Raw genomic sequence first — 57,671 nt, 5'->3', positions numbered from 1 at the left:
AAACCAAATCTTGCGGCTAATAAAGGCCAGTACGTCACATTTGCCGACGAAGATATATAAATTGGTCTGCCTCTGAGGTCTTCTATTGAGTCCACTCCTGTGTTAGGATGCGCAATAAGACACTGGGGATCTTTTTGAAAAATTGCCGCTACGGTAATTTTCGGTATTCCTTCTGCAACCGCGTTGACAGCATCGACACCGTACCCCATAAAGAAATCAACCGCGTTTCCCATTAACAACTGCGTACCTGTGGGTACTTGCGGACCACCCATTTGAATCGTGACATCTAAGCCGTGTTCTTTATAAATTCCTGTGGCGATCGCTTGATAAAAGCCTCCGTGTTCGGCTTGGGCGACCCAGTTCGTTCCAAAAGTGACGCGGTCGAGATTTGTTGATTGGGAAGTCTCTGTTTGCGGCTGATTATTTGTACAAGCTGCAACTACACTACTACCAATAAACAACGAACCATATTGTAAAAATTTCCGACGATTTACCCTCTGAATAATATTATCCATTAATAAATCATCTCCTTTTCAGCTAAGTTGTGCGGTACATTCCAAAATTAACCTTTGATTTTCTATTGCATACGGTTGCACTTCTAAAGCACGACGCAAAACCCGAATTGCTTCACTATAATTTCCTAAAGCGATATAACATAAACCCATACCATGAAGCGCGCCGAAATGAACTGGATTAAGTTTAACTACCATTTCGCAATCTGTTAACGACTTTTGATACTGACCATTGATGTAATACAATACAGCACGTCGGTTCCACGCTTCGGCAAAATCAGGTTCAGCTGCAATAACTTCGGATAATAACGCTTCGGCTTGTTCGGTTTTACCCGCTTCAACTAACGCTTGACTTTGTTGTAATAGCTGTAATCCATAAACACCCTTTTGTCCAAACCAATGCTTCCATAACTCCTGAGTCGCCCAATTGCGCACCTTCTCGTCAGGATTCTTTAAAGCGTCTAGTAGTGGATCGATAATAGATGCGTCATCCATAATTCCCAATTGAACTTATTGAGTTGTTTTAGCATGTCATGTGAGTGTTAAAGATGCTGTCAATATTCTCCTAAATCCCCGCGTAAGAGACTTTAATTTTAGAAAGCCGAGCTCTGGAAAGTAGAAAGGTTTTGAATCAATCCTTTTTCAGATATCCTCTAGACGAGCCTACTGAATTTTGTTCAGAATTTGTTAACTGACTATATAAGAATTAAGCAAATAGATATATTTTTGTTGTATTTCAATATACCATTTTCCAAAAACAATAGAACAGAGTCGTCAGTACTCCTCTACAACCTTTATGATGAGTAGAGTTTGTTGAACTTCAAGCCACAGCTAAACATACTAATTCTTGCGACTAGGCTCGCCAAAAAGCAGCGTTCTTAGTATACTCCAAACGATGCCAGCAAAAGCTGAAATTAATAGAAGTAGCATTAACAAAGCTAAAGCAGAAAAAGGCGAGAAAATAGTAACAAGTAGTAAAGCTAAGACAAGAATTGCAATTAATATATTATTCATTTCTCTAGTCTCATATAATGATACGTAACACTCAATCGATGACAATATTTATAGAAGTCGAGAACTATCACTATAGATAGCTTTTATCCCATCTCTTGGAATCAGAACTACAATTAATTTCTCCTCTGCTTCCTCTGCTTCCTCTGCTTCCTCTGCTTCCTCTGCTTCCTCTGCTTCCTCTGCTTCCTCTGCTTCCTCTGCGGTCTATTTGTAGAAACTTTAAAGCAAAACGATATTATCCCTAATTCCTATAACAGCTAAAGACAAGGTTAATAGCTGTTCGGATTTCTTGACATCTAACCGCAGCATCATTAGCGGAGAAATTGTTCTAGCTGACTATTGGAAAGCGATCGCACTAAACTTAGTGGTAATAAATTCTCACTAATCGCTTGCGCATACGCTGAACTGAGATACGGACGATATTGCTGCAAGTTATTGATATAGGTTTGAAAAAATGCTACGCTCAACGCACTCATATACGACCGTGCAACTTCTGGGGTAGGACCGATAACTTGTGGTGGTACGGCGATGGGTTCAGAACCAGGCGCAGCTTCGCCAATTGTGGAAAAGTGCGTAGCGCCTGCAATCACCGCCAAATATTTATCAGGAGTCGTCAACCAACTAAAAGGACGAATTTGTTCAGCTAATGTAGGCGCAATTGTATCTGCACTACCGCTAACAATCATCACAGGAATAGCAATTTGACGAATACTGGCTTCACCGAAAACACTACTTGTAATCGGGTTAATGGCGATCGCAGCTTTGACACGCGGATCGCGTAAAACATAGCCTGTTCTGGGTAACTCTAGGGCGCGACATTGCAGTAATAACGAAACATTCCACAAAGGCGAATCTTGCAATCTATTACAATCTTGTTGCAATTGTTCAAAGTTTAATTCTGCACCTGCAAGTGCTAACGCAGTATAACCGCCAAACGATTGCCCAATCACTCCCACTTGCTGAACATTGATATTTCTAAAACGGGCGTCAGCGATGCGCAAACGTTCCAACTCATTGAGTAAATACCTGACATCCAACGGGCGGTTGATAAATTCGTTTGGTTCGGCGACTTCCGCAGCGACTCCCGATAAAAGCGATCGCAATTGTTCTGCATTACTTCCAGGATGTTCCGGAACCGCCACCGCAAAGCCGTAAGAAGCGAGTTGCGTTGCTAAGTAAATAAAACTTGTTCGATCCGATCCTAAACCGTGCGAAATCACAATTACTGGTGCTGGTTTTTGCATCAGCGGGAGATACAAATCGACTAGAAATCGGCGATCGCGTCGCGGATCGAATAACGTAAGTGTTTGTTGCTCCCAATTCCAAGGACCTCTTTCGCGCAAGTCAGGGATTTGCCAATCGAGTGGTTCCGCTATCGCAGCATTCACCGCATCTTGTTGAACAAGTGCGATCGCTTGCGCGGTTTGGTTGACTAATCTGTTGAGTTGTTCCGCAATTTGTAAACTGCGGGTTAAATCAATGCGAATACTACGTGTGGGAAACTGACGCAATACATTGAGTAGCGTTAAACCATCCGGCGTCGCAGCGGCTAAAATCAACGCAGAGCGGATTGCATAAAAACCTGGTTGACGCGCTTCGGTTTGAATAATTTGCCCCAATCGCTGCAATAAAATGATTCCTTGCGGTGTATAAAGAAACTGCGCAACGGCTACCGGAGTTAACTCAATTCGCGTCAGCAGTACTCGTCGTAATTGTTCTAGCTGTTGTGGACTAATGTATTGCGCATAAACCGCAAGTTCGTCATCTAAAATACCTTCACGTGCATACTTTTCTAGCGCTGCTACCGAAATTGACCGTTCGACAACTGAATAAGATGCATAAATCCGCTCTGCTGTCAAGGAGGGGCGCACAATTCCCAGGGTAGGAAGGAAACAAAGCCCTAAGGAAGATGCAACCATCCCAATTTGCCACAACAAGCGCTTGTACGCATAGGAATTTCGTCTGTGAGGTTTAGAAAGCAAAGCTACCGATTCCAGAAGTCCAGCTACTTATAAGCTAGCAACTTTGTTTAATATCATCTCTAGCCGAATCGTTACGCAGCTATGAATAGTTAGCGACTACTTACTAGTTATCCTCAAAGTTGACACAATTTATTTAACCATTCGACAATCACAGGATTGACTTTGTCAGGAACTTCATCGTGCGGACAATGTCCGGCGTTTGGAATAGGGACAACTTCAACAGGTTCGCCGCGATCGCGCATCGTTTCATAAATTTTTGCACCACTTATCGGTGTCCAAGGATCGTCCGCACCCCATACTACGAGTAAAGGACGCTTCACCTTTGGTAATAATTCAGCTGGACTAGGACCTGGAGGCGCGGTAATAATTGAAGCAAACACTTGTTGCGCGCCAGGATCGCACGCTGGTTCGTACAGCATATCTACAAGTTCATCGGTAACAGCATCAGAATTGCGGTAAACTTGCAGCAACGTGCGGCGAATCTGCGATTTTTGGCGAATGCGGTTAAAGATTGTTCTTCCTGTAATGCGCGATCGCACCAGTCGATTGAACCCCGCCATGAAAATGCGTAACGGCGGATTCAGTTCGTGCGGACGATGGCTTAAACCCCCCGCGCTGTTAATCAAAACTGCACCAGCGGCAATTTCCGGATGATTTGCGACTACCATTAAACTGAGTAACGCGCCGATCGAGTTACCAATAAATATTGCCGGTTCTTGAATGCGTGCTTCCCAAAAATCTTTAAGCAACAGTTCCCACACATCCAAAGTGTAATTCAGCGGCGGTTTACTCGATCCACCAAACCCTAGTAAGTCCAAAGCAAACACGCGATAGCCCGCATCGGCTAAAACAGGAATATTTTTCCGCCAGTGTCCGATACAAGCACCAAATCCATGAACTAAAACTAAAGGACGTCCTTCACCTTTAACGGTGTACTGAATGTCGTATCCTTGCCAGTTCCAGACTTGCTTTTCCAAGCTGCTAGTATACGGTATTTGTTGAGTAGTCACAGGTCTTTATTAAAATTTGTTAATCTCTACTTTTTATTAAATAACATTTTGGCTAAAAAATAGCCCTCTCACTTAGGAGTTATCAATTTTTGATTTCCGAAGCTGAGTGCGATCGCTTCACTGTCTGATTCTTTTCTGGCAGATAAACAGTTCTAACGGGGTACAGAATTTCAATTTCCTCTTGCTGATAACGGCGATGCAATCTTTTGATAAATTCATGCTTTGCCCGAAATTGTTCGCTAAATTCATCTACACGTAAAAAAAACTGTAAAATCAATACTAAAATCCCCAAAAGTATGAAATCTAATAAATGGCTCAAAAGTATTGCTGACTCCTAAAACATCGTGCATGACTTCTTTGGCTACAGCTAGTGTTACCTGTTCTACACGGTCAAGATCGCTATCATAGCTTACGCCTAAGTGTACTTGAATACTAAGTTCTTTTGCTGGCAAACAATAATTTGTAAAAATTGCTGAGCTTAACTTTGAATTAGGAACAATAATAGTACTATTAGGCAGTTCTTTAATTGTTGTATTACGCCAAGTGATGTCTGTTACGTATCCTTCTTGTCCGGTTTCCAACTTAACATAATCACCCGTTTTAACTTGTTTGGAAATCAATAAGTATAAACCAGAAAAAATATTTGCTAGAGTATCTTGAAAAGCTAAAGCAACGGCTAGTCCTCCAATTCCCAAAGTAGCTAGAATTGGAGTAATTTCAATACCAATAGTTTGGCGGATAATTAGTATACCAAAAACATAGATAATGATTCTAGTTAAATTAGAAAGGAGCGAGGCTGATCAGAAAGCTTTTTGACCATAAAGTGTAACAAAACCAACACTCAAGCGTGCCAAAAATACTGTCACTGAATACAGAAAAATGATAATTAACAGTTTTTGGATAATTCCAGCAATATTAGGAGCTATTGTCAAACTTAAAATAGCAGTATAAATCCCTGCAATGGCAAACCAAATAAAGGTCATTCCTTGCAGAGACTTAATAATTATTTCATTGATTTGTCGCTGAGTTCTGATAGCGAGTTTTCACAAACGAACTAGAATTGTTCTTTCACAAATTAATCCTGCTAATAAACCACCAATAACAAAAGCAAGTGGAACAATCCATTGCACCATTTTCTCTACAACCAATTCAGCTAGATTAAGATTATGGCAATGCTTGTTCCAAAAAGGTAGTAAACTTCCTGATTTATCTTAATTTTATCTAATTAACTTCTAGCTTTTGCTTTAGTAAAAGACTTTGATGTAGGCAAGAAATCGCTATTTAAGCAAATTTGAAGGTGCTACTGTGGATACAGCGATCGCACTACCCACTTAACCAACTCACCAGCATAAACGGTTGAGGGTAGTGCATTCTACTCGAGCAGCTTTTTGCAGAAGCATTTGCCACTTAAACGTCATAGAGGCGACACTCTGGCGCATCTGGATGCAAAGTGCAGTATTGTTCAAACGCAGAGAACGATTTTTTTGGGCGGCGAACCAATGCAGTGACTAATTCTTCTACGGTATCCCAGGCGACAGCAACCTCAGTTGAGCCAATTCCATACATTTGAGTGAGACGACGAGCATGTTCTAAAGCAGCTTGGAAAGACGTCTCCAAATTTCTGCCTTCAGCATGAGAAATTGCAGTTGTTGTAACTAATGTTTTTTCAGCGGTATAAGTCATTGAACTTCTCCTATGAAGTGTTGTTAGTTTTGCTTACTAATCTAACTTTAACAATAAACAAATACAATAGCTAGCCAAAAAATATATAAGTTTTTACTATAATTCATAGGATTTGCTTAACTGTACAGACACCAAGCTTGCGCGTTGAGAAGCTATAGCAGTTAGAGGGATGCTTAGGACATGAGAGAAGCCCAGAATCATTAGCTCTTCTAGATTCTAACCCTGACCTCTGACTTGTGCTTCCTGACCCTTGCTATAGAACGTTACTTCAGCTTTGCGAACTTTTCAAATTTCTCTCCTTATTAAAGTGACAAAGTGTCAATTATTCCATTCACAATTCCCACTCACCATATTTCAGCGAACGAATAGTGTAAACCTGCAATCTTCGCTAGGAAAACTAGCACGCTAACTATGTGTCACAAAAGCAAGAACACACTTCTTTCAGAAAGCGATTTTGTAGAATAAGCGAAGATAACGTGTAAACCAGAACTCTTGAAAGTTAAAAGCTGATGGCTCTATAGTCTAAGAGTTTATTCAACTTCAAACGTTCGTTCAGTTGAATTGCCTACATAATTTCTCAGTTCTACCTTATATAGTCACTTTTACTGCGTTATCTTAAAAACCTGTGTTTAATTATCTTCCGCTGCTCAACGAGCATAACTTTCCTTATCCCGATATCGTTCACCCAATTGTGGTGCATTTCGTGATTGCGATGGTGCTGTTTGCAGTGTTTTGCGATATCCTTGGGTATTTCACAAAAAATTCCAAGTTGTATGAAGTTAGCTGGTGGAATCTAGCCTTTGCTACGGTTTCAATATTCATTGCCATTATTTTTGGACAAATTGAAGCGGGTTTGGCAGAACCTTACGCAGCATCAGTTTCAACACTAAATGCTCATACAATTTTAGGCTGGTCACTTTCTGGAATTCTGGCGATCGTTACCGCCTGGCGCTATGTGATTCGATTGCAGGAAAAACCACAGTTACCAATTCCTTACCTCGCTGTGAGTGTATTGCTAGTTGGGCTTGTATGCGTTCAGTCGTACCTGGGTAGCTTACTCGTGTGGGTTTATGGTTTGCATACAGTTCCGGTGGTAGAAGCAATTCGAGGAGGTCTGTCATGAATCCAGACCTGCTGAAACAGTGGGATAGTTTAGGAGTTAATGGATTACCATACATCATTCCTATTCATCCGAATTTGGTGCATCTCACCTTGGGGTTATTTATTGTCGCGATCGCCTTTGATATTGTGGAAACGCTGTTTCCCGTCGAGAAAGCAATTTTTAAGTTTCTAGCGATCCCTGTAACTCGCTCCGTCACTATTTGACGTCGGTTGGTACAATCTTTTGGCATCAGCCATCATTACCTTTTTTAGCTGTACCGCTTGCGGATGTCAGAGTTCTGAGTTACCACGTTCTAAGCATCCCTTCAATTGCGATACATTCTTAAATATGTACTGTAAAAACGGTTGAGCTTTGGGGAATTGTTGCCAAGCCAACTTCTAAACGAGAAAGGTTTCTTTTCGTCTTTCTTGTTTATCTCTAATGAAGCTAAACACTCTTGCTGTAAACAGTGCATAAGCAATAGTCTGAGCATAGACATCTGCAAAGCTTTTTCTTTATCTGCGGTCAGTTGTCGTGTTGGCAGTAGTTCTGTTGTAAAACTTTTTAGCAGTTTGTGCAAATATTTATCTGTCTTTTCAGCTACATAACTTGAGGAATTGCCAGTTGGGCGCGCGGCTTCTATAGGTTTCTTTAAAACTCATTCCAAAAAAGGTTGATGCTGAAAATTAGGTCATCCCTCAGCAATAAATTGCACTTGCATCCGCTTTAACTTTAAAGTTTATTCGCGCGTCCTGCCAGTATATCGTGGATTGTTGATTGAGGATAAATGTTTTGAAAAGCATTTTCTCACATCTAAAAGCACAATACTTGTATCGTATTGAGAGAAAATAGCAAATGCCCTCAGTATAGCTACGCAGAGATGCATAAACTAGAAAAATTGCATAGAGATCGTTAAACCTTTAAAATATCACCGAGGTAAAAGTAAAAATCTGCTGAAAGCGAGTAGGTCGTGAAGAGCAAATTAACATGTGAATAATCAAGTTAACACTGAATAACTCTGTACTAGATTAAAAGCAGTCAAAATAAAAGTTTTGCCCGCTAGACAAAATTCAAAGCTCAACAAATACGGGTAAGGTATCCCTTACTCAAAACTTCAAATGTCATTTTTATCTTTAAACTTGAACTTAACAGGTGAATTCGCCGCTTTAGCTGCTGCTTGCTTGTGGGCAGTAGCTTCTGTCATCTATAGCCGCGTCGGACAAACTATTCATCCTCTCGAACTCAACTTATTCAAAGGCGCGATCGCCGTTGTTCTTCTTTTGTGCACAATATTTATAAGTGGCGACGTCCTCCCTGCATTGGCGTTTAACGATTACTTCTTCTTTATACTAAGTGGCATGTTGGGCATCGGTCTTGGCGATTCTGCATTCCTGACTGCCCTGAAATACCTCGGTGCGCGGCGAACACTGCTTATGGAAACCTTAGCACCACCGATAACTGCAATTTTGGCGTTGCTCTTTCTTCAAGAACAATTGAGTTTTGCTGCTTGGTGCGGTATTATACTAACTATTCTGGGAGTAGCGTGGGTATTAAGCGAAAGAACTCCTGGAACGAGCACGCACCACTCAACTCATTTATTACGCGGTATCAGTTTTGGCATTTTAGCAGCGATCGCGCTAGCAACAGGTGCGGTGCTTTCGCGAGCAGTTTTCACTACGACAACAGTTAGTTCGTTGTGGGCTGCACTGTTACGCTTGAGCGGTGGATTATGTATTATTATACCTTGGGTGGCATTGAAAACACGCAGTTCAGGACTGAAACTACCTACACTCCGCGCGATCGCTGCAATTTTTATCGCATCCTTTACCGGAACTTACCTCGGAATTTGGCTGCAACAAACCGCGATTCAATTTACAGCTGCAGGAATTGCGTTAACACTGACTAATACAAGTCCTTTATTTGTCCTACCACTAGCAGCCGCAATGGGCGAACGAATTAGTTTCAGGGCGATTGCCGGTGTAGGAATTGCGATCGCAGGAATTACCGTTTTGTTTTATCTGCAATAAGACTCAAGAGCGCATAACAATTCTTGGTCGTTCATTTATGCACTACTAATTTTATGAGTTTAAAAAGGCGCACAGATTTTGTGAAGCCGCGCCATCACGTGCTAGGTTAGCGGTTAAATTTGCTCAAAAACAAAGAAAATCCAAGATTGATGAAAAAATTCTCACTATTTTTATGATTTACTCACAAAAGCACTTAATTTACCAAGTTTATTCAAAGATTTCATCAAAGCTCTAGCATTTTAGAAAGAATTACTTAGGCTAAACTACGTAAGTATTTCTGCTAAATTTATGCTGTTGATCAATCATCGACTCAGGCGCAGTCACGAGAAACTGCAGAACCTGTTGTTACGAGTTCGCCTCAAAGTCAAGCCTTACTACATGTATTCTGTTAAAAACCCAAAGTGGTTGTTAATGTTTTTGTTCTCGCGATTTCAGGTAATTCGATCGCATATCAGCATTTTTTATCCCCAAGCAGTACTTGAAGAATATACCGAATCTATTTTTGAAGCTCTTGATGTAGAAGCTGTGGTTCAAGCACTACAAACAGATGGCTTATATTTAGGAATTCAACTACCGACAACGATTATTGAAGAAATTTTAGCGTTTACAAAGTGCGAACCGTGTTTTGCCAACTTCGATCCACAGCTGATGTTTTATGTTGAGGAGAAAGAGTTATGGCAACAAAAGTATGGTAACTTAGTCGTCAGCGACTATGTAGACCCTGAAAGAAATTGCTGCGCCATCGAGAAGATTACTCAAGACTCTAAGTTACTCAAAATCGCAGCTGCGTACTTTAATGCCAAACCTGTATTTACAGGATCGCGGCTGTGGTGGAGTTTTGCAACAAATGCCAATTTTCAGGAGAGACTAAACTTTGCGCAAGAGTTGTTTCATTACGATCCGATTGACTATCGTTCGCTTAAATTTTTCTTTTACTTAAGTGAAGTTGATGCAGCGAGTGGAGCGCATGTTTGCGTTCGCGGAAGCCACAAAAACAAAAAGATTACACATCAACTAACGCTGTTTATCGGTCGTAGCGATCGCGATATCAGCCAATACTATCCTCAAGAAGACATTTTAACAATCTGCGGTAACGTTGGTTTTGGCTTTGCCGAAGATCCCTTTTGTTTTCACAAAGGAACGCCACCAGCGCAACGCGATCGCCTGATGTTACAAATCGAGTACTGCTTAAATAATTATCATTTTTAAACCGCTGTGCGCAGTGCAAAGCGCTTTGCTTTCATCAGTACATCTAGAAACGCAAAAACAGCAGGTGTTTGCAGTGTATTTGCCAACACCGCCACTCCGATAATTCTTTCGAGGGGAATCGGTAAAGTACACGCTTGTACTCCAGGCGGTAAGGGTTCGGCGGCTAATCGTGGCAAAATTGCCGCACCCAATCCTTGCACAACCATACTAACAATTGTTGAATCTTCGCGAACTTCATACGCAATGTGCAGAGGACAGTCAGAGAAGCGTAGATGGTTGCGAATTCTAATCGAGCAAGTATTTGTCGAAGGGACAATTAAAGGATACGCGGCTAATTGCTTCCAGCTGATTTGTTTGGTACTCGTGGGAGCAGTTGGCGGTAGTAACACAATATAATCATCGCGCAGTAATTCCCAAGTTTCAAATTCATCACTTGCAGGAAGATAAGTAAAGCCAAGATCTGCATGACCTTCCCGCAAAGCTTGCTCGACGTCAATGTAATCATAATGTTCAGTAATTGTGACTGCAATCTTCGGAAAATGCTTGCGAAACTCAGCAATAACTGCTGGTAAAATGTGCGTTGCGACACTTCGAAAACAACCAATTCTTACTTGACCGCCGTGCAAACCTTTTTCGAGATTTGCTTCTTTCGCCATTGTTTCGAGTAATTGTAGTACCTGGCGGGCATGGGCAATAATTCGTTCTCCCACGGGCGTTGGATGCGCCCCATGACGCCCCCGTACGAGTAAAACAACGCCTAGATCTTCTTCTAAAGCCGCGATCGCGTGACTAACCGCTGACTGCGATATCTCTAAGTGCAGCGCAGCTGTACTAAAATTTCCGCGTTCCGCAACTGCGACTAACGCCCGTAACTGCGAGAGCTTAATTTTACTAGTAATGTCACTCATAGCACTCCATACAAGCAACGTCTATTCTCGCAATCATTTGCAAGTCATGCCATCCCCTAGATATGAATTTTATTCATGCATGTCATGCATAAATTGCTTGGATTGTCAAGAAAAAGCTTGTTAGAGTGAGGTTGTTAAGAGAAGTAAAAAAAGTGATGTGAGGTCATGAAGATTTGGTATGAAGAATTCGATGAGTTCCTTTGAGCGAGAAAGACTGGAATTTCTCTATCATCAACCGACAGTAGAAGCCAAAACTGATTATCTTGCACCTTTAAAAAGCATTTGGCAGCGATTTATCAATTATCTCAATACGCAAAACGAACTACAAGTTTGGCAGAGTTCAGATCGCTACGGTAATACGTGGTGGAATGCTTGCGATCCGAGAACAGGTCGCACGGCAAAACGCAGTTCTGAAGCTGAAATGCGCGCCTGGATTGAACAGCAGTACTACCAATAATTGGCATTGATTATTCACCAAGGAGAAAGAACCATGATGTTTTCAGATCGCAATCAATCATCGCTCAAAGTAGAGAAACAGCAAAAAATGCACCATCCCCTGCTGCGACCGCTGATTAACTTCTGGAAGTTTAGCTGTTACTATGCAGATTACAAAGCACGCATTTGGGATGTTAAATAGAGTCCTTAACAGCAACTCGCCCCCAGTCCGCACTGGGGTTTTTATTTAGATAGCGATCGCCGCAACTTGTTACCGTCGTTACATTTATTAACCTCCAGTCAAGCGAGAATAAAAAGCTTACATTAGTCCTGTGGGGTAGTAGATGACATCACGTAGCTGGGCATTAACACAAGGAGATGGACCAGTCGTTGCTGTTGCGTTGCATGACGGTCACGACGTTCGCGAAGAAGTCGCCCCGTTACTCAGCGTTACCGAAGCGGATCGCTGGCGCGAAGAAGATCCATACACCGCGCACTGGACAAAAATTGCCGATACCAGAATTGTTGCACGGCGATCGCGCTTTGAATTCGATTTGAATCGCCGCCGCGACAAAGCCGTGTATATTAAACCCGAAGATGCTTGGGGATTAAAAGTTTGGAAAACAAGACCGCCCCGCGCGATCGTAGAGCGTTCATGGGCAGAACACGACGCCTTCTATGCGATGTTAGAACAAGTCTTAAGCGATATCGAACGTCGTCACGGTCGCTTTGTTGTATTTGAACTACATACTTATAATCACTTACGTTTTGGACCTAATTCACTACCCGCCGATCCGCGCTACAATCCAGAAATCAATATTGGTACAGGAACGCTGAATCGCCAGCGTTGGGCACCTGTTATCGACCGCTTCACGCAAGACTTACGAGCCTTCAACTTTTTGGGTAGACATTTAGATGTCCGCGAAAACATTAACTTCTCTGGTGGTTACTTTCCGCGCTGGGTGCATCAAACTTTTCCCGATTCAGCGTGCGTTTTATCGATTGAAGTCAAAAAGTTTTTCATGAACGAATGGACAAACGAAGTAGACATCGTGCAACTCGATGCAATTCGCCAGGCGCTGCAATCAACTGTTCCAGGTATCCTGGAAGCTTTACATCAAGTCGATGCAAAAGTTGTCAATAATACTTATCAATCCGCGAGAATCTACGCCAGCACTTTCTAAAACTCTCATTACGGGAAGCTGCTGATGCGTCTAATCGTCCTTGTCAAAGATTGAACGATAAAATTAAACCAGCCCTATATAGATAAAATTGAGACTAGATCGGAGGAAGGCTAAGATAAAAATGCCTTCTACGAGGTTTGAGGCATGAGTGTAGAAGATCGGCGGATTGGGCTTGAGCAAGAATTTTTTCTAGTAGACGAACGTGGTGTCATTTCGCATAGCGGTGATGAATACTTGCAGCGCTGTCAAGAAGTTGCAGCAGCCGAAGGACGCAATCCGCAACACTTTGCGCCGGAATGGGTAAAAAGCATGGTGGAGATTAATACACCACCCGCGTACAGCGTCACAGAGTTAGCAACAGAATATCTAAGTAATCTCAAGGTAGCGCTCAAGGTAGCTAAGGAAATGAGTCTCAGACTTTATCCCTTGTCTACCTACCCGCTGCACGTCATGCCGACAATTCGCAATAAGTTATGGTATCACGTGCAAGTCCGCACGATTGGCTTTGACCGTTTTATGCACGCGGCACGGTGTACGGGAACGCACATTCATTTAGATTTGCCAGCAGGAATTATTGACCGCCGTGTAGGCGTGTCTTACAATTCTACACCCCAAGCACGCGAAGAACTGTTGAATATTTACAATTTGGCAACAGCGTTAGATCCATCGCTAATTGTCCTATCGCGGGCGTGTCCTTTTTACGAAGGACGCGTCATGAGGTTTGCTGCACATACCGTACGTTATCGCGGTAGTGAGGTTTTTGGCTGGGAAGGAGTGTATACGCATTTGCAATCTGTAGGTGGGCTACAGCCGTATGCAGCAGATATTGAAGAATTAGTCGAATTACAGTTTGCACGGTACTACTCTTGGTTAGCCGCAATGGACAAAGCGGGAGTTGAAAGACATTTGTTTAAAGAAGCTGGCGGAAATCTCCTCAAAGCAGCGTGGAATCGCGTGCGACTTAATGGCATTGGTACGGTAGAGATGCGCGGAACCGATAGCAATTACCCCCAAGTGATTTTAGCGATCGCTACGCTCCTTTATCACGCAGCACATCGCGTGCGCGCAGAACATTTAACTGTCAAACCAACAGAGGGACTACGCACCTTTGAGTTGAACGGCGACATCCTCGCTGTACCAGATTTTCGCTATCTTGATGGTGATTTGCTTTATGCTGCGGTGACGGAGGGCGTTAAGAGTACTGAAGTTGTAGCGTACTTAGATTCGATTCTTGATTTTGTCCTCCAAGAAGGCGGTGAAGGCGCGCACTATCTCAAAACATTAAGATCTTCGCTCGGAGAATACCAAACTACCGAAGCCGAAATTCTGCAAGAGTTTTTCCCCACCACCGAAGAGATTTCGCAAGAAGATGGATTGCGCCTAGTACTTCAGTGTTGCGACAAATTAGAACAGCAAGTCGCCTTGCTAGAACAATCGCATCTAGAAATGCTTGCAGAGTAAAACAAGCATAAAGCCGATACAATCAATCTCTGATGGGGCAGTAGGGAGTTTCGCTCGTGTTATGGTGCTTCGATTGATAGCGATCGCGCTTTTATTCGTTTTATTGACAGCGTGTAGTGATGGAATGCAACCAAGCGATAAACTTGTCCAACAAGCGATCGCGCTGCAACTAGAACAAACGCAACAGCAACTTAGCAAACAACTCGGCGTCGATTTCCAAGGCTTAAAAGTCGAACACGTCACCATTGCGCAACGCGAACCATTAGAAATTCAAAGCTTACCTGCCTATCGCGTTCGCGGTACGTACGACCTCACGCTCAAACTACCACGTACGTTGACACAAAGACAAAATAGCTTTGATGTTTACTTGCAACGCCAGCAAGAAGGTAAGACATGGCGGCTTTTGATTCCGCAAAAAGATCCGTCAACTTGGTTGAGCTATTTAATTCGATAATGGTAATAGGTAAGCGGTAATGGATAATTCATAATAAGTATTCTTACTAGTTACCAATTACCAGCCTTGCTCAAATACTGCTCTAATCAGTCAATGCAAATTCCGCGCCTGCATCCAGACACAATTGAGGAAGTTAAGCAACGAGTTGATATCGTTGACGTGGTATCAGAATACGTTGTTCTACGCAAGCGTGGTAAAGATTATGTGGGTTTGTGCCCTTTCCACGACGAGAAAACGCCGAGTTTCAGTGTTAGCCCGACCAAGCAGATGTATTACTGCTTTGGCTGCAATGCTGGGGGAAACGCCATTAAGTTTTTGATGGAAGTTGGGAAAAGTTCGTTTAGTGAAGTTGTTTTAGATTTAGCGCGGCGCTACCAAATACCCGTACAAACCCTCGCCCCCGAACAACGCCAAGAACTACAGCGTCAGTTGTCGTTACGCGAACAACTTTACGAGATTTTGGCGATCGCTGCTCAATTTTATCAACACGCCTTACGCCAACCCCAAGGAGAAGCCGCACTAGAGTATTTGCAATCGACACGCAAACTCAGTTTAGAAACCATTCAGCAGTTTGGTTTAGGTTATGCACCGACAAGTTGGGAAACGCTTTATCGTTATTTAGTAGAACAAAAGCACTACCCCGTACAACTACTAGAACAAGCGGGGTTAATTCGCCAACGACAATCAGGAGATCGTTACTACGATTATTTCCGCGATCGCTTGATGATTCCAATTCACGATCTTCAAGGGCGCGTCATTGGTTTTGGGGGGAGAAGTTTAGGCGACGAGCAACCTAAGTATCTCAACTCGCCAGAAACTCAATTATTCAACAAAGGCAAAACGCTATTTGCCCTCGATAAAGCCAAATCAGCAATTGCGCGCGCGGATCGAGCGATCGTTGTCGAAGGCTATTTCGACGCGATCGCCCTCCACGCCGCCGGAATTACGAACGCAGTGGCTTCTCTTGGGACAGCGTTGAGTTTAGACCAAGTACGCCAATTGTTACGATACACCGAATCAAAACAACTCGTACTCAACTTTGATGCTGATACGGCGGGAACTCAAGCCGCCGAACGGGCGATTGGTGAAATTGCAAATCTTGCCTATCGCGGCGAAGTTAGTTTGCGAATTCTCAATCTACCCGAAGGTAAAGACGCTGATGAATATCTACACACTTACACGCCCAAACACTATCGCGAACTACTCAATAATGCTCCGTTGTGGTTAGACTGGCAAATACAACAAATCGTAGCAAACCGCGACTTGAAGCAAGCGGATCAATTTCAGCAAGTCGCCCAAAAAATGGTGAAGTTGCTCAAGTTAATTGCGAATAGCGACACGCGCAATCATTATATTTTCCGCTGCGCTGAGTTACTGAGTTTGGGTGATTCGCGCCGGATACCCCTACAAGCTGAAACTCTGTCGCAGCAAGTCGCACCCGTTCAAAGCAACCGCACGCCCCAACCGGTTAAAAAGCAACAAAAATCACAAGCATTTCCTCTAACAAGCGATCGCAGTCTCCTCGAACAAGCTGAAGCTTTACTATTACGCATTTACCTGCATTGCCCCGAACATCGTCAAGCAATTACTGAAGCTTTACAAGCGCGAGATCTGCAATTTAGTCTCTCGCACCATCGCTTTTTATGGCAACAAATTCTAGCAGAAGCTGCTGAAAATAGCCCAGTAGCATCTGACGCATCAGACCCCTTGTTCTCGCGCCTCCAAACCCGCTGCTGGCAATTCGAACGCGAGATGGCTTTGATATCACACCTATTTTACTTAGATGAGAAAACCGAACGCGATCTTTTGCGTGCAACTCAAGGAGTACAAGCAGCGATCGCGTGTATGGAACGCGTGATGTGTGAAAAACGCTATCGCTTGTATCTCGAACTTTGGGAAGCGATCGACCCAAAAGAAGACCCAGAGCGATCGCGATCGTACTACGAACTCCTCTACACCGAACAGCAACGCTTACAACAATTAGATCGACAACGCCAATTTTCACTCACCGATTTGATTTAGTAGCACATACCTTCTTGCCTCTTTTTTCTGCGACACCACTGCATAAAACTAGAACGCCACTCCTATATACCTACAGAGCATGCGAAATCAACAAAACGCAGCGCTCATAAACTACAGCATTTATGGATTTAGGAGTAAACACAATGGCTAATATCAACGGCACCATTTTCGATGACAGCATCAATGGTACAAACTACAGCGACAACATATTTGCCGATAACGGTAATAACTATGTTGACGGTAAAGATGGCAATGATGTCATCGATGGCTGGAATGGTAACGATACTCTGACGTACTATACGGCTATAGCGGTAACGACAAGCTATACGGTGAAGCCGACAGTGATACACTGTATGGCGAATCTGGTAACGATTTACTTGACGGTGGTTCCGGCGCGGATGCAATGTATGGCGGTACAGTTAATGATACATACATCGTCGATCGTCTTTACGATACTGTTACCGAGTATCAAAATGTTGGTACTGATACCGTTAACTCCTCTGTTAGTTTTACCCTCGGTTCGCATGTCGAAAATCTTACCCTCACAGGCTATGACGCGATTAGCGGTACTGGTAACAGCTTAAATAACAAAATTGTCGGTAATAATGCTAATAACTTCATTGATGGCTTGTCTGGTAACGATAAACTTTACGGAAATGCCGGAAATAATACTTTACTAGGTTACTCTGGCAAAGACTATATTGAAGGAGGTGCAGGCAACGATCGCATTGTTGGTGAATCGGGTTACGACACACTGGTAGGTGGCGCAGGCGCAGATACTTTTGTTTTCTACTCTCCCTATGACGGTGTCGATACAATCAAAGATTTTAAGTACGTAGAAGGAGACAAAATTGAAGTTTCAGCATCTGGATTTGGTATTACGCCAGGTGTCAATCAGTACGATGGTTTTAATTTCAACAGCAGCACCGGTGCTTTAGCGTTCAACGGCACGCAGTTTGCCACGCTGCAACTTGGTTCAGGCTTTGTTCCTAGCTTGGACATTACCATTGTTTAAACACAAGTGTTTCAAGAACTTCAGGCAATCCAGGTGCAGGATTGCCTTATTTTTATGCAGTTGCTCAATGACATACAAGTCGCTTTAAAAACACATTAAAGTTGCTCGCGTTTCTCGCCCTGTTGTCGGGTTGGTACCTTTAGCTACCTTGCACAGTTTTGCTTGTTCGTCGCGGCGCAATAGCACGTCAGTAAAGTCGGCACCATCAATTACCGCATTATCAAACTTAGCATTTGCGGCAAAGGCGCCTTCCAAAACTGCATCTTTTAAGTTAGCATTACTCAATCGCGCTGAATCTAACGTTGCATTCGTCAAATTTGCACCTTCTAAATTGGCTGATTCTAAGTTAGCAGCAAATAAACTGACACCTTCTAAATTCGCATGGCTGAAATTGCTGTTACGCAAATTGGCATGATTAAAACTTGAGTCGGTTAAGTCACGCCCTGAAAAATCAGAGTTTAATAAAATTTCTTTGTTGTAATCAAGCGCGATCGCACTGGGAATACTTATATACAACAGTGGAGACGCGATCGCACATAAGATTAGCACGCAAATCGCCATCCAGCGACACACTCTGAATATTTTCTTTACCATCCGATCCTCGCGCATATAAACTATTCTTATTCTCAGCCGATGACAATCCCTCCTACTTCTTATTATCCCGATATTGGTGTATTAGGAGAAGACCTCGTTGCACATTGGTTACAATTGCAAGGCTGGAAAATTTTGCACCGTCGCTGGCGCTGTCGTTGGGGCGAACTCGATATCGTCGCCCAACAAGAATCTACCACTCCATTCGTTACTTTTGTCGAAGTCAAAACTCGTAGCAGCGGCAATTGGGATGCAGGCGGGTTGTTGTCTATTACATCACAAAAGCAAGCTAAACTTTGGCGAACAGCGACTTTTTACTTAACTCAATACCCCGACTTAAGCGTCTATCCTTGTCGCTTTGACGTCGCTTTAGTGTACTGTCAACGCTTTAACACTGATTCGCCACCAGCAACAAATAAGCCAGCAATCTTTGAATCGCTGGCACTACAAATGAGAAATACTAAATTTAAATTACTCTTGCAAGAATACATTCCCGCAGCATTTGAGTAAAATTTCAGAAACTACAACAGCCTCAACTGCTAAGCTAAAGTTTCTGGACAGTAACCTAATCCTCGGACAAATTGCTGACGAAAAGCTTCAATCTCTTCGCGCTCTGGGCTACCATGAGATACTATGGCAACTTGATAGCGACGCATAACATCAATCGGCGATTGTCCAGCTTCTAAGCTCCATAGTGCCATGTTGACACGCATGGGAGGTTCGTAGGGAATTCCCAGTTCATTGAGAAATGCCCGAAAGTCTCCATCATCTTGAGGATTCAAGGGCGAGTTCATTTTGACTTTTACCACCCAGCCATCAATTTGATGGATCACAGTTACAAACCTAACCGATAGATGCTGCACTTTGTGTAGATATTCAACAATCCTCAAAGTGAGGCTGGCGTTTGCGAGGTAGTAAAGGTATTCCATGTCCGTGGTTGGGAGACGCACCAATCCGACACTTCTATTGTGCCGAAGGTAGGCGCTTCATTAATAGGGGAAAACCACCCAATTTAACCTGGGTAGATTTACCCAATTAAATATGTAAGTATGAATTGTAAAAAATTAGCAAAAAATCTACAAAACTACGGTATTAAAAAAAAACAAGGTGTGCCTATAAACAATGTAAAAGCTGCGATAGCTTAGCGAGATCAGTAATAATACGGATTTTCGAGTTGAAAACAGCAATGCTGTAATGTTTACCTCAGAACTATGTTGCGACAATTACCTGCTCAAGAACAAGACCGCTTATTATCTGCATACGACTATGAGTTACCTGAAGAACTTATTGCCCAAAATCCCGCAGTTCCTAGAGATAGTGCGCGTCTATTAGTTGTCGATTCCACACGCCACAGCCATCATCGATTCTACGAGTTGCCGCAACTACTGCAACCAGGCGATTTACTCGTAATGAACAACACAAGGGTGATACCTGCAAGACTATATGGGCGTAAGCAAAGTGGTGCTGCTGTTGAGGTATTACTCTTAGAAGAACGCCAGTACAATCAATGGTTAGCTTTAGTCAAACCAGGAAGGCGTTTACCGCCAGGTGCAACGATTGTATTTTCAGGAAACGCACCTGAGTCTTTAAGTGCCACTGTCTTAGAAACTGATACAGCAACGGGGGGACGAGTGTTGCAATTTGACGTTCCGCAAGGAATGTCTTTAATTCAAGTGTTAGATAAATACGGACAAGTGCCTTTACCGCCTTATATCACCAATTCTCAAGCCGCTAGCGAACAATATCAAACAGTCTACGCCGAGCAACCTGGTGCTGTTGCGGCTCCGACAGCTGGGCTGCATTTTACTCCAGAGTTACTCGCGCGCCTAAAAGAAACAGGAATTCGTACCGCTTTTGTGACGCTACACGTCGGCGTGGGAACCTTTCGCCCTGTCGAAGTAGAAGACATCACAAGGCACGAAATGCACGGAGAATGGGCAGAAGTAAGTGCAGATACTGTTGCGCAAATTCGCGAGACGCAAGCCCAAGGCGGGAGAGTGTTTGCAGTGGGTACCACAGTGGTACGCTCGCTAGAAGGTGCCGCAGTTTCCGGAGAATTGCAACCTTTTTGCGGCAAAACCGACTTATTTATTTATCCTGGTTATCAATGGCGCGTTGTCGAAGGATTAATTACAAATTTTCATCTGCCTAAGTCTAGTTTACTGATGCTGGTAAGTGCATTAATTGGACGTCAGCGTCTTTTAGAGTTGTACAAAGAAGCGATCGCCCAGCGCTACCGCTTTTATTCATTTGGAGATGCGATGTTGATTTTACCGCAATTTGAATAAATCTGTTGAGTTGCTTTCTTGACAATTGAGCGTAAAAATCGAAAATAGACGTCAATTTTGATTAACCTGGAAAAGATACCGCGATCGCGAAAAGTGGATCAGCAGGCAAAGGGAACTATGAAGCGCAAGCAAAAACAGATTTTAAAATGTCTATCACGCGACAGTGGCGTTTTTCTGTCTACTTTTTTACTGTCGGTTGGTGCTGTTGGTTTTGCTAGCGCCGAAGCCTTTATTCCCGATGCTTCTGAATCCAAGGCGGAAAAAACTGTTTTGGCGCAACTTCAGCCACAATCTCCTCCAACAGCGCCGGGAAATGCACAGGCAATAACGCTGACAAATATCTTACTTGCAACATTAGTGGTGCTACTAGGCGCGGCGTTAGTTTCGCTGTTTATCTTACGCAAGTCCGTCATTCGCGGTGTAGCCGATATTGTGATCGTGCGGCTGAAAGAACTTGAAGACGTTCAAAACGGAATCGCTAACGCCGATCGCAAAATTCAGGGTATCTTACAAGATGCAGAAGAAATCTTAGACGAGATTAACCACGAAGCCGAAGAGTTACAGCAAGAAATTACTGCACAACGCGAAAATTTATCTCAAGTACTCGCTAGTCTTTCCCAATCGCAGCAACAAGCAACAGCAAAATTAGAGAATCAATTCAAAGCTTCAGCACAAGCAATTAAAAAGCTAGAAAATGAGTTTGCGGCTCAATTAGCAAGTCTCAAGCAACAAACGCAGCAGCAACAAACTTTAATTTTACAGAATCTCAAACAGCTACAAGATGACTTTTCACCGCATCTTTTAGAAATTAGAGATGAGCTTCAAACGCAAAAAGAAACAGTCCTACAAAATTTAGAACATTCCCGCGCAGAGTTAATCAACCAATTAACACAAATTCAGCAACAAACTGAGCAGCAACGCGATAAAATCTGGCAAAATTTAGAACAAATTGTATCTGAGTTTGCCCCTCAACTTTCAACGCTCCACGCCGAAGTTCAAGCACAAAAAGATACTGTTATTCAAAATCTACAACGCTCAGAAACTGAATTTAACGAGCAATTAGCAAAAATTCAAGAACAATTACAAACACAACGCAGTAATATTGCGCAAGATATCGAACGATTGTTGGCAGAGTTTAGTCCGCAAATTTCTGAAATTCAATCAGAAATTCAAGAACAAAAAAATGTCGCACTAGAAAATATGCGACGATCAGAAGTAGATTTAGCAGAACAGCTACAACAAATTCAGCAACAAGCCCAACAACAATACGATGAAACGCTGGATAATTTAGAGCAACTAGCGTTAGGTTTTAGTCCAGATGCATCAGAAATTCAAGCGGAAATTCAAGAGGAAAAAGACGCGATTATTCAAAGTTTGCAGCAAGCAAGAAAAGAATTTGCCGTGCAACTTGCGCAACTTCAGCAACAGGCACAAAAACAGCGAGATTTTTTAATAAAAAATCTAAAGAAACAAGCGTCAGAATTTGTCCCGCAACTAACAGAAATGCAAGCTGATGTGCAAGACGAAAAAGATGCAGCCATACAAAGTATTAGACAAACAGAAGCTGAGTTTGCCTCGCAAATTTCCGAACTACAATCCGAAATTCAAGAACAAAAAGGCGAAACTGTCTATCAACTAGAAGGTATAGAAACTGAGATAGAAGAACGAATTGCGGCTTTGCAAGATGAAGTGCAAAAGCAACAAGAGCTTATCAGAAAAAATCTAAAGCAGCTAGAAGAAAATTTAGCACCGTATCTATCAGAAATTCAAACGGATGCTGTAGAGAAACTACAGCAACAAAAAGATGCGATGATAGAGGATTTGCAGCAACTCCAGACAGAAATTGCCGAGCAAATCAAAGAATTTCAAGCGCGGATGCAAGCACAAATCGAGCAAGAAATTCAATCGCTGCGATCGCAAGCAACCGACTTTGCAACTCAAGTCAGCGATTCGCAATCAGGAGTACAATCGCAGCAAGAGGCTACCATTGAAAACCTCGAAAAATTAGCTTCCGAATGGTCAAACCAACTCGCAGCACTGCAGTCAGAAATTACCAATCGCAAGGAAATAACGCTAGAAAACCTCGAAAGACTAGAAAACAGACTAGAAACAGAACTAGCTGAGGTTAAATCGGATGCACAAGCGCGAAAAGAGCAGATTCTTCAACAATTAGCAGAAATTACGCCAGCGTCAATTGCTGAAGCGGCATTATCCGAAGTTTCACAACAAATTCAAGCGCTATCCGAACAGTTGGAATTGCTCAAAACCAACTATCCGCAGTTATTCATGCGTCCTGATGATTATATCAATCAGGGAAATGCGTTATTCGCCGAAGGACGTTATCAAGAAGCGATCGCCGCCTACGAACAGGCGCTAGAAATTCAACCGAATAACCCAGATGTGTGCTATCAGCAAGGTTTAGCTTTGTGGGAACTCAAGCAATACGAGTCAGCGATCGCCGCGTTTGACAAAGTCCTCGAAATCAAGCCTGATGACGCAGCAAGTTGGTATCATCGCGGGCTAGCGTTGAAAGAACTAAAAAGATACGAAGGCGCATTTGCCGCATTTAGTCAAGTGATTCAAGTTCAACCAGAGAATAGCGATGCGTGGTTTAATCGCGGGATTGTTCTCAGTCGGATGAAACGCTATAAGGATGCGATCGCATCGTACGATAAAGCGATCGAAATCAATCCAAACCATCATCTCGCGTGGGTCGATCGCGGGGTAGCCTTAGGCAAACTGCAAAACCACGAAGAAGCTTTTCAATCGTTCGATCGCGCGGTACAAGTCAAACCAGACGACGCGGTAGCTTGGATGAATCGCGGTATGGCGTTAGAAGTTCTTGAAAGATTAGAAGATGCGATCGCATCATACGATAAAGCGATCGAATGCGATCCCAACTACTACAAAGCTTGGAACGCTAAAGGCTATTTACTCGTTCAACTAGAGCGCGATCCAGAAGCTTTAGAATGCTTCGATCGAGCTTTGCAAATTCAGCCAGACTATCCTAATGCGTATTACAACAAAGCAATTTGCTACGCCTTCCAAGGACAAGTCAAATTAGCCCTAGAGAACCTCCAAAAAGCAATTGAACTCAATCCCAAGTATCGCGCCGAAGCCAGCAGCGATCCTGATTTTGAAAGTATTGCCAATACTCGCGGTTTTCGACAGTTAGTTGAAGGGTAATAGATGAAGTAGCTTCAGGCGCAAAGGGGCTTCAGGAGAAATGATGATTACCTATTTTATTAGTCCGCGCACCATCTAGAACTTTGTTTATCAAGCTGCGACAGGAGTCGCCAGGCGTTTTCAGTGAGGATGATACCGTAAATGCAACGAGACAAAATGTTATGGCTAACCAAAGGAGTCGCAGGGTTACTCTGTGTTGGCTTTGGCTTGAGTGTCTTTGGGGAAGCTTTAAGCCGCAAAATCAACGGTGAAGGTTGGTTCTGGATCGGGACACTCAGCCTTGTATTATTCAACTTTGGTTTATGCTTGATGTTTGATAGCCATAACCACCAGCTGCGCATGCAGCAGCGTAGAATTGACTAGCTTCACGCATTATGTCCAATACAGTATCCGCGCTTCAGGAAAACGTCGTGCAATTTCGCGTTCAAAAAAGCGGCGTAGCGTTTTCATGTCGTCGGTATCATAAACATACTTTGTACCGCCAAACTTGTTACGCTTAACGCTTCGCTTGTCTTCCTCCATATCAAGCTTCGAGTGCGGATACCAAGTCTGTAAGACTTCCTTTGACTTAGGCGTGAACCGATGCGAAATTAACTCAAACGTCAAATCGCAACTAAAGTCCAAAGTTGTACTTATTTCATCAAATAGCCGCGTGTAGTGCAATTCCCAATCGTCAATGAGCATAATTGGTGCAATAACGATACCGACAGGATAACCACCACCGCCTTGACTGTGTGGTAAAGCTAATTTGCGTAAGGCTTGCAGGCGCGATGACACAGATGCTGTACCGCCTTCAAACCGTCCTGAAACGGGTGCAGCATTAACACTGACACGACACCGAGTATGTCCATTGTGCGGCAAGTCGATTAACTCATCAACTGCGTCAAACTTAGAAACCCAACGGAGGTGAGCATTGCTGCGCGTACCAAAGTAGCGAATACACTCAGCTAAACTACCTGTGAGGTGTTCGATACCGAGTGGATCGGTGTAACAACTCACTTCAAACGTTGTTGCGGTATCAAGGCGTTCGTAGGTTGCCAAGTTTTCTAGAATTTGCGGTAAGTTAGCAAATACGCGAATTACTGGTGGACCTTGGAGACTACCTGCAAGATAACAATATTGACAATGTGCTGGACAACCTTCTGCAAGGTGAAATTGCCAATCGGCTGAAGGGGGAATTGGGCTTAGCTTGAAATGACTCGGTGGCGCGGTGACGACGGCAAGTGTCCGCTTAGCGATTTGATACGTCTCGCGTTCAGAATCACCCCGTAAACCTGAAAGGCGATTTTGGGGTAGTTCCTCAATAGGTAAGTTAAGTGCTTGTACGCGTGATAAAATTTGTTGTCCCCACGGTTGATCGAGTGCCGCAGGTGTAAATAAAACACGCTCTGGCATCCATAAGCGCGAAGAGTGTGCTGCTGGTTTAGTTAAAAGACTTGTCATTACGAAGCTTGTCGCTGTGATTGACATACTTCGATCTTAATTGCTACACAAAAGACTTATCAGCAAATTCTGTAGCGGGTTTTACGCTATTTATTGTCGCAATCGCTCCCTAGATTCTGGCAGATGGCAATTACAATTATTGTCAGCAGTTACCCCAAAAAGCACCCAAAATGTTTTCTCATGCAAATGCTGATACAGATGTGATTATCATTGGCAGTGGTATTGGTGGTTTAAGCTGCGCCGCATTACTCGCACGCTATGGCTTTGCGGTGACAGTTTGTGAAAGTCACTCGATTCCTGGGGGTGCAGCCCATGCGTTTGAGCGTCAGGGCTTTAAGTTTGATTCAGGACCATCACTCTACTCAGGTTTATCATACTCGCCTTCGCCGAATCCTTTACGTCAAGTCTTAGATGCGATCGCCGAAGAACTTCCCTGTGTTCAATACGATACGTGGGGTTGCTGCTTACCTGAAGGTGATTTTGATACGACTGTTGGTGCTGAGCAATTTTGTGAAGTTTTAGCAAGGTTGCGCGGCGATCGAGCTGTCGCTGAGTGGCGCGAGTTACAGCGCGTCATGGAACCGCTTTCGCAAGCGGCGATCGCTTTACCGCCAACGGCATTACGTTTCGATCTTGGTGCAATACTTACCGTGGGACAATTTATTCCGGCGATCGCTCCTCACGCTACAAATATTTTTAAACTCACTGGACCCTTCTCGCGCATTATCGATGATGTTGTTCGCGATCCTTTTATCCGTAATTGGCTAGACTTACTATCCTTTCTACTTTCTGGACTTCCTGCGGATAGCACCAGCGCTGCTGAAATGGCATTTATGTTTGCTGATTGGTATCGCCCAGGTGTCAAATTGGATTACCCCATTGGGGGTAGCGGGGCGCTCGTTGCGGCTTTGGTAAGAGGATTTGAACGTTATGGTGGTAAGCTGCAACTAAACGCACACGTTGAGCAAATACTTGTCGAAAATAATCAAGCTGTAGGAGTGCGACTGCGTGGTGGGAAACAACTGCGATCGCGGCGGGCGGTAATTTCCAATGCCTCGATTTGGGATACACTCAAGCTGTTACCGCCTGAAACTCTACCAAAATTCCGCAAACAGCGCCAAGCAACTCCTGAATGTGATAGCTTTATGCATCTTCATCTAGGAATTGATGCGACAAATATACGCTCTGATTTAGCTTGTCACTACATTGTCGTTAACGATTGGGAACGAGGAGTTACTGCACCGCAAAACGTTGTGCTGATCTCGATTCCATCATTACTCGATCCGTCGCTTGCACCCGCAGGAAAGCACGTTATTCACGTTTATACGCCTGGAAACGAACCGTATGCAATCTGGGAGAAAATGGATCGTCGCACGCAAGCTTACACGCAACAAAAGCAAATTCGCGCCGAAGTGATGTGGCAAGCTTTAGAACGCATTATTCCTGATATTCGCTCGCGTTGCGAAGTCACCTTAGTAGGTACGCCCCTAACCCACGAACGCTATTTACGTCGTCATCGCGGTTCTTATGGTCCTGCAATCGCTGCAGGTGAAGGCTTTTTCCCAGGATCGACAACGCCGCTACCAGGTTTATTGTGCTGCGGAGACTCAACATTTCCTGGAATTGGTTTACCCGCAGTCGCCGCTAGCGGTGCGATCGCTGCCAATACCCTCGCCCCTGTTACCAAGCATCTTGAATTACTGCGGGATATCAGGGTTAGCAAAGCTTAGGCTAGGTTAAGAGAAGTCGTCGATAAGAGAGAGAATATGGCAATTTATCTTGATTCAGCATTAGTATCTGAAGCTGAAATCGCTGATAAACTCGGTTGGGTAAAAGGAATTACGACAAATCCCACATTGCTAGCAAAAAGCGATTTACCGCCAGAAACGACACTCAAAAAGCTGACAGCACTAACTTCAGGACCTGTTTTTTACCAAGTAACAGCACGTGAACTTGCAGCTATGCTCAACGAAGCGAGAAAGGCGCGTGAAATTATTGGTAAACAAACAATTTTAAAAATTCCGGCAACATCGGTAGGATTTCAAGCTGTAGCGCGTTTATCTTCCGAAATTGATTGTTCTGTAACGGCAATTTATAGTGCAGCCCAAGCCGCGATCGCGAGTGAAGCTGGTGCGAAAATGGCGATCGCCTACGTCAATCGTGCAACTCGCTTGTTAGGTGACGGTATTGCCTTAGTGCGCGATATGGCAAGTGTCTTGAAAAATAGTAAAACTGAAATTTTGGCAGCGAGTATCAAATCTCCCCAAGAAGCCGCTGCTGCTATTCAAGCCGGAGCAAATCACCTCACACTACCTTTAGCAATGTTACAAGCAATGACAACGCATGAGTTTTCCGAAACAACCGTCGAGGAGTTTACTCAAAATGGTATTGGGTTAAATCAATATTGAAGTGACAATGAGTTGATCCTTAACCTCTACACTAGATTGGCAACCGATTGATATCTCGATTAGACCCAATCACAACCATGGCACTTCCTTTTTCAAGGCGATCGCTTGGATCGGGATTAATCACGAACTTACCATTGTGACTGACAGCGATAAGATTTAAGCCATAGCGACTGCGAAGTTTCAAGTCAGCGATCGTTTTGCCGTGAAATTCATCAGGAACAATGATTTCTACAATACTATTATCAGGGTCGAGGTCAAAGCGGTCTAAAATTGATGGTTTTGTGAGCGATCGCGCTAGCGCACAACCTGCTTCATACTCTGGAAAGACAACGTGATCGGCTCCCACGCGCTGAAGCAACTTATAGTGAACTTCCGAAGACGCTTTCGCAACAACGTGGGGAACACCACCTTCTTTGACATTTAACGTAGTCACTATGCTTTCTTCAAGATAGTTACCGATTGCAATAATCACTGTATCAAATTCAAAAACTCCCGCCTCTTTTAGTGCTGTGGGTTGCGTCGAATCGAGTTGAACGGCATGAGCGGCGATCTGATCCGTCAAGACTTGAGCAACTCTTTTTTCGTCAATATCCGTTGCTAACACATCGTAACCTAAATGGTACAGTGTCGAACATACTGCTCTCCCAAATCGTCCTAGTCCAATCACCGCGAATTGATGATTACCTTGGCGCAAACTGCGGAAAAAACCTAAAGAAGATAGATTCACGCTCGATCCCTTCAACAAGAAATGTTGTACGATTCAAACCATGTTTAAAACGCTTGATTTCTACCCTAGCAGTGTCTGGTTCGCTTCGTAACTAGATATCAGATAATTCTTCTATAACTAACCTACTAATAAGTTTTCTTCAGGATAGTGAATGGCGCGCGGGCGCGGATCTCCTAACAGTGCAGCCATCAGTAGCAAAATCCCTACTCGTCCTACATACATTGTCACGATTAAGATAAGTTTACCAGCGCCAGAAACACTCGCTGTAATTCCAGTTGATAATCCTACTGTAGCAAAAGCAGAAACAACTTCAAAAAAGATTTTGATAAAGTTAACTGCCGGATCTGTAATCGAGATTAAGATTGTTGCCAAAATGACAGTTGTTGTTGAACCAACGACAACACCAATAGCTTTTAATATTAATGATATTGGAACTTGTCGCTGATACATTTCGACTTCTTCTTTACCTTGTAAAATTGCTTTAGTACAATTTGCCAATACTCTAGCTGTTGTTGTTTTGATACCACCGCCAGTACCACCAGGGCTAGCACCAATGAACATTAAGGCAATTGTTAAAAAGAGTCCCGCAGTTGTCATACGACCAATATCAATAGTATTAAAACCTGCGGTTCGGGTTGTAACTGATTGAAACCAAGCTAAAACTAACTGATTGCCAAAGCCGATATTACCAAAGGTTTCAGGGTTTCTCAGTTCAATAAATAGAAAAGATATTGTACCTGTAATAAGCAATGCCAATGTTGTACTTGTTGCTACTTTAAAGTTAAGCGAAAAAACTGTACGATAAGGTTTCCTTAAAAAGCGATCGCGCATCCACAAGTACATTTCAAATATGACTGGATAGCCAATACCACCAAGAATAATCAACAGCGAAACAGGAATAATTAAAGGTAAATAAAACTGATAGCGTACGTAGCTATCAGGAAATAAACTAAATCCTGCATTATTCCAAGAATTAATGCTATGAAAAATGGCTAACCACAAAGCTTGATTGAATTCATAATCAGCGTTGAATGTTGGTAGTAGCAATAAAACCCCTGTAATTTCCATAACAGCAGTTAAAGCAATTATGGAACTCAAAATCTGCGTGCTACCCTGAATTCCTGGACGGTCTAAAGAGCGTTGAATGGCGATTTTATCTTTGAGGCTAAATCTCCGCCCTAACAGTAGTAAAAGAAAGGTGTTGGCTGTCATGTAGCCAAGTCCACCAATTTGTACCAACATTAATAAAAAAAGCTGACCCCAGAATGAAAAATAGGTTCCGGTGTCTTCCACAGCTAACCCTGTAACGCATACCGCAGAAGTTGCAGTAAACAAGGCAACAATTGGATCGTTCCACGTCCCACTGCTCGTCGAAAAAGGCATCATCAATAAAAGAGTTCCGACCGCAATCACAGTGAGAAAACCAAGACAAATCGAGCGAGAAACAGTCATAGGTAGAGAAAATCAAGGGAGGGATTGCGAAAAAGCTCAACTCAATTTAAACCACACGTGGTAGCCTACGAGTATCATTTGCTAGACCGATCGCTTTTCGAGCTCATGAGTGCAACACTAAATCAACGAATTCAGCAATTCTATGACGCTTCGTCCGGACTGTGGGAACAAATTTGGGGCGAACACATGCATCATGGTTATTATGGTGCAGCAGGTAACGAAAAAAAAGAGCGCCGACAAGCGCAAATTGACTTAATTGAGGAATTACTCAAGTGGTCTAGCGTGCAGCAAGCCAAAAATATTCTTGACGTAGGCTGCGGAATTGGTGGTAGTTCTTTATTTTTAGCAGAAAAGTTCCAAGCTCATGTGACAGGCATTACGCTTAGTCCTGTACAAGCAGCAAGAGCCACCGAACGCGCCCAAGCTGCTGGATTAAGTCAAAGTACGCATTTCCAAGTTGCAGATGCCTTAAATATGCCATTTGCAGATGCAACTTTTGACTTTGTGTGGTCGCTAGAAAGTGGCGAACATATGCCTGATAAGGTGAAGTTTATGCAGGAATGCTACCGGGTACTCAAGCCTGGTGGTAAGTTGCTGATGGTGACATGGTGTCATCGTCCAACAGATGGTGCTGCAGGAGAACTAACGGCGGACGAACGCAAACACTTGGAGGAAATTTACCAAGTTTATTGTTTGCCTTATGTGATTTCGTTACCTGAGTACGAAGCGATCGCCCGCAATCTTGGCTTACACGATATTCGCACCGCCGATTGGTCAAAAGCTGTTGCGCCGTTTTGGAATGTTGTGATTGATTCTGCGTTGAATCCTGGGGCGATTTTGGGATTGCTGTTTGCGGGTTGGGAAACGATTCAGGCGGCGTTATCGTTAGGGTTAATGAGTCGCGGTTATGAACGCGGGTTGATTCGATTTGGTTTATTGTGTGGGAGGAAGTAAAGGTCAAGGGTCAGAGTACCTTGTCCGTACAGAGGTTGATTGATGAGTCAGGTTTTTGAGCAAGAGTTAAAGCAATTAGGGTGGCGTGGCTGGTTGTATGCATTGTGGAAGTTCGCCCGCCCGCATACGATTATTGGCACGAGTTTGAGCGTGTGGGGAGTGTATCTCATCACTTATGCGATCGCTTTCTCAAGTCGTATCGATTTACTCGCGCCTATAGGAGCTTGGATTGCTTGTCTGTGTGGCAATGTCTATATTGTGGGGCTAAATCAGCTCGAAGACGTAGCCATTGACAAAATTAACAAACCCCATTTGCCGATCGCATCAGGTGAATTTTCACTACGGATGGGTCAAGGTATCGTAGCAGTTACAGGAGTGCTGGCGCTACTCTTAGCCTGGGTGTTGGGACCCTATTTATTCGGAATGGTGGCGATTAGTTTAGCAATTGGAACTGCGTACTCTCTACCACCAATTCGCTTGAAGCGGTTTCCGTTTTGGGCAGCGTTGTGTATTTTCTCGGTGCGGGGTGCGATTGTCAATTTAGGGTTATTTTTGCATTTTAGTTGGGTGTTCCAAGGCGACCGCACGATTCCTCCTGTTATATGGGTACTGACAGCGTTTATTCTAGTGTTTACGTTCGCGATCGCAATTTTTAAAGATATTCCAGATATTGAAGGCGATCGCCAGTATCAAATTACAACTTTGACGATCGAGCTAGGACAAAAAGCTGTTTTCGATTTAGCACTTTGGGTTCTCACCGCTTGCTATTTAGGAATGTTATTTGCAGCGTGGCTACCTCAAGTCAATACTGTATTCCTGATGAGCACGCATTTACTTTTACTAGGGTTAATGTGGTGGCGAAGTAGACAAGTCGATTTACAAGATAAAAGGGCGATCGCAAGTTTCTATCAATTTATTTGGAAACTCTTTTTCCTGGAATACCTAATTTTCCCTGCTGCTTGTCTGCTAGCTTAAAACATAACAGGCTACTTTTCTAGAAATGACTGACACGCCTCAACTTACCGTATTTGCCATTACCGTCGTCGGAATTGGTTTAACGATCTTGGCTTTCTTTATCCGTGAGGGAGTCATTACCTCCAACATTTACAAGCAGGGAGTCAAACTTTATCAAGATAAAAATTACAGCGCCGCCGAAACCGCGTTTCGTCAAGTGATTGCGCGTCACCCAAGTAATGACTTAGCGCGGTTGTTGCTAGGAGATACTTTACTACAGCAAGAGCGGATAGAAGAGGCGATCGCTACTTGGAAAGAATTAACTAGCCGCGCGCCAAAAAATGTTGACGCACATTTACGTTTGGGAATGGCGTTACTCAAACACAATCAACTAGAAGATGCGATCGCCTCGCTTGAAACTGCTAAAAACTTATTTCAAGCGCAACGCAATCCACAAAAAGCCCAAACTGTCGCCCAGCTTCTGCAAGAAATTAGTCAGCAGCAAGAAGTTGGATAATAGCTAATCGCGATTTAATGACCAATTACCAATCACCAGCCTTCTTACTTTAAATCATGAATGCTCAAGGCAAAGTTTATCTTGTCGGTGCAGGATTAGGTAATATCAGTTATCTTACGGTAAGAGCGCTACAACTGTTAACACAAGCTGAGGTTTTAATTTACGATGCGCTTGTTGATGACCAGCTATTACAGTTAGTTCCAGAAACCTGTCTCAAACTCGATGTCGGAAAGCGTGGCGGAAGACCGAGTACACCACAAGCAGAAATCAACCAGCTATTAGTAAAATATTGCCAACTAGGTAAACAAGTTATCCGATTAAAATCTGGCGATCCATTCATTTTTGGGCGTTCAGCAGCTGAGATTGCGGCTTTAATAGCAGCTAACTGTCAATTTGAAGTTGTACCAGGAATTTCGTCAGCTTTAGCAGCCCCCCTACTTGCAGGAATACCTCTTACCGATCCAAATTTAAGTCGTTGTTTTGCGGTTTTTACTGCGCACGAACCAGAAAAACTCAATTGGGAAGCGCTAGCGCGGTTAGAAACCCTTGTTATCTTAATGGGGGGAAAACAATTATCAGCGATCGTACAGCAATTATTACATCACGGGCGATCGCCGCAAACTCCTATAGCTGTAGTTAAATGGGCTGGAACTCAAAAACAACAGATTTGGACGAGTGACTTGGCAAATATTCAAACCGTCACAGCAGGTGTTTCACTTTCACCCGTCGCGATCGTTGTTGGTGAAGTTGTTGCGCTCCGAGAGCAGTTAAATGCAAAGATAGAGATTGAATTTCCCGCTCCTGATATGTTAGATCAACTGCCCCTACGCGGTAAAACGATTTTAGTGACGCGATCGGCTGGACAATCAAGCGATGCACGCGATCGCCTGGCAATACTGGGTGCTAATGTAATTGAAATGCCTGCGCTAGAAATTGGTCCGCCTTCAAGTTGGGAAGATTTAGATCGGGCGATCGCTCATATCGCGGATTTTAATTGGTTAATTCTCACTTCCACCAACGGTGTAGATTACTTTTTCGCAAGATTGGCGACACAAGGTAAAGATGCGCGGGCTTTAGCAGGCGTCAAAATTGCCGTAGTCGGTGAAAAAACTGCCCAAAGTCTCGAACAACAGGGTTTACAGCCAGATTTTATTCCTCCTAATTTTATTGCTGATGCTTTAGTCGAACACTTTCCCGAACCTTTACAAGGGAAAAAAATATTGTTTCCGCGCGTCGAAACTGGCGGTAGAGAAGTTTTAGTCAAAGAGTTTACTGCTAAAGGTGCAGACGTTGTTGAAGTTGCTGCGTATGAGTCGCGTTGTCCGCAAAATATTTCACCAGAGGCGTTAAAAGCTTTACAACAGCAAGCCGTTGATGTAATTACGTTTGCAAGTTCCAAAACCGTTAAAAACTTCTGTCAACTCTTAGCAAGTCATAGCGGTGTTAATTTAGATTCTGTTTGTATTGCATCAATTGGACCTCTTACGTCTAAAGCTTGTCAGCAACACTTTGGGCGAGTCGATATTGAAGCTAGCGAATACACTTTAGAAGGGCTTACACAAGCAATTGTGCAGTGGGCAAAGCGATGACGACTCACCGTCGCATTATTGGTTTAACAGGTGGAATTGCAACCGGAAAATCAACTGTTGCACATTATTTAGCAACGCATCACCATCTACCAATCTTTGATGCAGACGTTTATGCACGAGAAGCGGTTAAAATTGGTTCTCCAGTTTACGACGCGATCGCCCAGCGTTATGGTATCGATATTTTTCAGGAAGATGGTTCGCTGAATCGCAAGAAGTTAGGCGATATCATTTTTAATAGCGCAGAAGAACGAACTTGGTTAGAGCAACAAATTCATCCATATGTCCGCGATCGCTTTGCGGAAGCAATGCAACAACCGTATCAAACAATCGTCTGCGTGATTCCGTTATTATTTGAGGCAGGTCTGACTCATTTAGTGACAGAAATTTGGGTTGTCGTTTGTTCTCCACAACAGCAACTTGCAAGATTGATGCAACGCAATCAACTTACCCGCGAACAAGCACTAGCCCGCATTAATAGTCAAATGTCGCTAGCAGAAAAAGCATCCCGCGCCGATGTTGTTTTAGATAACTCTTCTACACTAGAAGCATTATTGCAACAAATTGATACCGCTTTGTTATCAAAAGACCGTTTACAGGAATTGCAGACTCCCTCTGACTAAAGTTGAGGCTGCCACTAGGATAAGCGCTTCATTGTTTGATTTATTCGGTAGAATTCATTCGCCAAGCTTACAAAATATCTGGATCTTCACCCAATTCGCGTAATCTTGCTGCGAGTCTTTCAGATTTTTGGCGTTCAGCTTCAGCACGTTGGCGTTCAGCTTCAGCGCGTTGGCGTTCAGCTTCTTCAGGTAACAGCACGAGTCCCGATGAGTCATAAAACCGCAGCCATGTAGCGTTATCATCCTCAACGACTCCAGTCCACGTACCTAACCATAAACCTAATGCGTGACTCCACAGTAAGTTTTGCTCATTAGCTGCAATAGGTTGATAGCCTCGGTCGAGATCTAAATGCCATCCTTGTAGTGAGTTAGCATCAAAAGGATCGAAGACAAAATAGTCACGCGTTCTAAATACCTGCTCGTATAAGGTTTTCTTTGCTCCTAAGTCAACTTCCTTAGTACTTGCTGATAGTAATTCAACAATGACATCAGGATAACGTCCGCCTTCCTCCCAGACAACCCAACCAAGACGAGAAGGATTGCTATCGACTCCTAAGACGACAAAAAAATCAGGTCCGCGAAAATCGCGATTTTTAGCTTGGCGGCTACTGTAGTAGACGAACATATTACCACCCGCAAAGAAATCTGTGCGTTCAGCCCAGTGATGTTTTAACGAACGGATCAAGACATTTATAGCAATGCGGTGGCGGTTCGTTTCCAAGGGTTCTCCATCGTCGAAAATTAAGTCTGTAGGTGGCATAGGAGGCTGCCAATCTACATCATCCCAAGTCTGGTTTTCGGTTGTCGTTTCTATAGACATCCTACGTGCCTCCCAATACGATTTATTTATACTGCTTCACCACCAACGACGACATCGCGAATTCGTAAACTAGGACCGCCACAACCAACAGGTAAGCCATTTTGTCCGCCTTTACCGCAACCGCCAGATTCATCCCAATAGAAATCATCGCCGATCGCTTCAATATCTGCTAATGTTTGAAACACATTTCCTGATAACGTCACATCGCGTACAGGTTCGGCAATTTGCCCGTTGCGAATCATCCAAGCTTCACCCGCACTGAAGGTAAACATTTCACCATTTGTCATTCCTCCTAGCCAGTTACGCGCATAAACTCCTTCTTTGATACCTGTAAATAAATCTGCTACGGGCGTTTTCCCTGGTTCAATCCACGTATTCGTCATGCGGACAATCGGCGCGTAGTGGTAATTGAGACACCGTGCATTCCCCGTTGGTGTTTCATCTAATTTGCCAGCAGTTTCGCGCGAGTGCAAGCGCCCGACTAACACGCCGTCTTTAATCAGTTGCGTTGTTGTTGCAGGCGTACCCTCATCATCATAAAAATAACTGCCACGATGTCCCGCAGGTGCTGCACCATCAAAAATTTGCAATTCTTCAGGACCAAATCTGCGCCCAATACTCATCGCTTCTAGCAAGTCGGGGTTTTCGTAAGCCATGTCTGCTTCTGACAGATGACCAAAAGCTTCGTGGACGAACAAACCGCTTAAAATTGGGTCAATGACGACGGTGTAAGTGTTACCTTTGACCGATGGTAGGGATAAAGCCGCGATCGCGCGTTGCGCTGCGCCAATCACTTGTTCGTCTAAACTGGTGAGATCTTCGTAGGCTTTGCGCGAACCTGTCGTTTCTCTTCCCGTTTGTACGGTGTCGCCGTCTCTGGCGGTAGCTGCAAAGCGCATTTCCATATCTACCCACGCTTGTTCAATGAGAGTCCCCTCGGAACTGGCGAGGATAATTCGTTGCGCGCTATCGCTGTAACGTACCGAGGTTGTCGTAATGCGCGAATCAACACTTTTGAGCATTTCGCTGTAGCGATCGCACAGTGCTTTTTTCGTCGCTAAAGAAATGTTTCGCGGATCGGTACCGCTTAAAGGCACAAAACAGCTATCTTGTACAGGTTTTACCTCTGCTAAGCGCGTTTCTTCATCACCAACGATCCGTGCAGCTGAAACAGCTTCCTCGATTCTTTCCGCGATCGTTTCTAGCTGATTAAAGCTACTAAAACCCCAGCCACCTTTGTAGCAAGCCCGCACTTGTCCGCCAATCGAAATTCCTTCACTGAGGGTTTCTACCCTGTTGCCACGCAGTAAAATATCAGTGCCTTCCGACTCTTCAAGGCGAATCATCAGATAATCGACGCGATGAGCATACCGCGCGATCAAGTCGGTTAATAAGTTTTGAGCATTAGCTAGTGGTGAAGGCATATTCAGCAGCTTTTGACGAACTGCTTCTATTGTGCAATTAATTTGGACAGTTAGCCTTACGTATATGTCTTAACTTTAGCTAATTTTATATATACTTTGTTTTCTATTGGCTAGACTAGTAAGACTTTTTAGATATATTCTTGCCTGTCTTTTCCAATTGATTCGTTAAAAAAAATAACGTGCCAAGCTTCATCACAGAAAACATAGAAAGAAGATAAAGAAAACTTCATAAAAGATTTTGAATGACTATCAAATTCTATATCTTTTAAAAAAATAGTCAACATCTATTTCTGTAAAAATACCGATGTTGGTCTGTAATATAATCACTATTATCAAATAATAAATATGTTTTAATATGTATGAATAAATATTTAATTTCACTGGGTTTAGGAGTGCTTTCGCTAAGTATTACAACTCCATCAAAAGCTCAAGCTTGCCGTAACTATGTTATTGAAGATGGCTATGTCAATGTTCGTACAGGTCCTAGTACACAGCATTCTATTGTAGGACGCGCCTATGAAGGTAGTGACGTTAATGTTGTAGGTAGGTCTGGAGGTTGGCTAAGAATTACTTATCCTCACAATGGCTGGGTAAGTGGAAACATGATTGGCACAGATTGTCGTCGATCGCCTGCTACTAATTCTGGAGGTCGTTATCCATACACCGAAAAATTTAGTATGACTAATGGAGGTATTGTAATTACGGTTAGACAAACACCTACTTGGGCTGAACTAACTACGCAAGAACGTAAAAGTGCTAGAGAAAATATGTGGTGGGATTATCTTAATGAATACGGTTCTGAACCGCTAACAGTAGATTTTTATACTTCTCGCGGATATCATATTGCACAATATAGTACTCGTTGTCGAGGGCGTTGTTTTACGAAAGAATAAATTTTAGCGATCGCATATATATTATTCTTAAAAAGAACATTGCTAAATCTTTTAAATAAACAAGCTGCGATCGCGTTCATTATTAGGCTTTACAATACTCGCTGACGCTCTTGTCCGTATTGAGTGTGAGCGCGAGTGAGTCATGTTATTCAAATCACAGAAGCCAGGAATTAGATTATTGATTGGGGCGGCGATCGCATTTTTTGTGCTAAACCTCATTTTAGGCTTGCATCGTTACTACAGCTTCTACGCAACGTTTGACCAAGGTATTTTTAATCAAGTATTCTGGAACAATCTCCACGGTAGATTCTTTCAAAGTTCGCTTTCTTCAAGTTTGTCTACGAATGTCGTACATAGCGGCGAAATTCCTGAAGTTTACTATCACCGTCTAGGACAGCACTTTACCCCAGCATTACTATTGTGGCTACCGATTTACGCCTTGTTTCCTTCGCCAGCGACGCTTACAGTGTTACAAGTGACATTTGTGACGGCGGCGGGTTTAGTGTTGTATGCGCTAGCACGACAATATCTTGCACCGCCAATCGCAGCGATGGTGACTGCGAGTTTCTACGCGGCGAATGCAGTTTTAGGTCCAACGCAATCGAATTTTCACGATATCAGCCAAATTCCTTTATTTGTCTTTGGGCTACTTCTAGCAATGGAAAAACGCTGGTGGCGGCTATTTTGGCTACTTGCGATTTTAACTTTAGCAGTACGGGAAGATAGCGGAATTGTATTATTTGGAGTTGGTTTTTATTTAATTGCTAGTAGACGGTATCCGCGTATTGGGCTGGCAGTGTGTGCGCTTAGCTTTGGTTATATGCTGGTACTGACAAATGCGATCATGCCCTTATTTTCGCAAGATATTTCCCGCCGCTTCATGTTAGAACGATTTGGACAGTACGCAGATGGTTCAGAAGCTTCGACATTAGATATTATTTGGGGAATGATTAGTAACCCCTGGCGGTTGATTGTTGAATTATTTACACCGTTTTTTGGCACAATTAAATATTTAATCGGTCAATGGTTGCCGTTAGCGTTTGTACCTGCTATTGCGCCTGCATCGTGGGCGATCGCAGGATTTCCGTTACTTAAACTATTCTTAGGTCAAGGACAATCAGTATTAGCAATCAACATTCGCTATGCGATGACGGTTGTTCCAGGTTTATTTTATGGTGCAATTCTGTGGTGGTCGAGACATCCTCGAAAGTTTAAACCCCCATTTCGTCGCTTTTGGGTAGCTTGTATTTGTTTATCGCTGTTTTTCTCGTTTACTTCTAGCACTTCAAGTCTCAATCGCAGTTTTTACTTTTTATTACCCGATTCGTTTAATCCTTGGGTTTACGTTTCGCTACCGCAACAATGGCATCATGTCAGACAAATGCGATCGCTGCTTGACCAAATTCCGGCAAATGCGAGCGTGTCTGCAACGACATATATAGTACCGCATCTTTCCAGTCGTCGCGAAATCTTGCGTTGGCCCATGTTACACTTACGCAACGATGCGCGAGAAGTGATTGAGATGGAGTATGCGATCGCAGACTTATGGCAATTGCAACAATATCAAGCCGCGTTTGATGAAGAGAGACAACTATTAAAAACTAGCATTGCGGCGATCGACCAACTTACAACTAACCAGCAATACGGCATTATTGGTTTTCAAGATGGTGTCATTTTGATGCAGCGCGGCGTTACTTCGCAACCTCAAGCAATAGCTGCGTGGCTAACTTTTCGACAACAAATTGCCAAGTCATAAGTTTGACGTATGGTTACTGTATAATGACCGCCGTTTCGTCTAGAACATCTCATTAGGCGTGCGGTGGCTTCGCTAACGATCAGTCACTGACTTTAAATCCCAACTTCTATTCTGATTTAAACTCTGTCTCAAGGAAGAAAAATACTTATATCTATTGACAGATAATTGAATATACCGTCATAAGACTGAACTAAGTTATCAGCAAAACTAATCAACAGCGCTGACTTAGAAGAGATATTAGGCTGGAATTTAACAGCTTCGCAGGAGATTTATTCATCGTAGAAACGGTTAGAGGAAGAGTATGGCATTGGAAAGTAGATTTCTACCTGACGAAGCGCATTCAATGTCGCAGATGGAGATGCTGAATGCAGATTACTACAAACGTTACCTCGAAGTTGTCTGCAATAACGCTACACTCGCGATCTTCATCATGGACGATCGCCAACAGTGTGTTTACATGAATCCCGCAGCAGAGAAGTTAACAGGTTTCACCCTTAGCGAGGTGCAGGGACAGGCTTTGCATGATATTATTCACCATACTCGCCCTGACGGCAGTCATTATCCCCTCGAAGAGTGTCCCATCGACCGCGCATTTCCGCAAAATAATCAAGAGCAAGGCGAAGAAGTTTTTGTTCACAAAGATGGCAGTTTTTATCCTGTTGCGTATACAGCAAGTCCTATTCGCGAAGGAAATGGTATTGTCGGTACAATCATCGAAGTTCGAGACATCACTCAAGAGAAATTAGATGAGAAGGCGCGAGAAGAGCTAGAACAAGCTCGTACAGCTTTTTTTAGCAACATTAGCCACGAGTTTCGTACGCCACTGACGCTGATGCTAGGTTCGTTGGAAGCAATCCTTGAAGATTCTGTAGGGCTACCTCAAGACAAATTGCAACAAGTTGAAATGGCACATCGCAATTCGCTGCGGTTACTCAAGCTAGTCAACACACTGCTTGATTTTTCGCGGATTGAGGCTGGAAGGATGCAGGCGATGTACGAACCGACAGACCTTGCCCAGCTTACCACCGAATTAGCAAGTACATTTCGTGCTGCGGTAGAACGTGCTGGAATGCGTTTAATCGTTGATTGTCCAACGCTTCCTGAACCTGTGTACGTCGATCCGCAGATGTGGGAAAAGATTGTTTTGAATTTGCTTTCTAACGCTTTTAAGTTTACCTTTAAAGGGGAAATTGAAGTTTCGCTGAAACTCAAAACTCAAAACTATGTCGAGCTAGCTGTGCGCGACACGGGTATTGGTATTCCCCCAGCAGAAATTCCGCATTTATTTGAACGGTTTCATCGCGTCAAGGAAGCACAAGGACGTAGTTATGAAGGTTCGGGTATTGGGTTATCACTCGTACAAGAATTAGTCAAGCTGCACGGCGGAACAGTCGCAGTCGATAGTACCCTAGGACAAGGTAGTTGCTTTACCGTATTAATTCCAACAGGACGCGCTCATCTACCGCAAGATCGCATTGGTAGATCGCAAAGATCAACAGTCTCAGGAGTTGCTTCGTATATAGAAGAGGCATTACGCTGGTTACCAGAAGAAGCAGAAAAGCAGAAAAGCAGAAAAGCAGGGGAGAATCAAATCGCTTCTAGTTCTCCTCGGATTTTACTCGCTGATGATAATGCAGATATGCGCGATTATGTCAAGCGATTGCTGAGTCAGCGATATGCAGTGGAGACGGTTGCTGATGGCGTGGCTGCGCTTAATGCTATCAAACAAAACCCGCCGGATTTGGTGTTGACTGATATTATGATGCCTCGAATGAACGGATTGGAGTTATTGCAGGCGTTAAGAGCTAATTCGCAGACAAGAGAAATTCCAATTATTCTACTATCGGCGCAAGCTGGCGAAGAGTCGCGGGTTGAAGGTTTGGCAGCAGGAGCCGATGACTATCTTACGAAACCGTTTTCAGCACGTGAGTTATTAGCACGAGTCGAAGCTAATCTGAGTATGGCACAGTTGCGGCGAGAGGCAGCCCAGCGCGAGTATGAGTTACGTATTGCGGCGGAAACTGCAAATGAAAAGTTAGAAACAGTTTTGGCAAGCATCAACGATGTTTTCATGACGTTCGATCGCGATTGGTACTATACCTATATCAATCGCCGCACCCTAGAAACTTCTGGAATGCGTCAGGAAGATTTCATGGGGAAAACGCTTTGGGATGTCTTTCCAGATTTAGTTGATACACAGTTTCATGCTGAACTGCAACGCGCCGTTACCGAGCAAACTCCTGTTCAGTTTGAATATTATTACCCTAAATGGCAACGTTGGTTTGAGAATCGAGTTTATCCTTCGGCAAACGGCGTTTCAATGTTCGTTACCGAGATTACAGACCGCAAACAAGCTGAAGCCGCATTACGTGAGAGCGAAGCGCGATTTCGTCAAATGGCAGAGACGATTCACGATGCCTTTTGGCTATGGAATATACAGGAAAATCGACATCTTTATATCAGCCCTGCGTATGAACGCATTTGGGGACGTTCTCGCGAGATTGTCTATCAAAATCCTCACAAATGGATTGAGACGATTCATCCTGAAGATCAGCCGCAGGTCAAAAATGCAGCAGCGCGATGTCTGCAAAATGGCTATTTTGAGCAAGAATATCGCGTTGTGCGTCCTGATGGTTCGATTTGTTGGATACGCGATCGCGGCTTCGTCATTAACAATGACAACGGAGAACCGTATCGAGTGGCGGGAGTTGCGCAAGATATTACCGAACGCAAGCAAGTTGAACGAGAACGCGAAGAGCTGTTAGCGCGCGAAAAAGCCGCCCGCGAATCAGCCGAAACCGCAAATCGAATTAAAGATGAATTTTTGGCAGTGCTGTCGCACGAATTGCGATCGCCGCTTAACCCGATCTTGGGTTGGGTTAAACTGTTACAGTCGCGTAAATTTGACGAACAAGCAACCGCTAAAGCTTTAGCCACGATTGAACGCAATGCCAAGTTACAAACGCAATTGATTGAAGACTTGCTTGATGTCTCGCGAATTTTACGCGGCAAAATGGCTCTCAATGTTACACCAGTCAATTTAGTGAGCGTCATTGAAGCGGCTTCAGAAACGGTACGCTTAGCCGCAGCAGCAAAAGATATCCAGATTCAAAAGGAATTTGCCTCTGAGGTTGTCGTATCGGGAGATAGTAGTCGCTTGCAACAAGTCGCGTGGAATTTATTATCGAATGCGGTTAAGTTTACTCCTACAGGCGGATGCATTCAAGTGCGATTGCAGCAGGTTGGCAACTATGCACAAATTCAAGTTCAGGATACTGGTAAGGGAATTCATCCTGATTTTTTACCGTACGTATTTGAATACTTCCGCCAAGAGGATGGCACAACAACGCGTAAGTTTGGCGGGTTGGGTTTAGGACTTGCGATTGTTCGTCAAATTACTGAGTTGCACGGCGGTACTGTCAAAGCTGAAAGCTTAGGAGAAGGACAAGGCGCAACTTTTACCGTGCAGTTACCCTTACTCAAGCATAACCAAGAGGCGAATAAGACTGATTCGAGGCGTTCCTCTAATACTTTACATTTACAAGACGTGCGGGTTCTTGTTGTAGACGATGAAGTTGATATGCAAGAGTTGCTGCTAGCTATTTTAGAAGAGTATGAAGCCGAAGTCCGCGTTGCGGCATCCGCCACTGAGGCATTGCTGCTGCTTAATTCATTCCAACCGGATATTTTAATTAGCGATATTGGTATGCCCGATGTTGACGGTTATATGCTGATGCAACAAATTAGACAGCGATCAGAAGTACCAGCGATCGCCCTTACCGCCTACGCTGGAGAGTACGACCAAAAACAAGCACTCGCCGCCGGATTTCAGAATCATCTTGCTAAGCCTGTAGAACCAGAGAAGTTAGTGCAGGCGATCGCCAACTTAATTAGATAACTTGGTAATGTGAAATGCGGTAATTCGGTATCGTTACCCTGTTATGAGTGATTTGATTTAACTACCAATTGCCAATTACCAGTTACCATTAAGTATGAGAATCTTAACATTTGTCAAAGCTAATACATCACTATATTGTTAAGATACATTAAGATTTCCGTAATTCCACGAATTAAATTTACAGATATATGTCTTTAGATAGTTGTATATATCTTGAAATAATAAACAGGTGGGATTGAGGTAGATGAAAATTCTCGTTTTGACCTGGGAGTTTCCACCTCGAATTGTTGGGGGAATTGCCCGCCACGTAGCGGAGTTGTATCCAGAACTCGTCAAGCTCGGGCATGAAATTCATTTAATGACAGTAGAATTTGGGCAAGCTCCTTTATACGAAGTTGTAGACGGAATTCACGTACATCGCGTACCCGTAGCGCCAGCCAACGACTTTTTTCACTGGGTCGTCAATTTTAACGAAAGCATGGGGCGTCATGGCGCAAAGCTAATGCTTGAAGACGGTCCTTTTGATATTATCCACGCGCATGACTGGTTGGTAGGAGATGCAGCGATCGCGCTCAAGCATAACTTTAAAGTTCCCCTAATTGCCACAATTCATGCAACCGAACACGGTCGTCATAACGGTATTCATAATGAAACGCAAAGATATATTGATGGTAAAGAAAAGCTATTAGCCTACAACGCTTGGCGCGTGATTGTGTGTACCGACTATATGCGTCGAGAAGTGGAATGGGCGCTACAAACTCCCTGGAACAAAATTGATGTGATCTACAACGGGATTCGCCCTGAGAAAAAGCGTCGTCAAGATTTTGATGCGATCGACTTTCGCCGCCAGTTCGCGGAAGATGGCGAAAAAATTGTTTACTATGTAGGTCGCATGACCTATGAAAAAGGCGTTTCAGTCTTACTCAATGCGGCTCCTAAAGTGTTATGGGAAATGGGCGGCTATGTCAAGTTTGTCCTCATTGGAGGTGGCAATGTTGACCACTTGAAGCGTCAAGCATGGGATTTAGGAATCTGGGATAAGTGCTACTTCACAGGTTTTATGAGTGACGAGCCACTCAATAAATTTCAAACAATCGCAGATTGTGCCGTATTTCCTAGCCTGTATGAACCTTTTGGCATTGTCGCCCTCGAAAGCTTTGCTGCACGCGTTCCGGTTGTAGTTTCTGATACAGGTGGTTTACCAGAAGTCGTTCAACACACCAAGACAGGGATTGTCACTTGGACGAATAATCCAGATTCACTCGCTTGGGGCATTTTGGAAGTCTTAAAAAATCCTGGTTACAAGCAGTGGTTAGTTGATAATGCCTACGAAGATTTAGATCGACGGTTTAATTGGTATAAATTAGCACAGCAAACAGAGAGTGTCTACAATCAGGTAATGCAAGAGCGATCGCGCGTTGTTTGGCTGTAAAGTTCTCCGTACGCAATGCTAATGAATGCCTAGTGGCTAAAATTGCAGATACACGCTAGTAAACTTGAAAAGTTTAGGGGATTGCAAGGCAAGGACGCTCAAAATTGTGCGAAATGAGTTTTATTCGTACGATCTCATCTATCTGTTGAGAGAGACGCAATAAGAAAATGACTGGCAAAGTAAAAACAAGTATTTCAGAACTCAACAGATGAGCCTACGTTTTTGGTTGCAGCGTCTAGCATTATTTTTATTGGTAAGCTTCAGCGTGATGCTTTTCAGCACCACGGCACTTGCTGCCGATCGCGTTGTCCTTAAGTACCGCATCTTTTCGGAATCAATTCCCGTTAAGGATTTATCCACCTTAGCTGAAACTGGCGAAGCCTCAATGTTACTGCAAGCCAATTTAGCTTTGGCGCAACAAGACAAAGAGGTTGTGCGTCGCTATTTGACAACTCCGATAAAAATTAACCCTGTTTTATTAGAGCGCTTGCTAGATAGTCCGATTGGGAACGTTGCACTCGATAAAATAAGTCAAGCAATTCATACACCCTCCGGTCAAGACGATCGACAAGCTTTGCACTCTGCTTTGATGAATTCTATCCGTTCTGATGGCAATCTCAGTTTGATAAATATAATTCAACACTATCCAACCAATGTAGTGCAGGTAGAAGGAGACAAGCTAGAGAGTGCTTACCGCCAACTCAGTGAAATAGAAGGGCGTCTGCAAAACCTACGAGATAAACTTTCTTAATGAGAAGGAAGTGTCTCTTCCTTATGCGATCGCCCAGCTACAAGAATCTCCCGTTGTTTGTTTTAAAACTGGTAAGAAACGCCAATAGAAATTACTGGATAGACACCAAGCCAACTTAAGTTATCTTCAATGTCTTGTTCTTCCTGGGCGATCGCATCTTCTAATAAGTTATTCAATACAGGAATTCCTGTAATAATATCTACAACTGGACCTGACGCTTGCAAATCGGCTTGTGGTGAACCGGCAAATAGCACTCCTAGATCGATATTAAAGCTAAAAGCACTGCCACGCCGGACAGGATTACCATAACCAATGCCGATATAAGGTGCGATAGTATTAGGAAATGTTAGCGAACCTTCGAGTTGACCAACGGCAGCTAGCGGAAATTCAAAACCACCAATTTCTAATACTTCGGCGGGGCGTGCGATCGCATCAACTCGATTATTTTGATATAGTAACCCGCCAGTAACGCGAAAACCACTACTACTTGAGGGAAACCAATCAAGCATTCCAGTTGCATTGAGTAATTGCACATCGCCGTCGTAATCAATTTGATTTTGTGTAAATCCGCCACTAAATCCTAAGTAATTAAATCCTAGCCTGCCATTAAAATTTGGTGAAATTGCACCAACTCCCTCAATCCCTACACCCAAACTACTAACTTTACCTCCAAGAGCAAATCCGCTTCGCGCAGGTGCTTCTGGTGCGAGTGCTAACCTTTCTAATAGGCGTGATTCTAATCTTTGTCGATCTGATTGTAATTGCAATCGTTGTAGTAATCGTTGCTGCTGTTGGGACGTTTGCTGGTAGCCAGCGCAGCGAGAATTCAATGGAAAAGTCTGACAGAGTGTGTCTAAATCGACTTCGCTTGCTAATAGCTGCTGTTCTAAAGTGGAATCGGATAGGTTTGAAGTATTCTCTGCTAATAAATCCGCTGCGTTGTTTGAAGCTTCTATTGATTGAGAATTTGGGGTGAATTTAGAGTTTTCAAATTCGCTTGTCTTATTGAATGTAAAATGTTGTGTTTCTTTTGATTCAACTGTTACTAAATCACTATCAAAAATTCGATCCGCAAACGTTATTTCATCCGTCATTTCCTCTATTTTAGAGTTTTGGAACCTTATACCATTCTGAGTAGATATAATATTTGTATTTGGGGCAAATTTTAACTGATTCAACTCCTGCGCTGTTACATTAGTTATCTGTATTCCATCCTCAGCCAGTAATCTTTGTGACGAGCCAGCAAAGAAGAAGAATGTCAAGAGACTAATATTTATAATTCTAAAGTTTGCTACACCTTGAATATGCATTATGCATTGTACTCCTTTATACCCAATACTTGCAGTTCTAACTGGTATAAAGTTCTAGCGCATCTAGCATAATGAATACTACTGAGGAATTACTGAAAATAGCGATACTTATATCAATAATCAGTTTGCTGAACAAATCGAGATTTGCCTTATGATTGCAATACAGGCGATCGCGTTTAATCTCACTTCGATCAATTTGAAATTAATGTATTAGTAATATTAACCCATGATGCATTGTTTAATGCTTGTCGCATCGCGGCTTCATCTGTAAATTTCTTTTGTAATAGTCGCCCTTCGTAAACAAGCTTTACTGTATCCTGTTGAAACACCCAAGGAGAAACTTTTATGACGTTTTCTTCTACAGGAGTTAAAGTTAGTGTAATTTCACCTAAAGCTGTAGGAACTTGATGAAACTTCTTTTCTTCCCGCAATCCCATACACAAAGCTAGCGATAGTGTATCCCAGGTAGCTACTAAAGAACGATTGCGTTGAATATTTTCTGGAGTCGCATACGCTGCATAATACGAATCGCATTCTAAATTGGCGATTAACTGTTCTTGAAAAGCATATTCTTGGTCCAAATAGGCTTGAACTAAGCGAGAAGATTCTAAAGACGTTTGCCAATTGCGACGCTCAAATAGTCCTGTACCATGAAGTGAGACGAGCAGTGTTGCATATCTCCCAAATGGTAGTGCTAGCTGTTTTGCCCCTGACCAAATTTTTGTATGTGTTTCTGTTGGTAATTCCATAAAGTTATAAGGGTAGCCCGTCTTGGGATTTAAGGTAGGTGCCGTTTCCCAAACTACCCAGCCAATATCATGCTGTTCCGCACCAAGACAAACTTCTTCTCTAGGTGCAAATACGCCAAATTTTTCATTTCCCCATACTCTAGCTATGCAACCTGCAACCCAAGAATGCGTAGGTTGAGTGATGACGACAAGTCCGGCTGATTCTTGGCGATGTAGCATGATACGTTCTTAAGAGTCAATAACCTTATTGGCTAACTGAGTTACCGCAATATTAATAATTTTTAAATTTAATTCAAATTAGCATTGCTACTAATTTTAGCACTGAGACACTCATAAACTAATAGCATTCCTCAAAAGAAATAAATATCTTTTTCATGAAGGCGTTCTACAATTTAGACGATTATTTTTTAGTGTGAAAACTGCAATTGCAATACTTTAATGAGTACAAAAAATTAGAACAAGAATACACTCATTTCTTGGCGGTTGTATATTACAATTTGTAAAGAAAGAATGATAACCTAGAAGCGATCGCTATCTACGCCTACTGAGAGCATACTCCTATGTCAAATCAAGATACGATTTGGGAACGTTTTCTTGCACCTGTTGTGCGGTTCTTTATCAATGAACAAGAACTACAGCAGCTTTATGAAAGTATTGATTGGCAGCAAGAAGCAAAAAGATTCCAGCGGGTAGATGTAGAAACACCTTTCTACTACAGCAGTCAAAACTTTCACGGTATTAAAGGCGGCTATCTCAATCCTGGCGCAGCAGTATCGTACGATCCGATTACCCAGTACGTGTTATTACCGAATGAAACACTCGTACGGCAAGAATTAATTAAGACAATTCACAGTCAACCCCGCCGCATTCTCGATTTAGGCTGCGGTACAGGATCGACAACGTTAATGCTCAAACAGGCGTTTCCAGCGGCTGAGGTGATCGGTTTAGATTTGTCGCCGTATATGTTAGTAATGGCGGAACGTAAGGCACAAGCTGCTAATTTGGATATCAAATGGCGTCATGGAAATGCAGAACATACAGGTTTTCCGGACGCTAGTTTTGATGTAGTAACAGCTTCGTTATTATTTCACGAAACACCACCCACAGTTACACAAGCAATATTGCAAGAAAGTTTCCGCTTACTGAGTGTTGGTGGAGAAGTGTTAATCTTGGACGGAAATCAAAAAACGCTACGTCAACTCGATTGGCTGAATAATGTGTTTGAAGAACCTTATATCCGCGACTTTGCAGCAGAAAGTATCGATACAAGTACGATTGCAGCAGGGTTTGCAGCGGTACAGACAAAAGATTTGTGGTTGATTCATCAAGTCACGCGCGGGGTAAAACCATTAATCCAAAAGTCAGGAGTTGGCGATCGCACTGAAGAAGACATTCCACTTGAAGGTTGGATACCTTCTCCGGCTTAATTGAGGCAGTAACGTATGGCACTGAAAGCAATTTTGTTTGATTTTAATGGCGTGATTATTAACGACGAACCAATTCACCAGCAACTAATCGACCAAGTTTTAATTGCCGAAAATTTGCGCCCTAAGCCAGGGGAGTACCGTCAAGTTTGTTTGGGGCGTAGCGATCGCGCGTGTATTCGCGAATTGTTACAGCGTCGCGGTCGAGTTGTGAGCGAAGACTATCTAACGCAAATTATTAAACGCAAAGCTGAAGCGTATCAACAAGAATTAGCAAAACTTGAAAAGTTACCGACGTATCCAGGTTTAGAAGATTTGATTTTTCAAGTGCGATCGCGCGGTCTTAAACTAGCAGTAGTAAGTGGTGCATTGCGTTCGGAAGTTGAACTTGTATTACAGCGCCAGAGTTTAGCAGAATATTTTTGTGCGATCGTCGCTGGTGATGATATTACCGCGAGTAAACCCGATCCTGATGGTTATCTGCTTGCCGTAAAAAAACTCAACGAGATCGAACCTAGCTTAAACCTACAACCCGCAGAGTGCCTTGCGATTGAAGATACTCCAGCTGGAATTTCCGCAGCTAAACGTGCCGGAATTCCTGTCGTTGGAGTTGCAAATACTTATCCATTTCATATGCTACAACGTCAAGCTAACTGGACGGTAGATTACTTGTCTGATTTAGACCTAGAGTACGTACAACAAGTTTACACGCATCGCCATCAGTATGTCGCATAGGCACTAAGAAAACGCAGATATTGCTGGAATCTACTCGTAAATAATTGTGGCGTCGGGTTTTTAAATGAACTGCCCTAGTATACGTTTTACTAGAAGTTAAGCAATTGCAGCCTATATAAAACAATTGCTGAACAAAACTCAACTGAGTATCTATAGCTATAGTACTATTTCACTCTACGAGAGTTACAAATAACTTCTCCTAGCTCGCGAGGCTTTCTATTAGAATCGACCTCAACGTAAAACGGTCTGAAGTGGGTGCGCTACTTAGTAAAACTACATAAAAGGGTTCCTCCAAATTTAAGTAATAAGGAGATACTATGGCGCATACACCGCAGTTTCGCCAATTCATTCGCGTTCTACAGCAAGCACAAAGGGAGAACCTCAAAGCGGAAGGAAAATCTCCACCATTAACAAAACAGCGAGTTTCACGGACGCGCAGGCGCTTGCTCAAATTATTAGCCCTTGCGTCAGGAAGCGCACTCGCCACTAATGCGTTACCTTATGCAGCTTGGAGCCGCGATCGGCAAAACGCTAGAATTGCCATTATTGGGGGCGGACTTGCTGGATTAAACGCGGCGTACCAACTCAAAAAAGCTGGCTTGACGGCTTCTGTTTATGAAGCTAAACAGCGCTTAGGAGGACGCGTACTATCAGTCACGGGTGTTGTGGGTGAAGGTCTTGTCATCGATCCAGGCGCTCACTTTATCAATACAGACCACGCAGATATCTTAGAGTTAGTCAAAGAATTTGGTTTGAATCTCTTTGATCGTACTAAAGATGCAGAGCGCTTTCCTTTTGCTGAAACAGCTTATTATTTTGATGGTAAGCTGCGTTCTGAAGCTGACGTTGCCGATAAATTGCGTCCACTCGCTCGGCAAATTTCCCGCGATGCCGACTTACTCGATCGAGACTACGACAAGTTCGCGCTACAATTTGACCGCCTATCTGTTGCTCAGTATCTAGACAAACACGCCGATCGGATTTCAGAGCAGTTTATTCGAGACCTAGTTGAAAATACAATTCGCACAGAATACGGTGTCGAACCTGACAAATCTTCAGCACTGCAACTGTTATTTAATCTTCCTACAGTTGATGGTAACAAAGTAGAAATATTGGGTAACTCGGATGAAACCTTTGTCGTTGAGGGTGGTAGCGGTAGAATTATTGACAGTCTGGCGCAGGCGCTATCAGGACAAATTTTCACTGGTAGGCGTTTGATGCAGATTCAGTCACGGGGGAGAAGCTTTCACTTGACTTTTTCCGGTGGTTATGAAGTTGATGCCGATTATGTCATTATCGCGATTCCTTTTACTGTCCTACGCGATATTAAAATTCGAGTAGATTTACCAAGACAGTTGCGGCGTTTTATTAACGAAGTCAATCTCGGTGCAAATGAAAAGATATACGCTGGATTTGACGAGAAAGTGTGGCGACGCGAAACAGGATTTGTGAAGGAAGTTTGGACAGATCTCGGATTTTCTGCTGCGTGGGATGGAACGCAACGACAAGTCGATAGAAAAAATGGCGCATTGACTTTCTTCTTTGGCGGTAACGAAGTTGTAGCAATGCAATCTGGTAGTACGCGATCGCAAGGTAGGAAGTTTCTCGATCGATTTGAGAAGATCGTCCCTGGTGCTCAAGGAGTTGCCAACGAAAGGTTTTTGCGGACTCAATGGACTCAAGATCCTTTTATTAAAGGCTCTTATACTAGTTTTCAGCCAGGACAACTGACGGAGTTTGCCGATTTTTTCTATATTGAATCAGACGATCCTGAAGAACGCCAAGATGTCAACGTTGGAAATTTGGTTTTTGCTGGCGAACATTTAAGCGACGAGTTCTATGGGTACATGAATGGTGCGGCTCAGACAGGTCGTCTCGCGGCTGAAGTTGTCTTGGGTATGTGTCTCAAAGCAAGAAAGGCAGCGCAATTATAAACCTTGTCGCCTACAGCGTCGAAAAAAGCAGTGTTATGAGATGCTAAAATAATGAGCAGTTGGGGAATTAGCTCAGTTGGTAGAGCGCTGCGATCGCACCGCAGAGGTCAGGGATTCGAGTTCCCTATTCTCCATACGTGCATCAAATTTCCTTCGCGCGATCGCGGTTTGTCATAATCGCGTCTTGGAAGTTTGCTTTGCTCAAGTTCGCTCCTGTAAAATCAACTTCGTCAAGCACAGCACCAGTAAAATTAGCCTTACTCAAGTTTGCCCCAGTGAAATTAGCTTTGCTTAAATCAGCGCCAGTAAAATTGGCTTTGCTGAGGTTTGTCCATCGCAAGTCAGCCTTGAAAAGATTTGCTCCGATAAAGTTAGTACCAAAAAGATAAGCACCAGCAAGATGCGCTTCACTAAGATTTGCTTGCTCAAGCTTTGCCATGTATAAATGAGCGCCAATTAGCTCAGCTTCGTGGAGGTTAGCATGACCCAAGTCTGCATAACTCAAATTCGCTGCCATCAAGTTAGCATAACTGAAATTCGCTCGTCTTAAATTGGCTGCATTGAGATCTGCCTCTCTTAAATTAGCGCCGCGTAGCTCAGTCGCAATTAAATTAGCGTGACTCAAATCAACTCGTCTTAAGTCTGCGCCTTTGAGATCGGCTCCAATAAGATTAGCGTAGCTTAAATCTGCTCCTGTCATCTGAGCATCCCTTAACTGAGCATCAACAAGTTCAACGTATTGAAGATTGGCGTCAATGAGTTCAGATTTGTTGAGATTAGCCGCACTTAAGTTTGCTTGAGTCAAATGAGCGGCAATCAGTTTAGTCTTGCTAAGATCTGCCCTGCGGAGGTTGACTGCGACTAAATTGGCACCTCGAAAGTTACCTTCACTTAAATCAACTTCGCTCAGATCTGGTTTTATTTGGATGTTTTTCTTCCTCCACTCAAGCCACCGCACTGCACCTTGCTGTAGCAACGCAAGATGCTCAATATTCGCCATCCAAAATCTCCTTCAATCTAGCAGCACCAACTTTCAACTTTAACTTATGACTCGACTATTCCCGACGCCCCATTGCGGGGTTATCCCGCCCTACAACGTTTTCTATCGCTGCTAATGCAGCACTCGAACCTGCTAAAATATCTCGTTCTTCTCCTCCTAAATAAAGGCGTCCAAAACTACCAACTGCCTGAATTTCTAAGATATTAATCAAAGCTGCTTTCTCGGCTTCATTTGCTGCTAAAGCTGCATAAGCCGCTGGTTGAACTTCCATGACATAAAGCGTTTGCCCTGCTAAAATCATTTGTCCTCTACGCGTACGATTGATCAGCTGTGTATGATGGGGATCTATGTTGCGGATAATTTGGCTGGAAATAACGTAGGGCTTGAGACGCTCGCGTTCGCGGACACCTAATGCCTCTAAAATTGCTTTACCCGCAGTCCGCGTATCGCCTTGGTTACTCGAATGAACTTCGAGAAGTCCGTAAAGACGCTCGACAACTTGCACTCCTGGACGTACAGAAGTTGATTTGAGGGCAATGTCCATAATTCGGTTGATTTCAATACCAGGTGATATTTCAATCCACAGTGAAGCATCGCCTGGCAATGGTAAGAAACCTAGCGCTACTGTCCCCATATAAGCTGCGTGTTGAGGCTGTAACCTGTCTAGAAATACATAACTGCGTAATTCTATACCCAAGGTTTAAATCTCCGTCATCTTAGATTTTTGTGAGTGCAACATCTGAGTTTACACTTTGTGCTTCTCAAAGCTGCTAGCTTATAGGTACTATTCATACAAAAAAGGCTCAAGCAATTTGCCTAAGCCTCCTACATCATATTAGTTTACGAGATTGTACGTCTGCGCCATCCTTTAACAATGCTAAGGGCGATCGCAGTTACCCCAGTGCACTCGCCTCGTGTATTTAGTAGCGAGCCGAATAGTTGCCGTTTCGACGATTACCACCACTATTAAATGAACTGCGATTTTCTCTGGGTTTTGCTTTGTTTACTCGCAAAGTCCGCCCCATCCATTCTGCACCGTCAAGCGCATCAATCGCTAATTCTTCTTCTGCTTCTGTATTCATTTCTACAAAGCCGAAGCCACGTACTCGACCCGTTTCGCGGTCAGTGGGTAATTGAACGCGTTTCACAGAACCATATTCTGCAAAAACTGCACTAAGATCTTCTTGCGTAACCTCGTAGGATAAGTTACCTACATAAACTGACATACCTTGTCTCCTAGATCGGAAAGTTGTAGAGCTCTAGATTTCGGAGAGAAGCCTGTCAAGACTAAAAGGAAAAAGCCCATCAATTCTAAAAACAAACGCTGCAACCGAACTTCACTCTTATGTTTATTAATAGTAGCACAGAAATTCTATTTTTTCCTGTGCATAGTGCAAAAATGCATATAAAAACACCTCAACTCGACATTATTTTTATATGGTTATTGAGTGTTAAAAAATCGAGCGATCGCACTGCATAAATCTGCAAGGATTGGTTGCGAACAACACAGAGCTACTAGTGATAATTAAGAGATGATTAAGACTATGCCTGACGATCGGCATGGAAAACCCCAATCTTAGAGCTAGCAATCTAGAATCCGCACCGCAAATCGCTCAAAGAATTGCTGTGAGTCTTCGTGGAAACGACTTGCGCGTTCTTCATGCTGGCGACAATTATACCCACTTTGACAAGATTGCTAGCCGCAGCACGCGCTGTTATTGGCTTCTATAGCGATCGCGGGTCAACTTCTAGCAAAAAAGATTGAAATAAACACCAAGCCAAATCTTTTTGCGAAATTTCACTGACAGGCAGCGGCCATGTAATACTAAAGGTTGGATCGTCATAGCGCAGACCGCGCTCATAGTGTGGAGAATAAAACCCGCTCACTTGAGACACTACCTCAGTATTATCGACAAGGGTTTGATAGCCGTGCGCGCACATCGCTGGTACGTACAAAGCCCAACGATTTTCTGCAGTTAATTCTACATCAATGTGTTTGAGAAAAGTTGGCGAGTCAGGTCGCATATCAATAACAACGTCATAAATTGCGCCTTGAGTACAACGAACTAACTTTGCTACACGGGCTGGAGCAACTTGATAGTGCATTCCCCGTAGCGTTCCCTTCTTATAGTTGAACGTCAAATTGCATTGTGCAACAACTGGCTTCAGACCATGTGCTGCAAATTCGCGCGCACAGAAGGTTTGAGCAGAGAATCCTCGATGGTCTCGTTGTTGTTCTAAGTCAATAATAAATGCATTGTTGAGTTTCATTTTTATAAATTTCATCACTATCTCCAGAAAAGATCTCGCTCAATTTACTGAGTGCAAATGAGATATTCTAGATGTCGTAAGCTGGTGTATTATAACTGAGACAGAATAATATCTTTAAGCTACTCTATTATCTTCGCCTACGCTTTGATTACTGTATTCTCAAAACACAAAGCTTTACGCAGATGAAAAGCTTAGAGCCAATGATTTGACATTTACGTGCCTTTGCATAGTACACTTGATTTACAGTTAAATTCGAGATTGAGTGGGAAAATAACAAAAATATTATTAGTCAAATTGGTTTATAATGACACAGATTTTCATGCATTATTGACTCTCTTTTGATTTATTCATCCATACAGATAAGTGGCGTTTTGATTCTTTGGGAACTTGCGAATTAAATCTTAATAAACTCATAATAAATATCGAAATTACAAACGAACTAAAGAAAGCAGTAACAAAACCAACTATAAACCCTGTTAAAAACATTGAATTCAACCTGCAATATTTAAAATAGAGCTGTTTTTTGATACAGAGTAAGCTCTGAGAGTATCTTTTAGCACTAGTCCGATCGCAACCACTAATTATTAAAAAATATTTTATTGTAAAGCTAATTCAAATAAAGCTAATAATGCCCTAGTTTTCTATTCAAAATATCTGTTTTTTGTTTGCCTTACTTCTACCTACTTTATCAGTATACTTGCTCTTATTTTATAAGAGAAATATGACAAAGAAGCTAGATTTAATCAAAAGTTACTAATTTTCTAACAGCATCCAGTAATTTCCTATTTAGGATAAAGATTTTAAGGCTAATACTTTCCTTACGCTGAGCTAGATTACCTCTTATAGGGCATTCAAGCTATTAGCAATATAATGACTTAAATCTAACCAAACATAATTATTCATATTATTCTTTGAAACGCCAAGGATTGTCAATGTAGTAAAGTTTATGTTCTATTCATCCTGAATAACCTTCACTTCGCCGAGAAGTTGAATAAAAGCGATCAAGTCTCTGTACTTTTATCTAGCTGTAAGACAAATAAAACTGTACTTTTGCACGTGAAAACTTGTTAATATAGATTAATTCGGCAGAAAAGTATGGTTAACTATGGCAGGTAAATTAACTACCCATGTTCTTGATACAGCGCACGGCTGTCCGGCTGATAATCTGGTTGTCGAACTATGGTTGATGGATACTCAATCTGGGCAAAAAACACTGCTGAAAACTGTCACAACAAACAATGATGGTCGCACCGATGCACCTTTGCTATCTGATGAAGAACTCAAAGTCGGCGTATATGAATTAGTTTTCGTCGTGCATGATTATTTTGCACAAAAGTTAGCTAATTTGCCTAATCCACCTTTTCTAAACCGGATCCCGCTGCAATTTGGTATTGCTGACCCTATGGCACACTATCACGTTCCCTTACTAGTATCTCCTTGGTCGTACAGTACCTATCGCGGTAGCTAATATCACTGTCAGTAAACCTCTGCAACCCTATCAGAGGATTCTGAAAATAAGTACTGGTAAAAAGTAAGTATCTATTACTAGTCAAAACAAAATATTCATTATCAGTAGTTGGTCAATACCTTCATCATGTACTTCTTGCAAGTACTTTCGCGATTAGTCTTCTGTAAGAGCAGCTATTTTTGTTACTTTAAATACAAAAACTAGCTAAACATAGTTATACTTTATGATTTGTACTGTTATAGCAGTATACAGAATACACTGACATCTTGGCTTGTTAAGTATTATTTATTCATTACTGGCTGAATAATTCTCTACTTCAGGCAAAAATGTCCAAAGTCTGTCTTCGCACTCGCATCTACAGCCTCAAAAACTATATATCATCAATGCTTCAAAAGATTAAAAATTAGCTTTAGTTCACCAATAGAATAGCAGTTAAAATAATGCTCAAATGTAGTATAAGTAAGTATTAAAAATTAAGGAGATAAGATAAAAATTTACTTCGAATTTTGTTTTAATACAGTCTTAAAGTTAAATAAAATGGCAAAAGTTGAAGTTACACCTGAAGAACGTGTTGATATCAAACCAGCAAATGGGTTGATTTATGGTTTAAACGATAGACCCCCATTTGTAGAAGCTGCACTAGCAGCAGCACAGCATGTCCTCGCAATATTTGTTGGTATCATTACGCCACCACTTTTGATTAGTAATGCGTTGCAGCTATCTCCAGCAGATACAGCTTACATTGTGAGTATGTCGCTGTTTATTTCAGGCGTTGCAACATTTATTCAGGCGAAAAAAATAGGGCCAATTGGCTCAGGTTTATTAAGTATTCAGGGGACGAGCTTCTCATTTTTAGGTCCCATTATTGCAACAGGAACGGCAATCACTGAAGCTGGGGGTACGACTGAAAATGCATTAAGTCTCATCTTTGGTTTATGCTTCTTTGGCTCATTTATCGAAATTATCTTGAGTCGCTTTCTGCATTTGGTAAGGAAGATCATTACCCCACTGGTTACAGGTACAATCGTTAGCATCATTGGGTTGACGCTGATCAAGACG

At 42.9% G+C, this 57,671-nt stretch carries 53 protein-coding genes, 1 tRNA gene and 3 pseudogenes (2 of these 57 only partly in view); 36 read left to right on the top strand and 21 right to left on the bottom strand.

Annotated features, from left to right (window positions below):
• The 7 genes from B1A85_RS11915 to B1A85_RS11890 all read right to left on the bottom strand — a co-directional run.
• Positions 1–515 carry the start of an ABC transporter substrate-binding protein gene (locus B1A85_RS11915; RefSeq protein WP_104547125.1) on the bottom strand. 538 nt of this gene lie to the left of the window's left edge, so 515 of the gene's 1,053 nt are visible here — the first part of the coding sequence; it begins with the start codon at positions 513–515; the stop codon falls past the left edge of the window.
• Positions 516–533: 18 nt separating this feature from the next.
• Positions 534–1,007: a tetratricopeptide repeat protein gene (locus tag B1A85_RS11910; RefSeq protein ID WP_104547124.1), complete on the bottom strand. Its 474-nt coding sequence runs from the start codon at positions 1,005–1,007 to the stop codon at positions 534–536.
• 830 nt (positions 1,008–1,837) lie between these two features.
• Complete coding sequence (locus tag B1A85_RS11905; protein WP_210404401.1) at positions 1,838–3,445, bottom strand: alpha/beta hydrolase; 1,608 nt, start codon at positions 3,443–3,445, stop codon at positions 1,838–1,840.
• Between the two features lie 176 nt (positions 3,446–3,621).
• Positions 3,622–4,518, bottom strand: a complete 897-nt coding sequence (locus tag B1A85_RS11900; protein ID WP_104547122.1) for an alpha/beta fold hydrolase — start codon at positions 4,516–4,518, stop codon at positions 3,622–3,624.
• 245 nt (positions 4,519–4,763) lie between these two features.
• Positions 4,764–5,213 (bottom strand): mechanosensitive ion channel family protein, encoded by a 450-nt coding sequence (locus tag B1A85_RS24520; protein ID WP_371681655.1) that lies wholly within the window; start codon positions 5,211–5,213, stop codon positions 4,764–4,766.
• A 105-nt stretch (positions 5,214–5,318) separates the two neighbouring features.
• Positions 5,319–5,501, bottom strand: a complete 183-nt coding sequence (locus tag B1A85_RS24515) for a hypothetical protein (protein WP_210404400.1) — start codon at positions 5,499–5,501, stop codon at positions 5,319–5,321.
• Positions 5,502–5,925: 424 nt separating this feature from the next.
• Complete coding sequence (locus tag B1A85_RS11890) at positions 5,926–6,201, bottom strand: Calvin cycle protein CP12 (RefSeq protein WP_104547121.1); 276 nt, start codon at positions 6,199–6,201, stop codon at positions 5,926–5,928.
• A 625-nt stretch (positions 6,202–6,826) separates the two neighbouring features.
• Between B1A85_RS11890 and B1A85_RS11885 the strand changes: the two genes are divergently transcribed.
• From B1A85_RS11885 to B1A85_RS11870, 4 genes and pseudogenes are all read left to right on the top strand, one after another.
• The gene (locus B1A85_RS11885) at positions 6,827–7,324 is read left to right on the top strand and encodes a DUF2231 domain-containing protein (protein ID WP_104547120.1); all 498 of its coding nucleotides are present in this window, start codon (positions 6,827–6,829) and stop codon (positions 7,322–7,324) included.
• Positions 7,321–7,585 (top strand): annotated as a pseudogene (locus B1A85_RS11880) (DUF2231 domain-containing protein); the annotation flags it as partial. The gene B1A85_RS11885 and the pseudogene B1A85_RS11880, both read left to right, overlap by 4 nt.
• 836 nt (positions 7,586–8,421) lie before the next feature.
• Positions 8,422–9,330, top strand: a complete 909-nt coding sequence (locus tag B1A85_RS11875; RefSeq protein WP_104547119.1) for a DMT family transporter — start codon at positions 8,422–8,424, stop codon at positions 9,328–9,330.
• A gap of 288 nt (positions 9,331–9,618) precedes the next feature.
• On the top strand, positions 9,619–10,539 hold the full coding sequence (locus B1A85_RS11870) for a hypothetical protein (RefSeq protein ID WP_104547118.1): 921 nt from the start codon (positions 9,619–9,621) through the stop codon (positions 10,537–10,539).
• Here B1A85_RS11870 and B1A85_RS11865 read toward each other — a convergent pair.
• Entirely contained in the window at positions 10,536–11,447 is a 912-nt protein-coding gene (locus tag B1A85_RS11865; RefSeq protein WP_104547117.1) for a LysR family transcriptional regulator, read from the bottom strand. The genes B1A85_RS11870 and B1A85_RS11865 overlap by 4 nt on opposite strands.
• A 178-nt stretch (positions 11,448–11,625) precedes the next feature.
• Here B1A85_RS11865 and B1A85_RS11860 point away from each other — a divergent pair, with 178 nt between their 5' ends.
• The 9 genes and pseudogenes from B1A85_RS11860 to B1A85_RS11830 all read left to right on the top strand — a co-directional run bounded on the left by B1A85_RS11860 (position 11,626) and on the right by B1A85_RS11830 (position 18,018).
• A complete protein-coding gene (locus B1A85_RS11860) occupies positions 11,626–11,904 on the top strand; it encodes a hypothetical protein (protein WP_210404399.1) in 279 nt (92 codons plus the stop codon).
• Positions 11,905–11,937: 33 nt separating this feature from the next.
• A complete protein-coding gene (locus B1A85_RS23915; RefSeq protein ID WP_168192390.1) occupies positions 11,938–12,084 on the top strand; it encodes a hypothetical protein in 147 nt (48 codons plus the stop codon).
• Between the two features lie 142 nt (positions 12,085–12,226).
• Complete coding sequence (locus B1A85_RS11850) at positions 12,227–13,066, top strand: N-formylglutamate amidohydrolase (protein WP_104547115.1); 840 nt, start codon at positions 12,227–12,229, stop codon at positions 13,064–13,066.
• Positions 13,067–13,210: 144 nt separating this feature from the next.
• Entirely contained in the window at positions 13,211–14,527 is a 1,317-nt protein-coding gene (locus B1A85_RS11845) for a glutamate-cysteine ligase family protein (RefSeq protein WP_104547114.1), read from the top strand.
• A gap of 61 nt (positions 14,528–14,588) precedes the next feature.
• Positions 14,589–14,981 carry a hypothetical protein gene (locus B1A85_RS11840; protein WP_210404398.1) on the top strand — a complete coding sequence of 131 codons (393 nt, stop codon included), beginning with the start codon at positions 14,589–14,591 and terminating at the stop codon, positions 14,979–14,981.
• Between the two features lie 93 nt (positions 14,982–15,074).
• Positions 15,075–17,003, top strand: a complete 1,929-nt coding sequence (gene dnaG, locus B1A85_RS11835; protein ID WP_104547113.1) for a DNA primase — start codon at positions 15,075–15,077, stop codon at positions 17,001–17,003.
• A 122-nt stretch (positions 17,004–17,125) separates the two neighbouring features.
• A pseudogene (locus B1A85_RS26130) lies at positions 17,126–17,257 on the top strand (hypothetical protein); the annotation flags it as partial.
• A 62-nt stretch (positions 17,258–17,319) separates the two neighbouring features.
• Positions 17,320–17,385 (top strand): annotated as a pseudogene (locus B1A85_RS26125) (hypothetical protein); the annotation flags it as partial.
• Between the two features lie 21 nt (positions 17,386–17,406).
• Complete coding sequence (locus B1A85_RS11830; RefSeq protein ID WP_210404397.1) at positions 17,407–18,018, top strand: calcium-binding protein; 612 nt, start codon at positions 17,407–17,409, stop codon at positions 18,016–18,018.
• 84 nt (positions 18,019–18,102) lie between these two features.
• Here the strand turns inward: B1A85_RS11830 and B1A85_RS11825 are convergent, their stop codons facing one another.
• Positions 18,103–18,579 (bottom strand): pentapeptide repeat-containing protein, encoded by a 477-nt coding sequence (locus tag B1A85_RS11825; protein WP_246841399.1) that lies wholly within the window; start codon positions 18,577–18,579, stop codon positions 18,103–18,105.
• A 72-nt stretch (positions 18,580–18,651) separates the two neighbouring features.
• Between B1A85_RS11825 and B1A85_RS11820 the strand changes: the two genes are divergently transcribed.
• Positions 18,652–19,119 carry a YraN family protein gene (locus B1A85_RS11820; RefSeq protein WP_104547111.1) on the top strand — a complete coding sequence of 156 codons (468 nt, stop codon included), beginning with the start codon at positions 18,652–18,654 and terminating at the stop codon, positions 19,117–19,119.
• Between the two features lie 29 nt (positions 19,120–19,148).
• Here B1A85_RS11820 and B1A85_RS11815 read toward each other — a convergent pair whose 3' ends face one another.
• Positions 19,149–19,538 carry a hypothetical protein gene (locus B1A85_RS11815; protein ID WP_104547110.1) on the bottom strand — a complete coding sequence of 130 codons (390 nt, stop codon included), beginning with the start codon at positions 19,536–19,538 and terminating at the stop codon, positions 19,149–19,151.
• 282 nt (positions 19,539–19,820) lie between these two features.
• Between B1A85_RS11815 and queA the strand changes: the two genes are divergently transcribed.
• From queA to B1A85_RS11800, 3 genes are all read left to right on the top strand, one after another.
• Complete coding sequence (gene queA / locus B1A85_RS11810; protein WP_104547109.1) at positions 19,821–20,897, top strand: tRNA preQ1(34) S-adenosylmethionine ribosyltransferase-isomerase QueA; 1,077 nt, start codon at positions 19,821–19,823, stop codon at positions 20,895–20,897.
• A gap of 117 nt (positions 20,898–21,014) precedes the next feature.
• Positions 21,015–24,083, top strand: coding sequence for a tetratricopeptide repeat protein (locus tag B1A85_RS11805; RefSeq protein ID WP_104547108.1), 3,069 nt, complete (start codon positions 21,015–21,017; stop codon positions 24,081–24,083).
• 141 nt (positions 24,084–24,224) lie between these two features.
• The gene (locus B1A85_RS11800; RefSeq protein ID WP_104547107.1) at positions 24,225–24,446 is read left to right on the top strand and encodes a hypothetical protein; all 222 of its coding nucleotides are present in this window, start codon (positions 24,225–24,227) and stop codon (positions 24,444–24,446) included.
• Positions 24,447–24,455: 9 nt separating this feature from the next.
• Here the strand turns inward: B1A85_RS11800 and B1A85_RS11795 are convergent, their stop codons facing one another.
• Entirely contained in the window at positions 24,456–25,526 is a 1,071-nt protein-coding gene (locus tag B1A85_RS11795; protein WP_104547331.1) for a spore photoproduct lyase family protein, read from the bottom strand.
• A gap of 170 nt (positions 25,527–25,696) precedes the next feature.
• Between B1A85_RS11795 and B1A85_RS11790 the strand changes: the two genes are divergently transcribed.
• Positions 25,697–27,256 (top strand): NAD(P)/FAD-dependent oxidoreductase, encoded by a 1,560-nt coding sequence (locus B1A85_RS11790; protein WP_104547106.1) that lies wholly within the window; start codon positions 25,697–25,699, stop codon positions 27,254–27,256.
• A 36-nt stretch (positions 27,257–27,292) separates the two neighbouring features.
• Complete coding sequence (locus tag B1A85_RS11785; RefSeq protein ID WP_104547105.1) at positions 27,293–27,934, top strand: transaldolase family protein; 642 nt, start codon at positions 27,293–27,295, stop codon at positions 27,932–27,934.
• 31 nt (positions 27,935–27,965) lie between these two features.
• Here the strand turns inward: B1A85_RS11785 and B1A85_RS11780 are convergent, their stop codons facing one another.
• On the bottom strand, positions 27,966–28,661 hold the full coding sequence (locus B1A85_RS11780) for a TrkA family potassium uptake protein (RefSeq protein ID WP_104547104.1): 696 nt from the start codon (positions 28,659–28,661) through the stop codon (positions 27,966–27,968).
• Between the two features lie 117 nt (positions 28,662–28,778).
• Positions 28,779–30,113, bottom strand: coding sequence for a TrkH family potassium uptake protein (locus B1A85_RS11775; RefSeq protein WP_104547103.1), 1,335 nt, complete (start codon positions 30,111–30,113; stop codon positions 28,779–28,781).
• Between the two features lie 105 nt (positions 30,114–30,218).
• Here B1A85_RS11775 and B1A85_RS11770 point away from each other — a divergent pair, with 105 nt between their 5' ends.
• Genes B1A85_RS11770 through coaE form a run of 5 tightly spaced genes read left to right on the top strand, consistent with a single transcriptional unit; the run spans position 30,219 to position 34,747 of the window.
• Positions 30,219–31,067, top strand: a complete 849-nt coding sequence (locus B1A85_RS11770; RefSeq protein ID WP_104547102.1) for a methyltransferase domain-containing protein — start codon at positions 30,219–30,221, stop codon at positions 31,065–31,067.
• Between the two features lie 42 nt (positions 31,068–31,109).
• Positions 31,110–32,042, top strand: coding sequence for a homogentisate phytyltransferase (locus B1A85_RS11765; RefSeq protein WP_104547101.1), 933 nt, complete (start codon positions 31,110–31,112; stop codon positions 32,040–32,042).
• A 25-nt stretch (positions 32,043–32,067) separates the two neighbouring features.
• Entirely contained in the window at positions 32,068–32,538 is a 471-nt protein-coding gene (locus B1A85_RS11760; protein ID WP_104547100.1) for a tetratricopeptide repeat protein, read from the top strand.
• 56 nt (positions 32,539–32,594) lie between these two features.
• Positions 32,595–34,127: a uroporphyrinogen-III C-methyltransferase gene (cobA, locus tag B1A85_RS11755; protein ID WP_104547099.1), complete on the top strand. Its 1,533-nt coding sequence runs from the start codon at positions 32,595–32,597 to the stop codon at positions 34,125–34,127.
• Positions 34,124–34,747: a dephospho-CoA kinase gene (coaE, locus tag B1A85_RS11750; protein ID WP_104547098.1), complete on the top strand. Its 624-nt coding sequence runs from the start codon at positions 34,124–34,126 to the stop codon at positions 34,745–34,747. Before cobA ends, coaE begins: the two co-directional genes overlap by 4 nt.
• Before the next feature lie 67 nt (positions 34,748–34,814).
• Here coaE and B1A85_RS11745 read toward each other — a convergent pair whose 3' ends face one another.
• Together B1A85_RS11745 and B1A85_RS11740 are read right to left on the bottom strand one after the other, a co-directional pair.
• A complete protein-coding gene (locus tag B1A85_RS11745; protein WP_104547097.1) occupies positions 34,815–35,567 on the bottom strand; it encodes a Uma2 family endonuclease in 753 nt (250 codons plus the stop codon).
• Between the two features lie 26 nt (positions 35,568–35,593).
• Positions 35,594–36,991, bottom strand: coding sequence for a TldD/PmbA family protein (locus tag B1A85_RS11740; protein WP_104547096.1), 1,398 nt, complete (start codon positions 36,989–36,991; stop codon positions 35,594–35,596).
• A gap of 359 nt (positions 36,992–37,350) precedes the next feature.
• Between B1A85_RS11740 and B1A85_RS11735 the strand changes: the two genes are divergently transcribed.
• The 5 genes from B1A85_RS11735 (at position 37,351) to B1A85_RS11715 (ending at position 45,721) form a co-directional block, all read left to right on the top strand.
• Positions 37,351–37,884 (top strand): SH3 domain-containing protein, encoded by a 534-nt coding sequence (locus B1A85_RS11735; RefSeq protein ID WP_104547095.1) that lies wholly within the window; start codon positions 37,351–37,353, stop codon positions 37,882–37,884.
• A 142-nt stretch (positions 37,885–38,026) separates the two neighbouring features.
• A complete protein-coding gene (locus B1A85_RS11730) occupies positions 38,027–39,640 on the top strand; it encodes a DUF2079 domain-containing protein (protein WP_104547094.1) in 1,614 nt (537 codons plus the stop codon).
• Between the two features lie 301 nt (positions 39,641–39,941).
• Complete coding sequence (locus B1A85_RS11725; protein ID WP_104547093.1) at positions 39,942–43,538, top strand: ATP-binding protein; 3,597 nt, start codon at positions 39,942–39,944, stop codon at positions 43,536–43,538.
• 244 nt (positions 43,539–43,782) lie between these two features.
• Positions 43,783–44,970, top strand: a complete 1,188-nt coding sequence (locus B1A85_RS11720; RefSeq protein WP_104547092.1) for a glycosyltransferase family 4 protein — start codon at positions 43,783–43,785, stop codon at positions 44,968–44,970.
• 208 nt (positions 44,971–45,178) lie between these two features.
• Positions 45,179–45,721: an alpha/beta hydrolase gene (locus tag B1A85_RS11715; protein ID WP_104547091.1), complete on the top strand. Its 543-nt coding sequence runs from the start codon at positions 45,179–45,181 to the stop codon at positions 45,719–45,721.
• A 62-nt stretch (positions 45,722–45,783) separates the two neighbouring features.
• Here the strand turns inward: B1A85_RS11715 and B1A85_RS11710 are convergent, their stop codons facing one another.
• Together B1A85_RS11710 and B1A85_RS11705 are read right to left on the bottom strand one after the other, a co-directional pair.
• Complete coding sequence (locus B1A85_RS11710; RefSeq protein WP_104547090.1) at positions 45,784–46,815, bottom strand: hypothetical protein; 1,032 nt, start codon at positions 46,813–46,815, stop codon at positions 45,784–45,786.
• A 407-nt stretch (positions 46,816–47,222) separates the two neighbouring features.
• Positions 47,223–47,999: a DUF3891 family protein gene (locus B1A85_RS11705; protein WP_104547089.1), complete on the bottom strand. Its 777-nt coding sequence runs from the start codon at positions 47,997–47,999 to the stop codon at positions 47,223–47,225.
• Positions 48,000–48,340: 341 nt separating this feature from the next.
• Between B1A85_RS11705 and B1A85_RS11700 the strand changes: the two genes are divergently transcribed.
• The 4 genes from B1A85_RS11700 to B1A85_RS11685 all read left to right on the top strand — a co-directional run bounded on the left by B1A85_RS11700 (position 48,341) and on the right by B1A85_RS11685 (position 52,007).
• Positions 48,341–49,207: a class I SAM-dependent methyltransferase gene (locus B1A85_RS11700; RefSeq protein ID WP_104547088.1), complete on the top strand. Its 867-nt coding sequence runs from the start codon at positions 48,341–48,343 to the stop codon at positions 49,205–49,207.
• 15 nt (positions 49,208–49,222) lie between these two features.
• Positions 49,223–49,939 (top strand): HAD family phosphatase, encoded by a 717-nt coding sequence (locus B1A85_RS11695; RefSeq protein WP_104547087.1) that lies wholly within the window; start codon positions 49,223–49,225, stop codon positions 49,937–49,939.
• A gap of 317 nt (positions 49,940–50,256) precedes the next feature.
• Complete coding sequence (locus tag B1A85_RS11690) at positions 50,257–51,873, top strand: NAD(P)/FAD-dependent oxidoreductase (RefSeq protein WP_104547086.1); 1,617 nt, start codon at positions 50,257–50,259, stop codon at positions 51,871–51,873.
• Between the two features lie 61 nt (positions 51,874–51,934).
• A tRNA-Ala gene (locus tag B1A85_RS11685) sits at positions 51,935–52,007 on the top strand.
• 8 nt (positions 52,008–52,015) lie between these two features.
• On the opposite strand, the gene B1A85_RS11680 is transcribed toward B1A85_RS11685, so the two are convergent.
• From B1A85_RS11680 to B1A85_RS11670, 3 genes are all read right to left on the bottom strand, one after another.
• Positions 52,016–52,873: a pentapeptide repeat-containing protein gene (locus B1A85_RS11680; RefSeq protein WP_104547085.1), complete on the bottom strand. Its 858-nt coding sequence runs from the start codon at positions 52,871–52,873 to the stop codon at positions 52,016–52,018.
• Between the two features lie 55 nt (positions 52,874–52,928).
• Positions 52,929–53,570, bottom strand: coding sequence for a hypothetical protein (locus B1A85_RS11675; RefSeq protein ID WP_104547084.1), 642 nt, complete (start codon positions 53,568–53,570; stop codon positions 52,929–52,931).
• Positions 53,571–53,793: 223 nt separating this feature from the next.
• Positions 53,794–54,099 carry an RNA-binding protein gene (locus B1A85_RS11670; RefSeq protein ID WP_104547083.1) on the bottom strand — a complete coding sequence of 102 codons (306 nt, stop codon included), beginning with the start codon at positions 54,097–54,099 and terminating at the stop codon, positions 53,794–53,796.
• Between the two features lie 334 nt (positions 54,100–54,433).
• Between B1A85_RS11670 and B1A85_RS24505 the strand changes: the two genes are divergently transcribed.
• Entirely contained in the window at positions 54,434–54,604 is a 171-nt protein-coding gene (locus tag B1A85_RS24505) for a hypothetical protein (protein WP_210404395.1), read from the top strand.
• Here B1A85_RS24505 and B1A85_RS11665 read toward each other — a convergent pair.
• Positions 54,599–55,159 (bottom strand): dTDP-4-dehydrorhamnose 3,5-epimerase family protein, encoded by a 561-nt coding sequence (locus B1A85_RS11665; RefSeq protein WP_104547082.1) that lies wholly within the window; start codon positions 55,157–55,159, stop codon positions 54,599–54,601. The genes B1A85_RS24505 and B1A85_RS11665 overlap by 6 nt on opposite strands.
• Positions 55,160–56,249: 1,090 nt before the next feature.
• Here B1A85_RS11665 and uraH point away from each other — a divergent pair.
• Together uraH and B1A85_RS11655 are read left to right on the top strand one after the other, a co-directional pair.
• Positions 56,250–56,612, top strand: a complete 363-nt coding sequence (gene uraH, locus B1A85_RS11660) for a hydroxyisourate hydrolase (protein ID WP_104547081.1) — start codon at positions 56,250–56,252, stop codon at positions 56,610–56,612.
• Positions 56,613–57,149: 537 nt separating this feature from the next.
• Positions 57,150–57,671, top strand: the 5' end (the start) of a protein-coding gene (locus B1A85_RS11655; RefSeq protein WP_104547080.1) for a uracil-xanthine permease family protein. Its footprint extends 912 nt past the window's final position; the window shows 522 of its 1,434 coding nt (coding positions 1–522); its start codon is at positions 57,150–57,152; its stop codon lies off the right edge, out of view.

Origin of the sequence: Chroococcidiopsis sp. TS-821, assembly GCF_002939305.1 — a bacterium.
Taxonomy (GTDB): domain Bacteria; phylum Cyanobacteriota; class Cyanobacteriia; order Cyanobacteriales; family Chroococcidiopsidaceae; genus Chroogloeocystis.
This window is presented reverse-complemented; position numbering and strand designations above follow the sequence as displayed.

Coding starts and splice junctions, on each gene's coding strand:
- B1A85_RS11820 (WP_104547111.1), top strand. CDS start 18,652: ATGACAATCCCTCCTACTTCTTATTATCCCGATATTGGTGTATTAGGA.
- B1A85_RS11890 (WP_104547121.1), bottom strand. CDS start 6,201: ATGACTTATACCGCTGAAAAAACATTAGTTACAACAACTGCAATTTCT.
- B1A85_RS11850 (WP_104547115.1), top strand. CDS start 12,227: ATGACATCACGTAGCTGGGCATTAACACAAGGAGATGGACCAGTCGTT.
- B1A85_RS11910 (WP_104547124.1), bottom strand. CDS start 1,007: ATGGATGACGCATCTATTATCGATCCACTACTAGACGCTTTAAAGAAT.
- B1A85_RS11765 (WP_104547101.1), top strand. CDS start 31,110: ATGAGTCAGGTTTTTGAGCAAGAGTTAAAGCAATTAGGGTGGCGTGGC.
- B1A85_RS11795 (WP_104547331.1), bottom strand. CDS start 25,526: ATGACAAGTCTTTTAACTAAACCAGCAGCACACTCTTCGCGCTTATGG.
- B1A85_RS24505 (WP_210404395.1), top strand. CDS start 54,434: ATGGAAAACCCCAATCTTAGAGCTAGCAATCTAGAATCCGCACCGCAA.
- B1A85_RS11800 (WP_104547107.1), top strand. CDS start 24,225: ATGCAACGAGACAAAATGTTATGGCTAACCAAAGGAGTCGCAGGGTTA.
- B1A85_RS11695 (WP_104547087.1), top strand. CDS start 49,223: ATGGCACTGAAAGCAATTTTGTTTGATTTTAATGGCGTGATTATTAAC.
- coaE (WP_104547098.1), top strand. CDS start 34,124: ATGACGACTCACCGTCGCATTATTGGTTTAACAGGTGGAATTGCAACC.
- cobA (WP_104547099.1), top strand. CDS start 32,595: ATGAATGCTCAAGGCAAAGTTTATCTTGTCGGTGCAGGATTAGGTAAT.
- B1A85_RS11715 (WP_104547091.1), top strand. CDS start 45,179: ATGAGCCTACGTTTTTGGTTGCAGCGTCTAGCATTATTTTTATTGGTA.
- B1A85_RS11735 (WP_104547095.1), top strand. CDS start 37,351: ATGAATAAATATTTAATTTCACTGGGTTTAGGAGTGCTTTCGCTAAGT.
- B1A85_RS11705 (WP_104547089.1), bottom strand. CDS start 47,999: ATGCTACATCGCCAAGAATCAGCCGGACTTGTCGTCATCACTCAACCT.
- B1A85_RS11730 (WP_104547094.1), top strand. CDS start 38,027: ATGTTATTCAAATCACAGAAGCCAGGAATTAGATTATTGATTGGGGCG.
- B1A85_RS24515 (WP_210404400.1), bottom strand. CDS start 5,501: ATGACCTTTATTTGGTTTGCCATTGCAGGGATTTATACTGCTATTTTA.
- B1A85_RS11665 (WP_104547082.1), bottom strand. CDS start 55,159: ATGAAATTTATAAAAATGAAACTCAACAATGCATTTATTATTGACTTA.
- B1A85_RS11785 (WP_104547105.1), top strand. CDS start 27,293: ATGGCAATTTATCTTGATTCAGCATTAGTATCTGAAGCTGAAATCGCT.
- B1A85_RS11905 (WP_210404401.1), bottom strand. CDS start 3,445: ATGGTTGCATCTTCCTTAGGGCTTTGTTTCCTTCCTACCCTGGGAATT.
- B1A85_RS11825 (WP_246841399.1), bottom strand. CDS start 18,579: ATGGCGATTTGCGTGCTAATCTTATGTGCGATCGCGTCTCCACTGTTG.
- B1A85_RS11840 (WP_210404398.1), top strand. CDS start 14,589: ATGGTGCTTCGATTGATAGCGATCGCGCTTTTATTCGTTTTATTGACA.
- B1A85_RS11680 (WP_104547085.1), bottom strand. CDS start 52,873: ATGGCGAATATTGAGCATCTTGCGTTGCTACAGCAAGGTGCAGTGCGG.
- B1A85_RS11740 (WP_104547096.1), bottom strand. CDS start 36,991: ATGCCTTCACCACTAGCTAATGCTCAAAACTTATTAACCGACTTGATC.
- B1A85_RS11805 (WP_104547108.1), top strand. CDS start 21,015: ATGAAGCGCAAGCAAAAACAGATTTTAAAATGTCTATCACGCGACAGT.
- B1A85_RS11690 (WP_104547086.1), top strand. CDS start 50,257: ATGGCGCATACACCGCAGTTTCGCCAATTCATTCGCGTTCTACAGCAA.
- B1A85_RS23915 (WP_168192390.1), top strand. CDS start 11,938: ATGATGTTTTCAGATCGCAATCAATCATCGCTCAAAGTAGAGAAACAG.
- B1A85_RS11770 (WP_104547102.1), top strand. CDS start 30,219: ATGAGTGCAACACTAAATCAACGAATTCAGCAATTCTATGACGCTTCG.
- B1A85_RS11815 (WP_104547110.1), bottom strand. CDS start 19,538: ATGGAATACCTTTACTACCTCGCAAACGCCAGCCTCACTTTGAGGATT.
- B1A85_RS11845 (WP_104547114.1), top strand. CDS start 13,211: ATGAGTGTAGAAGATCGGCGGATTGGGCTTGAGCAAGAATTTTTTCTA.
- B1A85_RS11875 (WP_104547119.1), top strand. CDS start 8,422: ATGTCATTTTTATCTTTAAACTTGAACTTAACAGGTGAATTCGCCGCT.
- B1A85_RS11745 (WP_104547097.1), bottom strand. CDS start 35,567: ATGTCTATAGAAACGACAACCGAAAACCAGACTTGGGATGATGTAGAT.
- B1A85_RS11760 (WP_104547100.1), top strand. CDS start 32,068: ATGACTGACACGCCTCAACTTACCGTATTTGCCATTACCGTCGTCGGA.
- B1A85_RS11860 (WP_210404399.1), top strand. CDS start 11,626: ATGAAGAATTCGATGAGTTCCTTTGAGCGAGAAAGACTGGAATTTCTC.
- B1A85_RS11670 (WP_104547083.1), bottom strand. CDS start 54,099: ATGTCAGTTTATGTAGGTAACTTATCCTACGAGGTTACGCAAGAAGAT.
- uraH (WP_104547081.1), top strand. CDS start 56,250: ATGGCAGGTAAATTAACTACCCATGTTCTTGATACAGCGCACGGCTGT.
- B1A85_RS11870 (WP_104547118.1), top strand. CDS start 9,619: ATGCTGTTGATCAATCATCGACTCAGGCGCAGTCACGAGAAACTGCAG.
- B1A85_RS11775 (WP_104547103.1), bottom strand. CDS start 30,113: ATGACTGTTTCTCGCTCGATTTGTCTTGGTTTTCTCACTGTGATTGCG.
- B1A85_RS11700 (WP_104547088.1), top strand. CDS start 48,341: ATGTCAAATCAAGATACGATTTGGGAACGTTTTCTTGCACCTGTTGTG.
- B1A85_RS11710 (WP_104547090.1), bottom strand. CDS start 46,815: ATGACGGATGAAATAACGTTTGCGGATCGAATTTTTGATAGTGATTTA.
- queA (WP_104547109.1), top strand. CDS start 19,821: ATGTTGCGACAATTACCTGCTCAAGAACAAGACCGCTTATTATCTGCA.
- dnaG (WP_104547113.1), top strand. CDS start 15,075: ATGCAAATTCCGCGCCTGCATCCAGACACAATTGAGGAAGTTAAGCAA.
- B1A85_RS11720 (WP_104547092.1), top strand. CDS start 43,783: ATGAAAATTCTCGTTTTGACCTGGGAGTTTCCACCTCGAATTGTTGGG.
- B1A85_RS11830 (WP_210404397.1), top strand. CDS start 17,407: ATGTATGGCGGTACAGTTAATGATACATACATCGTCGATCGTCTTTAC.
- B1A85_RS11865 (WP_104547117.1), bottom strand. CDS start 11,447: ATGAGTGACATTACTAGTAAAATTAAGCTCTCGCAGTTACGGGCGTTA.
- B1A85_RS11725 (WP_104547093.1), top strand. CDS start 39,942: ATGGCATTGGAAAGTAGATTTCTACCTGACGAAGCGCATTCAATGTCG.
- B1A85_RS11790 (WP_104547106.1), top strand. CDS start 25,697: ATGTTTTCTCATGCAAATGCTGATACAGATGTGATTATCATTGGCAGT.